This window comes from Leifsonia sp. 2MCAF36 (assembly GCF_052115525.1).
Lineage (GTDB): Bacteria > Actinomycetota > Actinomycetes > Actinomycetales > Microbacteriaceae > Leifsonia.
In genome coordinates this window covers 170,066-224,243 of the sequence record NZ_JBFRGV010000001.1, presented here as the reverse complement: position 1 = coordinate 224,243, position 54,178 = coordinate 170,066, and the positions used below count along the sequence as shown (strand labels likewise).

Below are 54,178 nucleotides of genomic sequence, written 5' to 3'. Positions count from 1 at the left end.
CCGTGCGCTGGCGCGGGCCCTTTACGTATGGGATCGGGATCTGTCGATCGCAATCCTCGCGGACATCGCGATTCTCGAAGTGGCGATGCGTAACGCGATGCACTTGGCGCTGAGTTCCGTGTGGGGTCAGACTTGGTATGAGAACCCGAAACTCGAGCTCGACGACCGCACTCTCAGGCAACTACGCACCGCGTGGGAAGACCTCCCCAACGGGGTCCGCAGGAACCGCCTCGATCCTCGGCTACCAGGGCGGCTGGTTGCCCGCTGCATGTTTGGCTTTTGGGCGAACCTGCTGGACGCCGGCGATCACTTCGGAAGCGAGCCCCGACGCTATCGGGTCGACTACGAATTCTTGTGGCGTAATTCGCTCCACCAGGCATTCAGGGGCGGTGCCGCCGTGGCGCGAGCTGAACACGCTCGGTACACGAGGCCGTGGGCCCACGAAGCTGTTCGTACAGTGAACGCCCTCCGCAATCGGGTCGCTCACCACGAGCCCCTGATCAACGGCTTTCCCCTCCCAGGACAGGGCCGGCGGCTGACTGCAAAGGAAGGGCACCAGGCCTGTCGCAAACTCGCCCAGATGATCGACCGTGACCTGGCCACCTGGCTAGACCGGTCCTCCATGGTGCCGACTCTCCTCGGTTCGCAACCGACGCCCGTCTAGATCACGTGGGCTCCAACTGCTGTCGCAAGAAGGAAAGCGCGCGCGGCAGCGTCATCCAGGCACGCCCTCCCGCCGTCTGATCACGGGTCAATCTTCGGATGTCGGCGCTCTCTTGCCGCCTCGACGGCTACAACGTCGTCGAGTTTCATCGTCTGAAAGGTCGTTGAGCGTTTCGCGGCCTGACTGCTCGAGCGGGTCCGCGATCAGGCTCAGCCAGTCGCGGTGCCATTGAACAAACTCGTACCGCTCGTCCGCGAGCTGGCGAATCTCGGCCGCGGTCTTCCAGCCACCAGGACGGTTGCCTTTCTCGGCCACCGGGTGCGGCTCGCGAGCGGATCCGCAGCAGTGCGCCGTCTTTCGAGCGAAGCTCAGTAAACACTTGCCCATGCCGAGGAGGGTCGCTTGACCAGGTGTGTTCACCAGACCGTCATCTCGCCGTCTGCCGGAGCATCTGGCACCCGTCCGGGGGTGGTGCCACACTGGCAGACGGTCGTGGGAGTGGCCCGTGACCGCCGACTCGCCGAGGAGAACGCCTGGTGTTCACATTCACGATCAAGCATGCAGCGGCCGCCGTGGGTGCGGCCGCGCTCATCGCTGCCGGGGCGGTCGCTCCAGCGGTCGCGTCCCGTCACACGGACGACGGCGGCCGGCCGCCCGCCAGCGCGACCACGACGCCGATCAAGCACGTCGTCGTCATCTTCCAGGAGAACGTGTCGTTCGATCACTACTTCGCGACCTACCCCAACGCCGCCAACCTGTCTGGGGAGACCCGCTTCACCGCGGCGGCGGACACCCCGACGATCAACGGGCTCAACGAACCGCTGCAGGCCCCCAACAACCCGAACTCTGTCCAGCCGTTCCGCCTCACCCCGAGCCAGGCGCAGACCTGCGATCAGGACCACACGTATACGGATGAGCAGAAGGCGTTCGACTCCGGCCTGATGGACAAGTTCGTCGAGACGGTGGGCCGCGGCGCCGGCACGTGCGTGGACTACGGCAAGGGCGCGGGCCTCGTCATGGGCTACTACGACGGGAACACCGTCACCGGCCTCTGGAACTACGCTCAGCACTTCGCGATGAGCGACAACTCGTACGGCACCACGTTCGGCCCCTCCACCGTCGGCGCGCTGAACCTGGCCTCCGGCCAGACCCACGGGTTCGCCACCACGTCGTCGGCGGTGACGGCGAACACCACGGTCGTGGGCGACCCGCAGCCTGCCGGCGACATCTGCGACTCGCGTGACGCCACCACGTCGACCGATGTGAAGAACAAGAACGTCGGCGACCTGCTGAACGCCAAGAACGTGAGCTGGGGATGGTTCCAGGGCGGGTTCCGCGACTGCGCCGCCACCAGCACCACGACGGTCGGCACGCCGGTCACGTCGAAGTCCTACATCCCTCACCACGAGCCGTTCCAGTACTTCGCCAGCACCGCCAACCTCCAGCACACCCCGCCGGCATCCGTCGCCGAGGTGGGTCACAACGGTCCGGCCAACCACCAGTACGACCTGACGGACTTCTGGTCCGCCGTGAATGCGAAGAGCATGCCGGCCGTCAGCTTCCTGAAGGCCCCGGCCGCGCAGGACGGCCACGCCGGCTACTCGAACCCGATCGACGAGCAGGCGTTCGTGGTCGACACGATCAACAAGCTCCAGAAGACGCAGGACTGGAAGAGCACCGCGGTGATCCTCGCCTACGACGACAGCGACGGCTGGTACGACCACCAGATGAGCCCGATCGTGAACCAGTCCGATGACCCCGGCGTCGACGCGCTGGCCGGCGGAACCAACTGCGGGACCAACCCGGCGAACATCCTCGGTGGCTACCTGGACCGTTGCGGCTACGGTCCGCGTCTGCCGCTGCTGGTCATCTCGCCGTACGCGAAGAGCAACTTCGTGGACCACACCACCACCGATCAGACCTCCATCCTTCGCTTCATCGAGGACAACTGGAGCACCGGCCGGATCGGGAACGCCTCGTTCGACCAGAAGGCCGGCACGCTGAACAACATGTTCTCGTTCTCCGGGCACGGCAACGGCCACGGCGACGATGACGGGGACCACGGCGGGCAGAACGGCTCGCGGACGCTCTTCCTCGACCCGAAGACCGGTCAGCCTGTGAGGGGCTGACCTGGCCGCCATGCAATACGGGGTAACGAGAGCTTCCCCTGACGGCGGGACCCCCATAGCCTTCGTTCCGTTGCCGCAGCCGCGGCAGCGGCAACGGAACGAGGGTCGGTGGCTGAGCATCAGAGGGAGCGCGTCGGAGCACTGGTCCTGATCGCGGGCGGCAGTGCGGTGTGCGCGTCGCTGTCGATCCTTTGTCTCACCCAGTGGTCGGCGACGTCGGTTCCGGGCGTCGCGGTGTCCGCGGTCGTGCTCCTGGCGGGGGCGGCCTACGGACTGGTCGGCTCCGCGGTCGCACTGCTGCGGCGTCCACGGGCCGCGAAGTCCGATGCCGCAGGGTCGAACGCCGACAGGGCGGCCGAGTAGCGGTCCAGCGCGATCTCGACGAGCAGGTCGTCCGGTGGCGCGTCGGGTGGGAGCAGCGGTGCGGTGACGCGCTCGGCGACCGCTCCGGTGACCCGGTCATGGAAGTAGCCGGGGGCGAGCACGTAGCTCGCGACGGCGAGGCAGTCTCCCGCCGGGAGGGCTCGTCGCGCATCCCGGACGGCCTGGTCCACCGTGGGTTCGGCGGCGCTGAGGAAGCCGACGGTGACCGCTCCGGGCCGGGTCTCGCCGAGCAGCACAGCCGCTCTCGACGCATCCTCGATCCCGGCAGGGTCGCTGGACCCGGCAGCCGCGAGCACCACCGGTTCGTCGCTGTGGTGCCCGGCCTCCGCGAGACGCTGCGCCAGGAGGTCCGTCAGGCGCGGGTCCGGGCCGAGAGGCGGCGCGATGACGACTCGATCGCCGTAGGGCACCGCCGCCTCCGGCAGGTCGTGTCCGGCGTGATAACCGCGGGAGAGCAGCAGGGGGACGATCACGATCAGGGCGTCGGCGGGAAGCTCCGCCAGGACGGTCGAGAGGCGCGGCTGCTGGACATCGACGAACGCGTGGGCCGCCGCCTCGGCGTCCACCTTCTCGTGAATCGCCGTCGCGAAACGGGCGACCGCCTCCTGGCCGCGCGGGTCGGAGGTCCCGTGCGACACCGTGAGGAGAGCGATCACGGGAGCTCGGTGGTGCATCCATGAAGACTCCCACAGCTTTCTGGATTGAGTCCAAATATGACGGGCGTCCTTCCGTCCGTCGCCGCCTTCGCCTTAGGTTCCTTACCTGATCCGCCATCGCGCGGAGGAAGGACTCTCGGTGACGATTTCGGAAAAGCACACCGCGCCGCCGGCGGCGACCCGGTCGCGTCGGCCGGACGCGCGACCGAACGGTCAGTGGGCGGTCGACGGCAAGACCCCGCTGAACGGCAACGAGGTGTGGAAGCAGGAGGACGGCGGGCTCGCCGTCCGTGAGCGCATCGAGAGCGTCTACGCCACCGGCGGGTTCGCCTCCATCGACCCGACGGACCTCCACGGACGCTTCCGCTGGTGGGGGCTCTACACCCAGCGCAAGCCGGGAATCGACGGCGGCAAGACCGCGACGCTCGAGCCGCACGAGCTCGAGGACGAGTACTTCATGCTGCGCGTCCGCATCGACGGCGGACAGCTGACCACCGCACAGCTGCGGACGATCGCGGGCATCTCGACGGAATTCGGACGCGACTCCGCGGACCTCACCGACCGGCAGAACATCCAGCTGCACTGGATCCGGGTCGAGGACGTCCCGGAGATCTGGCGCCGCCTGGAGTCCGTCGGCCTGAGCACGACGGAGGCGTGCGGCGACGTGCCGCGCGTCTTCCTCGGTTCGCCGGTCGCGGGGATCGCCGCGGACGAGCTGATCGACCCCACGCCGCTGATCGAAGAGATCGCCGACCGGTTTCTCCTCGACCCGGAGCTGGCGAACCTGCCGCGCAAGTTCAAGACCGCGATCAGCGGACACCCGAGCCAGGATGTCGTGCACGAGATCAACGACGTCTCCTTCGTCGTCGTCGATCACCCCGACCACGGCGTCGGCTTCGACCTCTGGGTCGGCGGCGGCCTCTCCACGACGCCGCGCCTCGCGGAGCGGCTGGGCGCGTTCGTCCCGGCGGAGCGCGTGCCGGAGGTCTGGCACGGCGTCGTGCAGATCTTCCGGGACTACGGTTACCGCCGCCTCCGGAACAAGGCGCGCCTGAAGTTCCTGCTGGCCGACTGGGGTGTTGAGAAGTTCCGGCAGGTGCTCGAAGACGAGTACCTGGATGCTCCGCTCGCCGACGGGCCGGCACCGGCCGCCCCGACGACAGCGGGCGACCACGTGGGCGTCCACAAACAGAAGGACGGCCGCTACTTCATCGGGGTCACGCCGTTCGTCGGCCGGGTGTCCGGCACCTCCCTCGCGCAACTCGCCGACCTGCTGGAGCGGCACGGCTCCAGCCGGCTGAGGACCACGCCGCACCAGAAGATCCTCGCCCTCGACATCCCCGAGGAGCACGTGGAGCAGGCGGTCGCCGAGCTGGAGGAGCTCGGGCTCTCCGCTCGCCCGAGCGTGTTCCGCCGCGGCACGATCGCCTGCACCGGCATCGAGTTCTGCAAGCTGGCGATCGTGGAGACGAAGGCCACCGCGACCACCGCCGTCGAGGAGCTGGAGAAGCGGCTCGAGGGCCTGGACCTGCCCACGCAGCTCAGCTTGCACGTCAACGGCTGCCCGAACTCGTGCGCGCGCATCCAGACCGCCGACATCGGGCTGAAGGGCCAGCTGCTCCCGGACGGCAACGGCGGCCAGGTGCCCGGCTTCCAGGTGCACCTCGGCGGTGGACTCGCATCCCGCGATCGCGACGAGGCCGGACTCGGCCGCACGGTCCGCGGGCTGAAGGTCACCGCCGACGGGATCGCCGACTACGTCGAGCGCATCGTGAAGCGGTTCCTCGCCGACCGCGGCGAGGCCGAGACGTTCGCAGAGTGGGCCCATCGGGCAGATGAGGAGGCGCTGCAATGACCGCGACCAACCTGGGCAGCCCTGCGGTGCGGCCGCTCGAACTCCGGCCGGTGGCCGAGCTGCGTGCCGTCGCCGAGCGCGGGGCCCGCGAGCTGGAGAACGCGACTGCACAGGAGGTCGTCGCCTGGGTCGCCGAGAATTTCCGCCTCGAGCGCACGGCCGTCGCCTGCTCGATGGCCGACGCCGTCCTCCCGCACGTCGTCGCGTCCGCACTGCCCGGCGTCGATGTGCTCTTCCTCGACACCGGCTACCACTTCGTGGAGACCTACGTGACGCGTGACGAGGTCGCCCGGGCGCTGGACGTCCGGGTGGTGGACGTGAAGCCGGAGCAGACCGTGGCGGAGCAGGACGCGGAGTTCGGCGCCGAGCTGTTCTCCCGGGACCCGAACCTGTGCTGCGCCCGCCGCAAGGTGGAGCCGCTGCGCCGGGCGTTGAGCGGTTACGAGCTGTGGTTCACCGGGATGCGCCGCGAGGAGGCGCCGACCCGCACCGCGACGCCGCTCATCAGCTGGGACGAGAAGAACGGCCTGGTCAAGGTGAACCCGCTTGCCGCGTGGACGTTCGACGAACTCCTCGACTACGCCACCGCGAACGACGTGCCCCTCAACCTGCTTCTCTCGAACGGGTACCCGTCGATCGGCTGCGAGCCCTGCACCAAGCCCGTCGCCGAAGGCGAAGACCCGCGCTCCGGCCGCTGGGCCGGCCTCGCCAAGACCGAATGCGGACTGCACCAATGACCATCAGCACAGCCATCACCCGCCTCCCGCTCGGTCACCTCGACCAGCTCGAGAGCGAAGCGATCCACATCATCCGCGAGGTGGCCGCCGAGTTCGAACGTCCCGTTCTGCTGTTCTCCGGCGGCAAGGACTCCGTGGTGGTCCTTCACCTGGCGGCGAAGGCGTTCTGGCCGGCGCGCATCCCCTTCTCGCTGCTCCACGTGGACACCGGGCACAACTTCCCGGAGGTCCTCGACTTCCGCGACCGGACCGCCGAGCGCTTCGGCATCCCCCTGGCAGTGGCCCGGGTGCAGGACTACATCGACGACGGCCGGCTGTCCGAGCGCTCCGACGGCACCCGGAACCCGCTGCAGACGGTCCCGCTGCTGGACGCGATCGAGGCCGGGCGTCACGACGCCGTCTTCGGCGGCGCGCGCCGCGACGAGGACAAGGCCCGGGCGAAGGAGCGCATCTTCTCGCTTCGGGACGGCTTCGGCCAGTGGGACCCGCGCAACCAGCGCCCTGAGCTGTGGAGCCTCTACAACGGCCGGCACACTCCGGGTCAGCACGTGCGCGTGTTCCCCATCAGCAACTGGACCGAGCTCGACATCTGGCGCTACATCGAGCGCGAAGGCATCGAGCTGCCGTCGCTCTACTACGCGCACGAGCGTGAGGTCTTCGCCCGCGACGGGATGTGGCGAGGGGTCGGCGAGGTCTCGCCGGCCGATCGCGGCGAAACGGTGGAGCGCCGGCTGGTGCGCTACCGCACCGTCGGCGACATGAGCTGCACGGGCGCGGTGGAGTCGGACGCCCGCGACGTCGCAGCAGTGGTTCGGGAGGTGGCGGCATCCACCCTCAGCGAGCGCGGCGCCACCCGGGCGGACGACCGCATCTCGGAGGCCGCGATGGAAGACCGGAAACGACAGGGATACTTCTGATGACGCTGCAACTCGACGACGACCTCCGGGCCGACAGCGCGACGGCGGTGCGCGGCACTCTGTTCCGGTTCGCGACCGCCGGCTCGGTGGACGACGGCAAATCGACGCTGGTCGGCCGGCTGCTGCACGACTCCAAGGCGATCCTCGCCGATCACCTCGCCTCGGTCGAGCGCACCTCCCGGGAGCGCGGCTTCGGCGGGGAGTCCGGCGGGCTGGACCTCGCGCTGTTCACCGACGGCCTTCGCGCCGAGCGTGAGCAGGGCATCACGATCGATGTCGCCTACCGCTACTTCGCGACCGACGCGCGGTCGTTCATCCTGGCCGACTGCCCGGGGCACGTGCAGTACACCCGCAACATGGTCACCGGAGCCACCACGGCCGACGCCGTGGTGCTGCTGGTGGATGCGCGCCACGGAGTCCTGGAGCAGACCCGCCGCCACCTCGCGGTGATCAGCCTGCTGCGCGTGCCGCACGTGATCGTGGCCATCAACAAGATCGACCTGATCGACTTCGACGCCGCGCGGGTGCAGGCCGTCAGCGACGACCTCGCCGAGGTCGCAGCCGGCCTGGGCATTCCCTTCCTCCACATCGTGCCGGTGTGCGCGGTGGACGGCGACAACGTCGCCGAGCGCTCGCCCCGGACCCCGTGGTACCGGGGGCCGGCGCTGCTCGAGCTGCTCGAATCGCTGCCGGCCGGAGACCAGCTCGAGGCGGTCACCGAAGAGCTCAGGTTGCCGGTGCAGCTCGTGCTGCGTCCGCAGGGTGCGCTCGCCGCAGGGCTCGACGTCACTGCGCTCGACCCCGCCGACTACCGGGACTACCGCTCCGCTGCCGGACGCATCGCCTCGGGCAGCATCGCCGTGGGCGACCGCGTGAGCGTCCACCCGGGCGGGGCGACATCCGTCGTGACCCGCATCGACGTGGCCGGGCGCAGCGTCGCCGCCGCACGGGCGCCGCAGTCCGCCGCAGTGAGCCTCGCGGACGACCTCGACCTGGCTCGCGGCGCTCTCATCGCGGCGGCCGGGACCCTCCCGCAGCCGCGCTCGGAGGTGACGGCCGAGGTGTTCTGGTTGGACGCCGCCCGCGGCGTACCCGGAGCGCGACTGCTCCTCAAGTGGGGGACCAGCACCGTCCAAGCGCGCCTGACCGAGATCGAGGGCCGACGCGACCTCACGACCCTCCAGATCGTTCCGGCCGACGCCCTCGAGGCGAACGACATCGGTCACGTCACCCTCCGGACGTCGGAAGACCTGCCCTTCGAGCCGTACGCCGACAACCGGCAGACCGGCGCCTTCCTGCTCATCGACCCGCAGTCCGGTGCGACCCTCGCCGCCGGAATCGTCTCCGGAAAGGACCAGCGTGCGTAACCCGCTCCGCACCCTCACCGTCCTCGTGCTCGCCGCGGCCGGCGCCGCCCTGACCGGCTGCTCGGCCCCCGCGGTGAGCGCGGAGTCCACGCCCGCCGCCGCCATCCGGGTCGGCTACTTCGACAACCTGACCCACGCGCCCGCGCTGGTCGGCATCCACGACGGCCTGCTGCAGAAAGCACTCGGGAAGACGAAACTGCAGACCACGCAGTTCAACGCCGGCCCCGCCGAGATCGAAGCGCTCAGCGCGGGGGCGATCGACGCCGCCTACATCGGCCCGAGCCCGGCCATCAACTCCTACCTGAAGAGCAAAGGGCAGTCGCTGAAGATCGTCTCGGGCGTGGCGACCGGCGGCGCAGCCCTGGTGGTCGCGGGGGACATCTCGTCTGCGGCCGAGCTCAAGGGCAAGACGATCGCGTCGCCGCAGCTCGGCAACACGCAGGATGTGGCGCTGCGGTACTGGCTGAACAAGCAGGGACTCAAGACCTCGCTGACCGGCAGCGGGGATGTCACCATCGCGCCGACCGACAACGCACAGGCGCTGACCCTGTTCCAGGCCGGGAAGATCGACGGCGCCTGGGTGCCGGAGCCCTGGGTGTCGCGGTTCGTCGTGGATGGCAAGGCGAAGGTCCTGCTCGACGAGGCGTCGCTGTGGCCGGGGGGACGGTTCCCGACCACCGTGCTCGCCGTCTCCGCCACGTTCCTCAACGCGCACCCGCAGACCGTGAAGGCGCTGGTGCAGGGCAACGCGGACGCGGTCGCCGCTCTGAAGGACCCGGCTGCCGCCGCGACCGACATCAACGCGCAGCTGAAGGCCGACACCGGCAAGCCGCTAGAGGACGCCGTGATCCAGCGCGCGCTGGACCACGTCACCTTCGACACCGACCCGGACGCCGCGGCGTTCAGCACACTGGCGAAGCACGCGAGTGCGGTCGGGATCTCGACCCCCGGTTCGCTGAAGGGCCTGTTCGACCTGACGGCGCTGAACACGGTCCGCAGTGCGGCCGGGCAGCAGCCCGCCTCGTCCGGCGGTCTGGGGTAGGCATCGTGAACGACCTGGACAGCTCGGCCGTCACCCTCACCGGGGTGAGCAAGCGCTTCGGCGCTGCCGCTCCGGTGGTGCTCGACGGCGTGGACCTGCGCATCGCCGACGGCGAGTTCCTCTGCCTGCTGGGGGCGTCGGGATGCGGCAAGTCGACCATCCTGAATCTCATCGCCGGGCTCGAGCAGCCGACGGCGGGGGAGATCGATGTGCCGAGCGGTGCGGTCGCCATGATGTTCCAGGACGCCGCGTTGCTGCCCTGGATGACCGCACGGAGGAACGTGCAGCTCGCCCTGGAGCTGGCAGGAACACCGCGGGAACAGCGGAGCGCGCGCACGAACGAACTTCTGGAGCTGGTCTCCCTCTCGCATGCCGCGGATCGGCGTCCGCACGAACTCTCCGGGGGGATGCGCCAGCGCGTCGCACTCGCCCGCGCGCTCGCCCAGGACCGGCACGTGCTGCTGATGGACGAGCCGTTCGCGGCGGTCGACGCCATCACCCGCGACCTGCTGCACGTGGAGCTGGAGCGGATCTGGCGGCAGACCGGCCGCACCATCGTCTTCGTCACCCACAACATCCGGGAAGCGCTGCGTCTCGGCGAGCGGATCGTGCTCCTGAGTTCGCGACCCGGTCGCGTCGCCGCCGAATGGGACGTTCCCGCCGAGGTGCGTTCCGGCACGGACCCCGTCGAGACCGCGCGCCTGGACGACGAGATCACCCGCCGGCTGCGAGAGGAGCTGATCCGCAATGCCGCCTGAAGCGATAGGTACTGAAACGATCGCCGCCGGAAGCGTCGCCACCGGATCCATCGCGGGCCAGCCGGTCCGCGGCGACGTCTCCCAGCTGCACGCTCTGGAGGCCGGGCTGGACTCGCTCCAGACCGCTCCCGTGACCGCGCAGCGCCGAAGCCGACGGATCGCCCGCGCCGCGCTTCCCACCACCGTGTTCGTCCTGGCGGCGCTGATCGCCTGGCAGCTGTACACGGTGATCGCCCACCCGCGTCCCGACCTCTACCCCGGGCCGGCCGACGTGCTGTCGGCGCTCGCCAGCGCCGCGGGTTCCGGCCGTCTGGCGACGGCGATCGCCACCAGCCTCGGCCGGGGCGGCGGCGGCTTCCTGCTGGCCGTGCTGATCGCCACCCCGCTCGGTCTGCTGCTCGCCGAGGTGCGCTGGCTGCGCCGCGCGGTCGGGCCGATCCTCTCCGGACTGCAGGTGCTGCCCTCGGTCGCGTGGGTGCCCGCCGCGATCCTCTGGTTCGGGCTGACGGATGCTGCCGTCTACTTCGTCGTGCTGCTCGGCGCCGTCCCGTCGATCGTGAACGGGCTGCTCTCCGGCGTCGACCAGGTCCCGCCGCAGCTGCGGCGGGTCGGTGTCGTGCTGGGCGCATCCCGCCGCCAGCTGCAGACGCGGATCCTCTTCCCGGCCGCGCTCCCGGGATACGTCGCGGGACTGCGCCAGGGCTGGGCCTTCGCCTGGCGGTCCCTGATGGCGGCCGAGATCATCGCAGGGTCGCTCGGCTTCGGACTGGGCTCGATGCTGGAGCAGAGCCGCGAGCTCGCCGACCTGCCCACCGTCCTGGCCACGATCCTGACCATCCTGGTCGTCGGCATCGTGGCCGAGCTGCTCGTCTTCGCCCCGATCGAGCGCACGCTGCTGCGCCGGCGCGGGCTGGCGGGAGCGACCCGATGAACGGCTTCGCCCCCCGCTCCGTCGCGTTGGTCGGCGGTGGCCCCGGCCACCCGGACCTGATCACCGTCCGCGGACGGCAACTGCTCCTCGCCGCCGACGTCGTCATCGTGGATCGGCTCGGCCCGCGGGCGCTCCTCGACGACCTCGCGCCCGAGGTGGAGATCATCGACGTCGGCAAGCGACCGCATCACCACCCCGTGCCGCAGTGGAGGATCAATGAGCTCCTCGTCGAGCATGCTCTCGCGGGCAAGCGCGTGGTCCGGCTCAAGGGCGGCGACCCGTTCGTCTTCGGCCGCGGAGGCGAGGAGGCCGAGTTCTGCCGCGCCGCCGGCGTGCCGGTCGAGGTCGTGCCAGGGGTCACCAGCGCCATCGCCGTCCCGTCCATCGCCGGCATCCCCGTCACCCACCGCGGCGTCGCTGCGGGGTTCACCGTGCTGTCGGCGCACACCGACATCGATCAGGTGCCCGGCGGACCGGAGCACACGGTCATCCTGCTGATGGGCGTCTCGGGGCTGGCCGCCACCGCCGCGACGCTCGCCGCCGGTCGCCGCGGCACCGACTGCCCGGTCGCGATCGTCGAAGACGGCTACGGCGACGGGCAACGCGTCACGATCGGCACGCTGGGCACGATCGCGGCGGATGCTGCCGCACGCGGGGTGCAGTCGCCCGCGGTGATCGTGGTCGGCGATGTGGTCCGGCTGGCCGACCCCGAACTCGACGTCGCTCCGCTCGCATCCCACAGCACCGCTTCCCACAGCTCCGTTCCCCACAGCACCCTGTCCAACAGAGAGGCCCCCCAATGACCCGACCGTTCCGAGTGGCCGTCGTCGGTGCCGGACCCGCCGGCATCTACGCAGGAAACATCCTCCGCACCCGCGCGCTCGACGCCGGGATCGACGTCCGGATCGACCTGTTCGAATCCCTTCCCGCCCCCTACGGGCTGATCCGCTACGGCGTGGCCCCGGACCACCCGCGCATCAAAGGGATCGTGACCTCGCTGCACGACATGCTGGCCGACGGCTCGGTCCGCCTGATCGGCAACGTCGAGGTGGGCGCCGACATCACCGTCGACGAGTTGCAGTCGCTCTACCACGCGGTCATCTTCTCCACCGGCGCCCAGCGCGACGCCGTCGTGGACCTCCCCGGGCTCAACCTCCCGGGCAGCTTCGGTGCAGCCGACTTCGTCTCCTGGTACGACGGCCACCCCGACGTGCCGCGGCAGTGGCCGCTCGACGCCGCCCAGATCGCCGTGCTCGGAAACGGCAATGTCGCACTCGATGTCGCCCGTGTGCTGGCGAAGCACCCGGCCGACCTGCTGACCACGGACATCCCGGACAACGTCTACGCCGGTCTGGCCGCGTCGCCGGTGCAGGATGTGCACGTCTTCGGGCGCCGCGGCCCTGAGGACATCAAGTTCACCCCGATCGAGCTGCGCGAACTCGGCGAGGTTCCCGGAGTGGAGATCGTCCTCTACGACGAGGACTTCGACCGGTCCGCGGAGGACGCTCCGACCGGTGAACGCCGCGCCGCCGGCAACCAGGCCAAGGTGATGGCCCGCATCCTGCAATCGTGGCGCGACCGCGCGTCCACGGGTGCGCCCCGCCGCCTGCACCTGCACTTCTGGCACAAGCCGGTCGAGCTGCTCGGCGAGGATGCTGTCGCCGGGATCCGCTTCGAGCGCACCGAGCCGGACGGCCAGGGCGGCATCCGCGGCACCGGCGAGCTCCGCGACTACGACGTTCAGGCCGTCTACCGGGCCATCGGCTATCGCGGCACCCCGGTTCGCGACGTTCCGTTCGACGAGTCGGCCGGAGTCATCCCCAACGACGGCGGTCGCGTCCTGGATGGCGGAGTGCCCGTGCCGGGCCTGTACGCGACCGGCTGGATCAAGCGCGGCCCGGTCGGCCTCATCGGTCACACCAAGGGGGACGCCGGCGAGACGATCGAGAAGTTGCTGGAGGACTACGACCTCCTCGCCGACACCCCCAGTGCCGACGATGACAGTGTTCTCGAATTCCTGGAGGGGCGCGGCGTCCGCTACACGACCTGGGAGGGGTGGCTCGCCCTCGATGCACACGAGCGCGCCCTGGGCGACAGCTTCGCCGGGGAGGTCGTCCGTGAGCGGGTCAAGGTCGTCTCCCGCGACGAGCAGGTCGCCATCTCGAACCGCGAGGTGATCGTCCGATGACCTACGTCATCGCGCTGCCCTGCGTGGACGTGAAGGACCGCGCCTGTATCGACGAGTGCCCGGTCGACTGCATCTACGAGGGCGAGCGCTCGCTCTACATCAACGTGGAGGAGTGCGTCGACTGCGGCGCGTGCGAGCCGGTCTGCCCGGTGGAGGCCATCTACTACGAAGACGATCTGCCCGAAGAGTGGATCGACTACCGGGCCGCGAACGTCGAGTTCTTCAGTGAACTCGGCAACCCCGGCGGCGCCTCCAAAGTCACGCCGCAGCCGTACGACCACCCGCTGATCGCCGCACTGCCTGTGCAGGGAGCCGCGCATGCCTGACGTCGTCGTCATCGGCGGCGGACCAGCCGGGCTGTCCGCGACCCTCAACCTGGCCCGCGCACTCGTGGATGTTGTGCTGGTCGACGCGAGCCGCCCACGCAACTCGGCGACGCTGCGCTCGCACGGCTTCCTCACCCGGGACGGCATCCGGCCCACCGAGCTCCGCGCCCACGCCAAGGAGGAGCTCGCCGTATACCAGAACGTCGCGCACCTGGAACGCCGGTCGGTCACCGCGGTGCGCCGGGGCGGCGACGGCTTCCTCGTCGACATCGGCGGCCGGACGCCGGCCGAGCACAGCACGATCTCGGCCCAGGCGGTGCTGCTGGCAACGGGCCTGACGGAGATCCTGCCGGCGCTGCCGAGCATCCGCTCGTACTACGGCATGAGCGTGTTCAGCTGCGTCGCCTGCGACGCCTGGGACCTCCGCGGCAAGGCCCTCGCGCTGATCGGCGCCACACCCGACCTCGCACGCCGGGCGGTGCACCTGGCGCGGTGGACGGACGACCTGACGGTGTTCACCAACGGGTCCGAAGCGGTCACCGCCGGTGAGGAGGGGGACCTGAGTGCCCTCGGCGTCCGGGTGGAGCGCGCGCGCATCCTCGACCTCGACGGGGAGCGCGGCGCCGTCCGCGCGGTTCAGCTGGAGGACGGCCGATCCATCCCCATCGACGGCGGCTTCGTCCGGCCGGAATGGAAACCGGCGGCGGCCTTCCTCGACGGGATCGAGCAGGCGGTGTCGGCGGACGGCTTCCTGATCGCCAGCGTCGAGGGCCGCACTTCGGTGCCCGGGCTGTACGCCGCCGGCGACATCGTCGCCCCCGGACCCCAGCAGATGATCATCGCCGCAGGCAACGGCGCGCGCTGCGCCGCCGCCATCGTCGACGACCTCCAGACCGCGACCCTCCGGAGCGCCCTCGCCACGCTGACCGAACCCGTGTGAAAGCGAAACCCACCATGCTGCGAACGATGCTCAAATCGAAGGTCCACCGGGCGACCATCACCCACGCCGACCTGCACTACGTCGGCTCGCTGACGATGGACCTGGACCTGATGGATGCCGCCGACATGCTTCCCGGTGAGCAGGTCGGGGTGCTGGATGTCACCACCGGCGCGCGCTTCGAGACCTACCTGATCGCGGGGGAGCGCGGCAGCGGTGTCATCGGCGTCAACGGCGCTGCCGCGCACCTGGTGGGCGTCGGCTACACCATCATCGTGGTGACCTACGCGCAGCTGAGCGACGAAGAAGCGCGGACCTTCACACCGCGGATCGTGCACGTCGACGCCAGGAACCGCCAGATCGCTCTCGGCGGCGATCCGGCCGAGTCGCACCATCCGGGCACGGAGTCGCCTCCTTTCGCCGTCCTCACCTCGAGCGGGTCCCAGCCGGTTCACTGAACTTGGCGCGGACGCCCTATGCGTGGGCGTTTACTCTGCTGCGGCGACCGGTGGCAGGCGCAGGAGCGCCCCGGGGACGCGACAGGTGGCGGCGGCGATCGCCATCGCTTCGTGCAGTGCCACGGATGCGGCAGCCGGCGTCTCCGGCAGGCCGTCGCGGGCGAGGGTGCTGGTGATCGAGGCCAGGGTCGCATCCCCTGCCCCCATGGTGTCGACGATGGGGCCCGGCAGGGGGTGGACGGGGCTGTGCGCGGTCTCGCCGGTGGCCAGGGAGAGCGACGCTCCGGCCGCCCCCGCCGTCGCGAGCACCGCCGAGGGGCCGAGCCCGAGGAGCCGGCGCGCGACGACCGTGAGGGATTCGCCGTACAGCAGCTGCGCATCCTCGTCACCGATCTTCACGAGGAGGCTTCGGGCGGCGAGGCTCTCGAAGCCTGCACGGAACGCGTCGAGGTCGGAGATCAGGTGGGCTCGGGGATTCGGGTCGAGAACCAGGCGCGAGCCTGGATCCTCGATCGCCTCCGAAAGCAGTCGTGCTTGGCCGACATCGTCGAACGGGAACGAGCTGACGACGACCAGCGCCGCGCCCGCGAGCGCGGACCGCTGCTGAGGATCGAACGCGATGTGCCGGGTGCGTGCGGCGTCATTGAAGACGTACCGCGGTTCGCCGTGGCGCCGATCCGAGACGGCGCGCGCCGAGACCGGCACCGCGGTGGCATGCAGGGCGACTCCGGAGGTCGTCAGGTGGGCACGGATGTCATCGCCCGCCCGATCCTCGCCGACCATGGCCGCGAGCGACGTCTCGAGGCCGAGCCGCCTGAGCCCCACCGCGACGTTCAGTCCGGCGCCACCGACATGCTCCTCGACGCCCGCCGGGGTCTGCAACTCATCGATGAGGGCGTCGCCGACGACGCACACGTACGGTTCGCTCACGGGCGGATCTCCCCGGATCCGCGCGGAACGAGCACCGTCGGCACGACGAAGGTCTGAGCCTGTGGTTCTTCGCCGTCCAGGCGCGCGAAGATCCGTTCCGCCGCGAGGTGCCCGATCCTGGCCGCGTCCTGCGCCACGACCGTGAGACCCGGCTCGAGGAGGTCTGCGAGCTCCAGATCATCGAAGCCGACGAGGGCGACGGTGTGGTGCAGACCGAGGCCACGGAGGGCGCGGTACGCGCCGATCGTGATCAGGTTCTGAGAGCTGAAGATGGCGGTCGGCGGGTTGTCGCCCTCGAAGAGCGACCGGACGGCGGCCTCCGCGTGCGCCTCGCTGGTCACGCTCTCGATCACCGTCACCTCACCCGTCGGGATGCCGGCTCGACCGAGCTCCTCCATGAAGCCGCGTTTGCGTTCCCGTGCGGTCTGGATCTGCGGACTGTCGCCGAGGAAAGCGATTCGACGGTGGCCATGGTCGATCAGGTGACGGGTGGCGTCCGCGGCGCCCTGGGCGTTGCCGGACACGACGGCATCGGCTTCCAGTCCGGTCGGCTCGCGGTCGATGAAGACCAGGGGAGTGCCGTGCTTCTGCTCCGCAAGGAGGTACGCCTGGCTGCGCTTGATCGTGGTGAGGATGAGGCCGTCGACGCGACGCTTGAGGAAGGCGTCAACGGCCCGCTCCTCCTGGTCGGGGTTGTCGTCCAGGCTGGACGCGAAGACCGCCACACCCCGGTTTGCGGCGATGTCTTCGACCGCGCGGTGGAGCGCGCCGGAGAACGGGTTGGAGACGCTTCCGACGAGAAGGCCGATGGTGGCCGTGCGGCGGTCGCTGCGGCGGAGGTTCCCGGCATGGAGGTCGGGCTGGAAGTTGAGGTCCGCCGCGGCGCGCTGCACCCGCTCGATGGTCGCGGCCGACACGTGCGGCTCTCCGTTGATCACGCGGCTCACCGTCTTGAGGCCCACCCCCGCGAGCATGGCCACGTCGCGCATAGTGGGCCGCCTGGCCGCGCCGGGAGGAGTCGGTGCCGAACTTGACAGCGATGTCACGTTTTGATCTCCAATTCAACGATTTCGCTTGACTATAGCGCTCGGGATGCTCTAAACCTAGCTATTGACACCGTTGTCACTGGACATCGGTTCCAGACACTAGAGGAGTTCAGAGTTGAATCTCACAGCACCCCGCTCCGTCGGCAAGCGCGTCCTCGCCGCCACAGCGATCGCTTCGATGGCCGCCCTCGGGCTGGCCGCGTGTTCCGGGTCCGGTTCGGGCTCCGGTTCCGACAAGGTCGGCGTCTCACTGATCGTGAAGACGACCACCAACCCCTACTTCGTCTCCATGGAGGACGCCGCCAAGGCCGACGCCGCCAAGGACGGCGTCACCCTCACGCTGGCCGCCGGCAAGCAGGACGGCGACGTCGCCTCGCAGGTGCAGGCGATCGAGGCGGCCATCGGCCGTGGTGACAAGGGCATCCTGATCACCCCCAACGGCCCTGGCGTGCAGAACGCGATCGACAAGGCGCGGAAGGCCGGCCTGTACGTCATCGCGCTCGACACCGTCCCGACCCCGCCCTCCTCGGTCGACATCACGTTCGCCACCGACAACTTCGCCGCGGGCGAGGCGATCGGCAAGTGGACCGCTGCACAGCTCAACGGCAAGACGGCCGACATCGCCATGCTCGACCTGTTCAACACACAGGTCGTCTCGGTCGACCTCAACCGCGATCAGGGCTTCCTGAAGGGCATGGGGATCAAGGTCCCCGACGCGAGCAAGAACGGCAGCGAGGCGAAGAGCGGCAGCTACACCGGCGGCGCGGGCGGTTCCTACACGATCGCCGGCCACCAGCCGACGAACGGTGACGCCGCGGACGGCCGCACGGCGATGGAGACCATCCTCGCCAAGGACCCGAACGTCAACGTCGTCTATGCGATCAACGAGCCAGCGGCCTACGGCGCCTACCAGGCGCTCCAGGCGGCCGGGAAGACCAACGGGACGATCCTGGTCGCGATCGACGGCGGCTGCACCGGTGTCAACCAGGTGAAGTCGGGCATCATCGGCGCCACCAGCCAGCAGTACCCCTCGAAGATGGCGTCGCTCGGAATGGAGGCGATCGTCAAGCTGGCCAAGACCGGCAAGAAGGCGTCGACCAGCTCCGGCCTCGACTTCTACAACACCGGATCGCAGCTGGTGACCAACACCGCCGTCTCCGGCCTGCCCAGCATCACGCCGGACGCGGCGAGCAAGATCTGCTGGGGCAAGTAGCACCCGAGCCCGGGCCGGACGGCACGCACGGCCGGCCCGGGCGACCACCCCTCGGAAGAGGATCGGACTAGCGTGGTTTCACCAGCCATCGCACCGAACAGAGAAGTTCAGGAGCAACAGATCGTGAGTCATCAAACCACGGGTAAGACCGAAGCGCAGACCACGCCGGCCGCGCAGACGAGCCCTCCGACATCGGAGCTGGACCTCGCCCAGGAGTTCCTCCACCGGACGACGCCGCTCACCCGGGTGCGGGGACTGCTTCACCGCTACCCGGCCCTGAGCCCAGCGATCGTCCTGGTGCTCTCCGTGATCGTCTTCGGCGTGATCAACCCGCGGTTCCTCAACCCGGGCAACCTCTCGCTGATCACGCAGCAGGTCGCGGTGGTCGGCACCATCGGCATCGCCCAGACGCTGATCATCCTCACCTCCGGCATCGACCTCTCCGTCGGTGCGGCGACCACCCTCGCCGGTCTCGTCATCGCGCAGACCGCGGCGAACAACCACGTGCCCTGGCCGCTGAGCCTGCTCCTCGGCCTGATCGCCGGCATCGCGACCGGATTGCTCAACGGCCTCCTGGTGACGCGTCTGAAGCTGCCGCCGTTCATCGTCACCCTCGGCACGCTGAGCATCTTCACCGCCGTCCTGCTGTTGTACTCGAACAGCGCGTCCGTGCAGGGCCAGAACCTACCCGGGATGATCACCGCCCTGGGCAACACCTTCAATGTCGGTGGCGTGCAGATCACGTACGGCGTCGTGGTGATGGTCATCCTCTACGCGATCGTCGCGACCATCCTCGGCCGGACCGCCTGGGGTCGTCACGTCTACGCGGTCGGTGACGACGCTGAGGCGGCCCGCCTCGCCGGTATCCGGGTCAACCGGGTCCTGTTGAGCGTCTACCTGGCAGCCGGTGCGATCCTCGCGGTCGGCGCCTGGGTGCTGATCGGACGCGTGGACGGCATCGGCCCGAACGACGCCGTCTCGACCAACCTCGAGTCGATCACCGCTGTGGTGATCGGCGGCACCAGCCTCTTCGGCGGACGAGGAACCGTCTGGGGCACCCTGCTCGGAGCCCTCATCGTCGGCGTCTTCGAGGAAGGCCTGGCCGTCGCCGGGCTGGACGTGCTCTACCAGGTGCTCGCAGTGGGCATCCTCGTCATCGTCGCCGTCGCGGTCGACCAGTGGATTCGGAAGGTACGAAAGTGACTATCGCAACGGACAACCCGTCCTCGGCTCCCGTGGAGACCCGCACGCCCGTGCTGCAGGCCCGTCGTCTGGTGAAGACGTTCGGACGTGTCGTCGGCCTGGACGGTGTCAGCCTCGAGCTCTACCCCGGCGAGGTGCTCGCGGTCATCGGCGACAACGGTGCAGGCAAGTCCACTCTGATCAAGTGCCTCACCGGCGCGGAGATCCCGGACGAGGGCGAGATCCTGCTCGACGGGCACCCGATTCATTTCCGCCGCCCCCAGGACGCCCGCATCGCCGGCATCGAGACCGTCTACCAGAACCTGGCGGTCTCCCCGGCGCTGGACGTCGCGTCCAACCTGTTCCTGGGTCGCGAGCTGCGACGCGCGGGCGTGCTCGGCTCCGTGTTCCGGATCATGGACACCAAGAAGATGCGCAAGCAGGCGAAGGACGAGCTCACCACTCTGGGCATCACGACGCTTCAGGATGTCAGCGTGCCGGTGGAGAACCTCTCCGGCGGCCAGCGCCAGGCGGTCGCGGTCGCCCGTGCGGCAGCATTCGGCTCCAAGGTCGTCGTGCTCGACGAGCCGACTGCGGCTCTCGGTGTGCGCGAGTCCAAGCAGGTGCTGGAGCTCGTGAAGAACCTGCGCGACCGCGGCATCCCGGTGATCCTGATCAGCCACAACATGCCGCACGTGTTCGAGGTCGCCGACCGCATCCACATCCAGCGCCTCGGCAAGCGCGCGGCCACCATCACGCCCCAGTCGCACTCGATGACGGACGCGGTGGCCATCATGACAGGAGCCAAGCTTGGCTGAGACCAAGACGCTCTACGCCGAGTTCACCGCCCGGCCCGGTCACGAGGAGGAGGTTCACCGTCTCGTGACCGGCCTGGCGGAGAAGGTCCGGCAGGAACCGGGGAACGTGGCGTTCATCGCTCACCGGCTCACGGACGACCCCGCCGCGTTCTTCGTCTACGAGGAGTACACGGACGCCGACGCCTTCGCGGCGCACATGAGTGCACAGCACGGTGTCGCCTTCAACACCGAGCTGGCCTCGCACATCGTCGAGGACGGCTCCCGGCTCACCTGGCTCGATCGGATCTGACCCGGGCTGGACGGACCGGTGGAGAGGACCTGCGGGCGGAAGGAGCGAGGCCATGCCCTTCTTCCGTCCGCGGCATTTCTTCCGCCCGAGGCCGCCACGCGTCCCGATGCGCCCCTTCGACGAGGCGCGCCTGCCGCCGACGGAGCCCATCAGCCCCGACCGCGCTCTGGAAGAGGGTCTGCTGCTGGCGGATTTCGCGGTTCGGATGACCGTCCGTAACTCCATCATCACCGACATGCTGAGCGCGACCGATGCGGCCTTCACGCCGGCCCTCTTCGTCGGGGTCGCCCGGGATGCCCTCCTGGCACTCTCCGACGAAGCTGGCGCAGCGGAAGCGCGCCTGGCCGCCGAGCATCGGTTGGCGACGGTGCTCGAGGGCGAGCCGGAGCACTCCCACGACTACCGCCCGGTCGATGCGGGCAACCTGAGCCGCAGGCAGTCGCTGGCGCACTCGACGGCCGAGGCGCTCAGGCGGCAGGCGTCCGACGAACGGTTCCTGTTGGATGTCGTCGAACGCGCCCGTGCGGAGGCCTGGGGCGAGATCTCCCGCGAGATCGAGCTCCGCATCGACCGCGCCTGGGCCGATCCCGACCCCGCCGGACGGAGCGAGCGACTCGCCGGACTCCGCGCCGAGCTCCGCAGGCTGGTCGACGGCGACGACTGAGGCCTACAGCTCAGACAGTTGTTCGTCGATCGGCACGGAACGCTCGTGCTTCACATCTCCGGTATGGGACGTGGTCACCGTCTCGATGAGCACGATCTCCACTTCCTGCTCGGCGATCGGGTTGTGCCGGACACCCCGGGGGACGACGTAGAACTGCCCCGGCCCGATCCGCACCTCGGCGTCGCCCTCGAGTTGGATGCGCAAGGTTCCGGACACGACGAGGAACAGCTCGTCCTCGTTCTCGTGGGTGTGCCAGACGAACTCGCCGAGGAGTTTCGCGACCTTCACGTACTGGTCGTTGACCCGCCCGACGACGCGAGGCGTCCAATGTTCCGTGACGCCGGCGAGCGCCGCGGCGATGTCCGTGGGAGCGATTCCTGTCATGGCTCCCAGGCTACGTCCGCGCGTAGCCCTCGAAGGGCGCGTCGACGGTGCGTGCGGTCTCGGGGCGGCTCTCCGCTTGATCGCACCCGGGTTCGGGTGCGCGCTCGCCGTCAAGTCGCGGCTCGGGCAGCACGACGAGACCGCGTGAACTCTCGGCGGACTCGGCGAGCTGTTGCAGCCACTCCCGGTTGATGGACGGCGTGCGCGACGTCGAGAAGTGGAAGCGGAGGTTGCTGGCGGGGTGCAGCCAGACGCAGTTCCGGCCACCGCCGCCGGCCTCGGTGTCCTTCCACGAGAACGCGAAGCTGTGCCCGTGGCGAAGCCGGTTGATGATGACGATGTGCAGGTGCGCGAGCGTTCGATCGTCGAACTCTGTCTCGCGACCGTCCAGGCTGAGATAGCCCATGCGAAGTCCCCTCCTCGGTATGTCCGGAAGGGGGCAAAGAATCGGTGCCAACGAGGCTTCACGTCAACCGGAGGGTTACCGCAAGCATGATCCTGTTCGCGAAGGAAAGCCAGATACACCGACACATTGCCAGTCTTCGACTTTCCTGCGGACGTCCACCTCTCCCGCTGGCTCGCTGGGATCGCGAGCGTATAGTGAGCGGTTCAAGGAACGCAGCCGGTGCGAGGGGATTTTAGATGGCCTTTCTCGCCTACGTCGACGGAATCCGCTATCCGATGTCCGATCAGGATGTGGACTCTTTCGAGCGGGCCGTTGTCGCCGCGCTCCGCTCCGGCGGCGACTTCGTGGCCGTCACGAGCATCCATCGGGGGACGGTGCGCATCCTGATCACCTCCGGTTCGACGGTGCGCATCGAAAAGCTGCCCGAAGTCGACGAGAGCGAACAGAACGGCGACGAGCGCGACGAGTTCTTCGACTTCGCGTTCTACGACTACGAGCCGTGATGCAGTGCTTCGAAAGCCGTTGCACCGTTGCGACGATTCAGTTCGCGGAGAAGGTAACTTCTTCGGTCACGCCGCCTTCATCAGCCGGCGCTCCGTAAATACGAATGTGTCGCTTGAGCGGGACGTACTCGGAGTCGCCCCGAACGGCATGATCCGTGTACTCGACAAACACTTCGAAAGTGCCGTCCAGGGAAGTTCGTTCGCGAGCCCACTCAATGACTGATAGAGCGTCAGTCGCGTCCGAGATCTCCCATTCGTCTACGAACCAAGAACGTTGAGTGGCGGCCGGTGGAGTCCATAACCGGACCCAGAAAGTCGATCTGCCGTCGACGATCTGCGGAACCTCACCGCTCGCGATAAAACTGGCCTGCATGTGGCGAGCGTATCCAGAACCGAAGTTCTTCACGAGGGTCGATGCCCCACAGATCCCCAGGTTCCGCGGGTCGGGGTCAGCCGTTCGCAGGTACGGTGGCGCCGACCTTGTAGCGGGCACCGCGGTGCGTGTCCGGGAGGCGGTCGCCTGCGCCGTGCAGCTTGTTGCGGAGCGTTCCGGGCGCGTACTCCTCCGGGTAGGCGCCGCGTTTGCGCAGCTCCGGGATGACGAACTCCACGATGTCTTCGAAGGTGCCCGGTGTGATCGCGTACGCGAGGTTGAACCCGTCGACGTCGGTCTCCTCGACCCACTCCTGCAGCCGGTCGGCGATCTCGGCGCCCGAGCCGACGATGAACGGCCCCAGGCCGCCGATCGCCCCGTTGCGTCCGATGTCGCGCACCGTCCACTGCCCGCCGTCCGCGTTCGGGAGCTGGAAGTTGGCCACCGCCGACTGAATGGCGTTGCTTTGCACGTTGCCGATGGGCTCGTCCAGGTCGTACTGCGACAGGTCCACGCCCATCCAGCCGGACATGAACACCAGCGCGCCCTCGTCGCTCGTGTACTGCAGGAAGTCCTCGAACTTCGCCTGCGCCTTCTCGCTGGTCTCGTCGGTGATGACCGTCAGCAGCGTGTAGATGCGCGCCGAGTAGCGGTCGCGGCCGGCCGCCTCGAGCGCATCCCGGAGCTTGCTGACGGTGGCCTTGAGGCCTTCCTTCGTCGATGCGGCAACGAAGATCGCCTCGGCGTTCTCGGCCGCGAACGAGATGCCGCGCTTGGAGGCGCCCGCCTGGTAGATCACGGGCGTGCGCTGCGGGCTCGGCTCGGAGAGGTGGATGCCCGGCACGGTGAAGTGCTTGCCGGTGTGGCCGATCTCGTGCACCTTCGACGGGTCCGTGAAGACGCCGCTCTCGCGGTCGCGCACGACGGCGTCGTCCTCCCAGGAGCCCTCCCACAGCTTGTAGAGCACCTCCAGGTACTCGTCGGCGTGGTCGTAGCGGTCGTCGTGCTGCAGCTGGTCATCGTGTCCCATGTTGCGCGCGGCGGAGGGCAGGTACCCGGTGACCACGTTCCAGCCGACCCGGCCGTTGGTCAGGTGGTCGAGCGTCGACATCCGGCGGGCGAACGGGTAGGGGTGCTCGTAGGCGGTGCCGGCGGTGATCCCGAAGCCGAGGTTGTCGGTGACGAGGGCCATCGCCGAGACGAGCAGGAGCGGGTCGTTCACCGGAACCTGCGCGCCGTGGCGGATCGCGGCCTCGTTGTTGCCGCCGTACACGTCGTACGTGCCGAGCACGTCCGCGATGAAGATGCCGTCGAAGGTGCCGCGCTCCAGCAGCTTGGCCAGCTCGGTCCAGTAGGTGAGGTCCTTGTAGCGCCACGACTGGTCGTCCGGGTGCCGCCACAGGCCGGACGACTGGTGGGCGACGCAGTTCATGTCGAACGCATTGAAACGGATCTGCCGGGTCATCGCACCAGGATGCGGCACGGCTACGCCGGCGCGCATCCCTACCGTCACGTTCCGTAATCGAGGGCGGTGGCGGCCCACGCTCAGGGGCGGACGTGAACTCTGCGCCCGTCGAAGCTGACGATGTCCCCCACCTGCAGCTGCCGCCCGCGTCGGCGATCGACCTCGCCGTTCACGGCCACAAGGCCGTCGAGGATGGCCTCTTTCACGTCTCCGCCGGAGTCGAGGAGCCCAGCGAACTTCAGGAACTGGCCGAGGCGGATGACCTCGCCACCGATCGGGACATCGTCGATCGGAGCCGGATTCGTCATCCCCGAATGCTAGTCCACCAGGCGCCGGCCACGGCGAGTGGCGGACCTAGCGTGCGGATGGGGCAACTGTCACGAATCGCGAAAGCCTCTTGCCTGGCTCCTCTTGGCCGAAGCCGTTCCTGTCGAACATGAATCGCGTCCCGTCAGCTGTCTGCAAGGTCACCTTCTCTCCGGAATCGAACAGTGGGCCACTGCGGGATGGTGGTCTCAACCGGTCGATGCACCGTTCGGGAAGGATTGATCCGGAGGTGTAGCTTTCTTGAACTTCGCCCACGAGAGGACCGTTCCGAACGTGCGCCACTGTACCTAGGTGAGCTGACGAGCGCGGGCGTCGAGGACCGCTCCGTAGTTGCTCTCGGCCCATGCTTTTACGGCGGCGATCGGCTCGAGCAGGGACCGGCCGAGGTCGGTGAGCTGATATTCGACCTTGGGTGGGACGACGGCGTAGACGGTGCGCTCCACGATCCCGTCGCGCTCGAGGGCGCGCAGCGACTGCGTGAGGACTTTTGGGGTCACCTCGCCGATGCGGTCTCGAAGCTCCGAGAAGCGGTGCACGCCGGAGCTCAGGGCGATGACGATCAGAATCGTCCACTTGTCGCCGAGGCGGCTCAGCACCAGCCGGGACGGGCACTCCCGATCGAACACATCGCCCTGCAGCCAGTTTCCTTTAGTTTCCACTAGGTATCTATAGCACGTTGAAGTACCCAGTATCAATTGGATACTGTCCAATGGGCGCCACTCGGGCGCCCATCGTCAGAAGGAAGACACATGAAGACAAGCGGCAACACCATCTTGATCACTGGCGGCACTTCGGGCATCGGGCTCGGCTTGGCCCGGACGTTCCACGAGCAGGGTAATCAGGTGATTGTGGCCGGCCGCCGTCAGGAGCTGCTCGACGAGGTCGCCGCCGAGCACCCTGGCATCGACACGATCGCGTTGGACATCGCGGATCCGGAGTCGATCGCTCGCGCCCGTGAGGCGGTGGCGACCCGCCATCCGCAGCTGAACGTCCTGATCAACAACGCCGGCATCCAGCTCCCGGAGAGCCTCCTGGACCCCGGCTCACTGGAGGTTGCCGAGGACACCATCGCCACCAACCTGCTCGGCACGATCCGGATGGTCTACGCGTTCCTGCCGCTGTTGGTCGACCAGAGCGACGCGGTGGTCATCAACGTCTCCTCCGCGCTGGCGTTCGTCCCGTTCCCGATCACCCCGACCTACAACGCGACCAAGGCCGCGCTGCACTCCTTCAGCGAGAGCCTGCGCGTGCAGGTCGCCGCCGCCGGCGTCCAGGTGATCGAGCTGGTGCCCCCGGGCGTACGCACGACCCTGATGGGCCAGCAGGACAGCGAGGACGCCATGCCGCTGGCGGACTTCCTCACCGAGGCCATGGACCTCCTGGCCGCCGAGCCTGACGCCAAGGAGATCGTCGTCGAGCGCGCCCGGTTCATCCGCGACGCCCAAGCCAACGGCAACTACGACGACCTCCTGGCCATGTTCAGCGGCGCCGAAGCCGGACGCTGACGCCATGGAGAAGCAGATCATCAACCCTTGGAGCTGGCAAGACCGATTCGGGTTGATCCAGGCGAACAAAGTCACGGGTGCCGAGCAGGTCCTCTACTGCTCCGGCCAAACCTCCGTCGACGAGGATGGAAATCCCATCAATGTCGGCCAAATGCAGGAACAGGCGCTACAGGCGATCGCCAACCTCGAGACCGTTCTCCGCGAGGCAGGCTTCGAGCTGGCCGACATCGTCCAAGTGACGACCTACGTCACCGACGTCGACGCGTACCTGCAAGCGGCACCCGCGGTCGGAGCGCGCCTGGGCGAAGCCGGCGTCAAGCGGGCCGCGAGCTTGATCGGCGTGGCGAGGCTCGCGCTCCCCGAGCTGCTCGTCGAGATCCACGCGACAGCAGCGAGGTGACCCACGACCGATCGAGCATCAGACCTGCAGGCCGTCACCGTGCTCGTTGAACAACGGCGCCCGGCGCGCTCACTCTCGACGCGAAGGCCAAACACCATACGGCCAGAAGCCAGCTGCCCTGGCTCCGATGCGTCAGCTGCCACCAGGGGTCGCGGTGGGAGGACCGCCTCATCCTGACCGCGGAACATGCGCACACAGCCCACCCAAAAGCCGAACACGCCAACGAGCGAGACCAGCTGAGCGATATCCGGGTCGATACTCGGCCCGGTTATCGGGTTGTCGAACACGTAGTCATAGAAGAGCCCTGGGGGCGGCGAGTTGGGCGACTTCGAACCCCATCGTCTGAGTGAAACACGATTCCCGGCTCACGACTCCCGGGTGATGGACACCGACACGAACAGCTCGGACCCTGCGGTCCCGGCGTACACCCCGCGCAGGGGCGCGACGTCGGTGTAGTCGCGGCCGTGGCCGACCCGCACATGCCGATCCCCGATGGGGATGCCGTTGGTCGGATCGTAACCATGCCAGGTTCCGCAGAACCATTCCACCCAGGCGTGCGATTCGCCCGCCACCGTCTCGCCGATCGCAGCGTCGTCCCGTGGATGCAGGTACCCGGAGACGTAGCGGGCCGGCAGCCCGGCCGACCGCAACGCACCGACCGCCACGTGCGCGATGTCCTGACACACGCCCTTGCGCGATCCCCACGCGTCGGCGGCCGTCGAGCTCACGCCCGTCACTCCGCTCACATACTCCATCGCATCGCCGACCTCTTCGCAGATGCGCAAGCCCGTCGCGCACGGGTCGTCGCCGGCCGTTTCCCTGGCAGCCGCGGCGAGCTCCACCACGGATGGCGGTGGTGCTGTCAGCGGGGTCTGCCACAGCTGCTGCATGTGCTCGCCCGAGCGCTGCACGACCGCTTCCAGCTCCGCGCGGTCCAATCCGCTGTCGGGATGCGGCTCCTCCCGCACCTCCACAAGGCTGCTCGCCGTTATCGTCAATTCTTTGTGGGGTGCGAGCACGTCGAACGCGAGAACGCGGGTGCCCCAGTAGTCCGTGTACTGGTGATGGGAGGACACCGGCTGCACGTCGAGGTTCGCATGGAGCACCAGTTGCCGGACGCCCGACACCGGGAGCATTCTCGCTTCGTTGTGGGACGCGGTGACTTCGCCGCCGTAGCGGAAGCCGGTTGCATGGACGATCCTCAACCGTTTCATCGTGCGTCTCCCATCCAGCTGGGTGCCACGTTCTCGGGGAAGTACCGGCGGCGGATGGCCTCGGTGGCCGCGCTCGTCGCTTCCTGGATCGACGACATGTGCGCTGGGAGGTCGTCGAGAACCTCGGCGACGGGGCGGAACTCCAGCTCGCTCTGGATCTGCCCAAGCAGCCGGAGCGCACGGTCGGAGACACCCGCCCGCTCCAGCCGCGGTTCGAGGTCGCGGAGACTCTCGGCAGCCCGGGTGACCGAGAAGAGGATCGACCGCGGGAACAGACGGTCGTGCAGTACGAACTCCGCCGCATTCCGCGCCGAAGGAACCCCGCGGTAGGTGCGGAGGTAGGCCTCGTACGCACCGCAGGAGCGCAGGATGGTCGTCCAGCTGGGCCCACTCGCCTCGGTGAGAGATCGAGTCGCCAGCAGCCGCGCGGTCATGTCCGCGCGTTCCAGGCTGCGACCCAGGGTGAAGAAGTGCCACGCGTCGTCACGGCTCGCACCGGAATCCATGATGCCGACGGCAAGTGCGGTGCGATCGCGCACCCAGTTGAAGAACTCGTGTACCTTGTCGCTGGTCACCTTGCGCGGCATCCTCGCCGCGGTGGTGTTGAGGCACTCCCACATCTCGGTGGAGACGATCTCCCGAGCCCGGCGCGCGTTCTCGCGGGCAGCGCTGAGCGAGTAGACGATCGAGGCAGGCGCCGTGCGGTCGACCGCGAGGATGCGCAGCACGTCCTCACGTGCGAGCACCCCGTCCGGGGCGTCACTGCCCATGACTCCGAGCAGGGACCGGCAGGCGGTGTCCTCGTCGATCCACGGATCCTCGAGCAGTAGTTGCAGGTGCACGTCGAGGATGCGTGCGGTGCCGTCGCTGCGCTCGATGTACCGGCCGATCCAGAACAGGCTTGACGCGATTCGGCTCAGCATGGCCCCTCCTCCTCGCCCGTCGGCGAGGTCGGCGGGCTCGACTGTTGTTGTTGTTGCTGTTGCTGCTGGTCACTGCGCGGTGCATCCTGCTCCGAATGGTCCGGCGCGTGCTGGGTGCCGTAGGAGGCCAGCGACGTCGCCGCCTGGTCGGCCACGAGACCCGACACCCCGCGGGATTCGGCATCCGGATCGTGCGGCGAGCCGGTCATCCCCACCACCCAGGTGTCTTTGGAACCGCCGCCCTGGCTGCTGTTGACCACGAGACGGCCCTCCCCGAGCGCCACCCTGGTGAGGCCGCCGGGGAGGACCCACACGTCCCGGCCGTCGTTGACGGCGAACGGACGCAGGTCGACGTGGCGTGGGCGCATGCCCTCCTCCACCAGGGTCGGGATGGTCGACAACTGCACGACGGGTTGCGCGATCCAGCCGCGCGGATCGTCGACCAGCCGGGCGCGCAACTCCGCGAGCTCGCTCTTCGACGCATCCGGTCCGATCACGAGCCCTTTGCCGCCGGAACCGTCGACCGGTTTGATGACGAGCTCGTCGAGCCGGTCGAGCACCTCCTCGAGCGCCTCAGGCTCCTCCAGCCGCCAGGTGTCCACGTTGGGCAGCAACGGCTCCTCCGCCAGGTAATAGCGGATGAGGTCGGGAAGGTAGGTGTACACGAGCTTGTCGTCCGCAACGCCGTTGCCGATGGCGTTCGCGATCGTCACGTTGCCGAGACGCGCGGCCAGCATCAGCCCAGGGGTCCCGAGCACGGAGTCGACCCGGAACTGGAGTGGATCGATGAACTCATCGTCGATGCGGCGATAGATCACGTCGACGCGCTGTGGGCCGGAGGTCGTGCGCATCCACACCTTGCCGCCCGAGCAGAACAGGTCGCGCCCCTCCACGAGCTCGACGCCCATCAGCCGGGCCAACAGCGTGTGCTCGAAATAGGCCGAGTTGTAGACACCTGGGGTCAGCACCACCACGTTCGGCGACTCCATGCCGCCGGGCGCGCTCGCCTTCAACGCTTGCAGCAGCCGGTACGGGTAGTCGCCGACCGGGCGGACGCGCATGGAGGTGAAGAGCTCGGGCAGGGTCTGCGCCATCACCCGGCGGTTCGAGATCACGTAGCTCACGCCGCTCGGAACGCGGACGTTGTCTTCGAGCACGCGCCACTGTCCGCGTTCATCCCGGATCAAATCGATGCCCGACACCTGGATGCGCACTCCGTTGGCGCTCTCGATGCCCGCTGCCGCTCGATGGAAGTGTGCCGACGACGTGATCAGGCCGGCCGGTATGACGCCGTCGCGCACCGCATTCTGCGGACCGTAGACGTCGCTCAGAAAGGCCTCGAGCGCCAGGACCCGCTGCTTGATACCCGCCTCGACGCGCCGCCACTCCTCCTGCTCGATGACCCGGGGCACGACGTCCAGCGGAAACGGCCGCTCCTCGCCGGCGAAGTCGAACGTGACCCCTTGCGCCAGGTAGGAGCTGGCCAACGCGTCCGTTCGGCCCCTCAGGTCCTCCTGCGTCAGTGCGGCGAGTGCGGCGAACAGTTCGCGGTACGGCGCTCGGGTGTGCTCGGCCGATACAGCCTTCGTGTGCCCCGAGAACATCTCGTCCCAGGCCTGCCCGCGCCCACGGCGCCGCTTGCCTGCCAGCACCCGGTACCCGCCGAACAGATCACCCATTCGCTGACAGTACCCAGCCCGGATTTCGACCGCGTTTCCGTCCGGTAACCGGCAATATGGGCGCATTGGTGCGAGAGCATGAGTCATGACCTACTCGCCGGTGACGAACGACGATGTGGATGAATTGCGCGCCTTTCTGAGCCAAGCCGACCTGACCATTGCCGGGCTCGAGTCGCCTGCCGTCCGAGTCTGGGTGGATCGCGGACCTGACGGCAGCATCATCGGCAGCACCGGTTTCGAGCTCAGCGCCGACGGCGCGAACGCCTTGATTCGAAGCGTCGCGGTCACCAGCACACGGAGGACCGCCGGGGAGGGCACTGACCTCGCGAGGTTCGCGCTTGAGGAAGCAGCTCGATCGGGCGCGACGCGAGCATGGCTGTTCTCGCGTCGATCGGGCCCGTTCTGGCAGAAGCTCGGATTCTCACTGGCCGACCGCGACGCGCTCGCGGCCGTGCTCCCGGATACGCAACAGGTGCGCCTCTTCACGGAAACGGGCCAGCTCGAACGGGAAGTCGCCTGGGCGCGCGACCTCGACGACATCGCGGGGCGTTCCGTGCGGGTCGGACAGTCCGGCCCTGCGGAGATGACATGTCGTTAGGGTGATGACCCATGGACGTGCTTATTCTCGCTTCGATCGTTGTGGTCGTGCTGGCCGGGATCAGCACTTTGGCCTACCTCCGCAGGATCGCGTCGGCAACGGAGTCCGCCTCCGTCGGACATTCGGCCACCGACGGGTAGGCTGCCGCCCGCCTCCGTCGGAGGTTCGGCCATGTTCGCGTCAGGATCTCCGACCTACCGCGGCCCGTCGGAGATTCCGGCACCCATCTCCGACGATAGCCGCTCGATCTCCGACCGAGGCAACTGTCGGCGGCCCACGAGGGGGTAGGCTGCCGCCCGCCTCGGTCGGAGGTTCGGCCACGTGTGCGTCCGAACCTCCGACCTACCTCGGCCCGTCGGAGATTCCGACCCCCATCTCCGCCAACAGCCGCGCCGGATCTCGGTCCGTGGCGACGCTCGGCGGCCTACGAACGCGCAGGCTGTTAGCCCTCGATGATCTGGTCCTCTGAATGTGCGCCGTAGTACTCCGACTGCTGCCGCATGAGATCCCTCATCGGCACGTCCGGTCCGGCCCCGTAGACGGTTCCCCTGAAGTCGAGCTCCCGCTGAATCGCCCAGATCTCCTCATGACGTTCCGGCGAGAGGATCGAGGCAGGGTCACCGACCGCAACCCATCCGATCGGAACGACGGCACCCGCCTCCACCACCGTGTTGACCTGGACGACGCCATTGATGCGGACCTCGGCTCCCTGGCCGACGCGGCTACCGGGAAAGAGAGAAGCGCCGGTTGCGATGAACGCTTCGTCACCCACAGCGCTCCCGTTGACGTGGGCGTGGGGGCCGATCATGACGGCAGCGCCGATGTGGGCAGGGTGTCCGGATCGTCCCCGGATCAGTGCGTGCTCCATAACGATGGTGTTCTCGCCGATGGTGACTTCGCCATCCTCGGCAGTGATCACCGCCCCGTGCAGGATCCGGCATCCCGGCGCGATCCGAACGTTCCCCACGATGACGGCGGACGGCGCCACGTAGGCAGTCGCGTCGATCGACGGCTCTTCATTGCGGTGTCTCATGAGCATCAGGTCGCTCCAATCATCGGTCTCACCATAGTGACGACGTGGATTCGACGGGTCTTTCGGGAGCAGCGCGTCCGGCGTAGCGTTTCCGCATGCCACACGCGATGGAGGGCAAGCATTCTCAGCTTGCCGGTGATCTCCGGTCGAGGGTGGAGAATACCGGCACCCTCGATCCGAAGCTCCGCCTCGCCATCCTGGCCCGAGCCTCCGGCGGCCCGGCATTGGCCGTACCGTATGACGCGCTCGCCGAGCAGATCGCTGACCAATCGTTCCGTGTCACGAACGCACAGGTTCAGGCGGTGCTGCTGGAGACGGGCTCCGAAAAGGACGCGTTCGAAGTCGTCCTCACCGTAGCCGTCGCTGCGGGCCTGCGGCGTTGGGAGGCCGCCCAGAAGGCGATCGAAGAAGCCGATCATGCGGCTACCTGAAGTGGAGCGGGGCGACACCCTCCGTCACAGGATGCTGATTGCCACGATCTCGCGCCTGTCAGGGATGCGGTTGCCGGATGCAGCGCGGGTGGCGTTCTACCGACAGGACTTCGCGGGCCCCACCATCGGAGCGTGGACCCAGCGGGCGATGCGGGGACCCAGCACTTGGTCGGTGTCCGAGCGCGAACTCATGGCGGCCATGGTCGCAACATGGAACATGTGCCCGTTCTGCGTCGGTGCCCACAGCGCCGTGGCGATCCGCGGCATGCCGAAGGCGGTCGTCGACGATGCGCTCGCGGACTTCCGCGCGGCTCCGATTTCGGACAAGCTCAAAGCCGCGTTGGCCTTCATCGAGAAGCTCACAATGGCGCCGGAAGAGCTGACCGCAGTGCGGCAAAGACACTCCTTCGGCGCGGCTACGGCTGACAAACTGCGGGAGCAGAATGACCGCGCATCACAGAGCAGGGAGAACGATGACCGCCGTAGGTGTACTCGCACATTTCGAGGTCAGGCCGAATACCGATCATCTCTCGACTGGCGGTCCGGTCTCGTCCGCCCGCAACGCTGACCTCTTCGCCGAGCCCCCACAATTTCAGAGGATCGCCATCCTTCAGGCCCGGCTCGGAAGCTAGCGGGACTCGGTCATGCCGCGCAACCGGTCCGTTCCGTCATCGTCAGTCACGCCGGTCCTTACGTATCCGAACGTTGGGGACGCGGTGGCGTGGCTGACGCGCGTCTTCGGCTTCGTTGAGCATGTCCGGATCGGGGACCATCGGGCGCAACTTGGATTCGGTGACGGAGCCCTGATCGTTGCGGATGCTTCGCAAGGACGCCGGTCGCCCGACGTTGACACCGCAGCCACTCACTCGGTGATGGTCCGCGTGGACGATGTCGACGCCCACTACCGGAACGCGCTGGCGGCCGGGGCGAGGATACTGAGCGAACCCGCGACCCATTCCTATGGCGAGCGGCAGTACGCCGCCGCCGACTTGGCCGGCCACCGCTGGATGTTCACCCAGTCCATCGCTGACGTGGCGCCGGAGGAGTGGGGCGGGTCGACCGTCGACCCCTGGTAGCGAGACCGGCATCGCCGGCATCTCGGCGAACGGTGTGCGGGAAAGGAGCTGACCCGATGCGGGGAGCAGTGCGGCACGTGGAGTGGACCGGGGACGAGGACGCCGAGCGGCTGGAGACGGCCGTCGTGACGTTCGGCGTCGATCGTCTCGATGTTCTCGGCACATCGCGGACGACCGACTACGTTGCCAGCTGGGTGCTGGTGACAGGACCCGACTGGGTCACCCGCAGGCTGGCGGTGTCCGTCTCAGGGCGCACCTTCACGCGCACGCTGGAGTTGAGCAGGGACGGGCAGGGGCGATGGGACAGCTCGAGCTCCGCCCAGGGAGAGGCCGAATACCACGGGGAGCCGATGCCGCGCCCCGGCCTTTCCGACGTCCATGCGGTCGACGGTGCGCTCGACTGCGATCTTGCACTCTCTCCTGTCACGAACACGATGCCGATCCGTCGTCTCGGCGCTCTGGACGGTCTCGAGGAGACCGAGCTCACTATGGCGTGGGTGGCTCTCCCGTCGCTCACCGTCACGGCGAGCCGGCAGGCGTACAGCGCTGCTGCCGGCTTCGATCCGTCGTCCGGCTGGGGAGTGGTGCGCTACCGCAGCCTGGACAGCGAGTTCATGGCAGACCTGACCGTGGATGAGGACGGCCTCGTCGTCGACTACCCCGGGATCGCGCGGCGTATCCGCACCGCGTGAACCCAGCGGACCGGCTGCGGCAAGCCAGGCGGCATGCGACGCACACGCTGCGGGTTTTCAGGGGTTTTGGTTGGTCAGCGTTGGCTGACGTGGTCGGTGGGTGCGGCGGGCACGTTGTCGGTTCAGCTTGCGGGCGAGGACCATGGCGATGACCAGGTTCGGTATGCCGGAGGTCCAGGGAAGGAAGGGGTAGAGGGTTTCGAACGTGCCGGTTGCCAGGAGGACGGCATTCTCGGCTCTGAGAACGACTGCGACGAAGGTGAGGCTGAAGTTGGCGATGATCCAGAATCGGTGGGCGGCGATGTCGTGTTTGACGGCGATCGCCCGAACCGCAAGTGCAAGGGTCACCAGCCAGGCGACGCCGAGGAGGAAGAATCCGCTTGTGACGATGATCTGGCCACCCGTGATCGTCCCGGGGTAGGCGTGGAAGGACATGAAAATGGCTCCGGTCGCGGCGACGGAAACCGCGACAGCGTAGATCTTCCCGATCGTGCGGTGCCGTCTTCCCGGGGTTCGCCTCAGCGCGACGATCAGGTTGATCGGGCCCAGGACCAGGGCGACAGCACCGGCGCCGATGTGGATCAGGAGGGGCACCTGATACGTCGCGTATGTTTGCGCCTGCTGGGAGAAGTAGTAGTGGCCCACGATCGGGACCAGCGGCATCACCACCAGGTACAGCGCCGCCATCAGAACCGCGACGACGAAGCTTGGAACCACGACCAGCCCGTAGACCGCGCGGTATCGAGAGGTTGAGGATGCCATGTCGCCTCCTTCGCTTGAAGCGCGAGTGCCAGGTCTCTACGCCTCTAATGCTACACCGTGTAGCGATTGTGGCGGCAAAATAGGGACGGGTAACGACCGGTGGAAGTACTGTGGCGGCATGGCAGACAACGTGATGATTCGTCCTGGGGGTCGAGCGGCTCGCATCGCCGAAGCCGTATATCAGGCGACTCTTGCTGAGTTAGCGGCCGGACCTTACGCGGCAGTCACCATCGACTCCATCGCTTCGCGTGCGGGGGTTGCGCGATCCACTTTGTACCGACGGTGGTCGACGAAGGAGCGGCTCGTGCTTGATGCCGTGGTCGCCGTCGGCGGCGAGTTGGTTGCCATGCCGGACCCGTCGTCGTCGTTCGAATCGGCTCTGATGCACGTCGCGACCACGATCAGTACCACCATCACCACCAATCCAGGATCCTCGATCCTGCGCGCGTACATCGCGGGTGAATTCGATGCGGACGAATTGCAGGTTGCCTTCCGCCGCTGGCGGGAGCAACGTCTCACGGCTGTCCAAACGGCCGTGGAATACGCGATCGTTCGAGGCGAGCTGAGCGAAGACACTGACGCGGCCCGCCTGCATCTTCAGCTCCTCGCCCCGATCTACTACACCGCTCTGGTCGAGCGGCGGCCGATGACACGGGAAGCCATCCGGGAGCATGTGGAGCTGACGGCCAGAGCGGCACGCTCCGGATACTTCTCCAAAGACATGCCCTTGGCGGCTATTCCAGATGATCGAGGTAACGGAGGATGATGCCTTCTCGGAGAGCCCAGGGGCACACCTCGAGCTCGCCCACCGCGAAGGCGCGCATCGCCTCGCGAAGGACCACGCTGCCGGCGACGATCTGGAAGGTGCGGTCCGCGGTGATCCCTGGGAGCGCCACGCGTGCGTCCGCTGGGATGCGAGCCAGTCGCGGCACCCAGTCGGTGAGCCCGGCTTGAGTCAGAGTCACGCGTTCAGCGCCGCCGGGCCGGGATGTGGTCGAGCCGGCTAGACGTGCCAACGAGCGGATCGTCTTCGAGGTGCCGATCACATGGTCGTCGCCGGAAAGCTCGAACTGCTGCACTGCTTCGTGCAGCGTGGCTCGTGCATGGTTGCGGAGCGCGTCCAGCTGCTGCTCCGAAGGCGGGTCGTCGTGCAGGAAATTGATCGTGCTCCGTCCTGCACCGAGAGGGACGGAGACGGCGACGTCGGGGTACTCGTCGACGCCTGCGGCGATCTCGAGCGAGCCGCCGCCGATGTCGAGGAGGAGGATTCGCCCGGATGACCATCCGAGCCACCGGCGCACAGCGAGGAAGGTCAGACGGGCCTCATCGCCGCCCGAGAGCACTTGCAAATCGACCCCGGTCCGAGCCCGAATGCTTTCGAGGAGTTCCGGGCCATTGGTCGCCTCGCGAATGGCGGACGTCGCAAAAGGAAGAAGCTCGTCGATGTTCTCCTCATCAGCAACACGCATCGCCGCTGTGATGGCGTCCAGGATGACAGCGCAGCCCTCGTCGCTGACAGCCCCAGCCGGCGTGATGTACCGCATGACGCGGAGGACCGACTTATGTGTAGCTGCTGGTATCGGTCGGGCACCTGGGTGAGCATCGACAACGAGCAGGTGAATGGTGTTGGAACCGACGTCCAATACTCCTAGGCGCACGGTCCGACACTAGCGTGGCGTGATTCACCGTGAGCTACCGGGGCGACCGAGCGAAACGCGCCGTCGCGGAGTTGGGCGGATCACCTTCTCTGCCGTCACGCGTCCTACCGGTAGGCCTCAGCGAGACGTGTCGTGCACGCGATGAATTCGACGGTCTGTTCGAAAGCGTGAGGGTCGGCCGGTTGTGAGACATTGATCTCGGTGTCCTGCCGCTCGCGCCAGCACAAGTCGATGAGCCCATGCCACCGAGCATCCAGGTGCTGTTTGGCCCACGCAACGCCTTGGCGTTTGGATGTGATCCTGCCTTCGTGAAGGTCCTCCGCGAGGAGTCCATCCTGTCCTCTTGTGTCACCACACTGGCGCATTTTTCGTCAGGAGCCGGACCGGATGCCGGCGAACAGCAGGTCCAGCATCCTGCCCGCCTGCCCGGGTTGGAGTGAGTTCGCGGCGAGGAAGATGCCGACAAGGCTGGCGGCGATATCGTCGGCTCGCACGTCGTTGCGGAGGGTGCCCGCCCGTGCGCCCGCGTCGAGGAAGCGCTGCAAAGTCTCCGTGATGAGGGCGCGGGTGTCGGATGGGTCGATCACACCTGCCTTCGATAGCGCGCGCAACGACTCGGCCATGCCGCGTTTGCGACCCACGAAGTCGGCGTAGTCGTCCATCCAGAGTCGAAGAGCCGTGGCCGGTTCGTGGGTGCCGAGCATTTCCGTGGCGCGGGCCACGACCAGCGCGAGCCCGTCGCGGTGAACGACCTCGACCAGGGACTCGCGTGTTGGGAAGTGTCGGTAGAGGGTGCCGATCCCGACGCCGGCGTCGCGGGCGATCGCCTCGAGGCTGACCTGCTCGGCTCCGGAGGAGAACGCGGCACGTGCGGCCTCGAGGATCCGCTCGCGATTGCGTTGGGCGTCCGCGCGGACGCGTGGCGCGATTGGGGCCGGGGCACCGGCGAGTGTCGGGTCGACGGTGGGATGCTCGGCAACCATAAGCGGAGGCACCTCCGTTAATGCTATCGTTCGGATTGCGGAGGAGCCTCCGTTACGTCTCAGTATGTCAGAGGAGCCCCGCACATGTCAGACACCACCACTCTCCGGCCCGGCGGCGAAGCCCACTTGGCCGGGCGTCCGATCGCACGAATCGGGTACGGAACTATGCAGTTGGGCGAGCTTCCGGTGCACGCTGGCGTGGCTCCGGACGCGGCGGTCGCGCTTCTGCGTCAGGCCGTCGAACTCGGCGTCAACCACTTCGATACGGCACAGTTCTACGGCGCAGGATTCGCCAACGAGATGCTGCGCAGAGCGCTCGCACCTTTCGGCGACGACATCGTGGTCGTGAGCAAAGTGGGAGCGAAGACCGGCCCCGAGGGCACTCCGTTGGTGTCTGCACAGAAGCCGCACGAGCTGCGCGAAGAGGTCGAGGCCAACCTCGCCGGCCTCGGCGTGGATCGGCTGGGAGCAGTGAACCTACGGCGCACCGGCAGCGGAGTCGGACTCGAGGCGATTGGCGACCAAGTGGTCGATCTTGACGATCAGCTCGCCGAAATGATCGCCCTGCGCGACGAGGGCAAGATCGGCGGCATCGGCCTGAGCACCGTGACTCTCGAGCAGCTGCAACAGGCGCTGCCTGCGGGCATCGTCACCGTGCAGAACTCGTACAGCTTGCTGGCTCGCTCCGACGAACCGCTGCTCGAACTCGCTGAGCGCGAAGGCATCACGTGGGCGCCATATTTCCCGCTCGGCTCGGCCTTCCCCGGATTTCCCAAAGTCACCCAAGCACCCGAGGTTCTCGATGCCGCGAGGGCCCTCGGCGCCACGCCGGCCCAGATCGGGCTCGCCTGGCTGCTGCAGCACTCGCCACAGATGCTCCTCATCCCAGGGACCGGCAGCCTCACCCACCTCAGAGAGAACGTCGACACCGGCCGCGTCACGCTGGACGCAGAAACCGTCGCAACACTGGACTCCCTCGCTGGGGACTGACCCTGACCGTGCCGCAATGGGCGTTGCCGGCGTCAGTTCTTCGTCAGGTCCTCGGCAAGCATGACGAGGATACCGCTGGGGCCCCTCAGGTACGTGAGTTTGTAGAGATCCCGGTATGTCGCAACGCCGCGAAGCGGATAGCAGTCGTGTCGCGCGGCTATCTCCAGCGCCGCGTCGATGTCGTCAACCGAGAATGCGACGCGGTGCATGCCGATCTCATTCGGGAGGGTGGGCTCCGTCTCGATCGCGTCGGGATGGAGGTACTCGAAGAGCTCCAGTTGACCGTGACCGTCCGGCGTTCTGAGCACAGCGATCTTGGCGTGGTTCCCGTCCAGGCCGACGGCGGTGTCGGCCCACTCGCCGCTGATCGTGTCGCGGCCGACGAGTTCGAGGCCCAGGTCGGTGAAGAAAGAGATCGTCGCTTCGATGTCGCGGACCGCGATCCCCACGTTCTCCAATGTGATTGCCATGGTGCGCATGCTACCGAGAGGCGCCACTCTCGTGACCCCGGTCGCGTCTGATGGAACCGTGTGCGGCCACTCCTCTAAGAGCCGATGTCGTCGAACTCACGCCGCAGATACTTCGGAGCCTGTACACGCCATGCCTCCGTCACGAGTTCGTCAAGATGGTCTTCGTCGATGCTTGCCATGCGGAACGCGACCTTCGGCTCACCCCAGGGCGTCGTGGTGCGCAAGAACACGGTGGGCGCCATTTCGACGAGGGCGAGCGCGTCCAGGCGGTCGGCGACTTTCACCCCGACGACGAGTTCGGCGGCGACTATCTCGCGCATGTCAGCGGGGATGCTGGGCCACGGATGGCACTCCCACGCATACAGCTTGCCGCGAACGAACCACGCAGCGCCGCCCGTCGTCGCGCGCTCCTCACTGCCGGGCAGCCGGACAGCGGTCCGGCGAAGGTCGTCGAGAGTCGCCACGGTGCGACCCTATTCCGGACCACCGACCTCGGATGAATGGTGTCGAGATCGTCGGCAGCTGCATCCACCGACCTAACCCTGAGGCGTCGGCATGCACTCGTAGACGTCAACGCTCCAGCCGTCGGCGGTGGGGAAGGCGTGGTAGTCAAATGCCCACGGCGGATTGAGCGAGATTATTTCAAAGCCGTGGTTGCGGGCTTGCTGCTCATACATGAACTTCTGGTTGCCGCACCCCGGCTCGTACGGAATCCCCGCCGGTGTTACGCCACCGTACGGGAGAAGGACCTGGGGTGTGTGAGTTACAAGGTCGAAGTTAGGTGATGGAAGCGGAGTAAGGGTGCCGCCGCTGCCCCCGCTCGACGAACCAGGCGAGTTTCTGGGTGGAGCCGGATTCGTAGGCGCCGTTTTCCCGGCGCTTCCTCCTGCCTGTGCTTCCGCGACCGCCTGTGCCGCTGCTTCCGCAGCCGCCTTCGCGGCGGCCGCGTCTACGGCTGCCTGCGAGTCGTGAACGGCCTGCGCCTTCCCGAGGAAGTCGAGAAGCGACGCGACGAGTGGTTTGTGCGCAGCGCCGGCGGCCGTCGCAGCGGTGGCGGATGCAGTGAGTGCGTCCTTCGATGCCTGGTCCGCCCGCGGGTAGGCGGCCAGAACAGCGGCGAGCGACGCACTCACGCCGGGCACGGCGGGTGTGTCGTCCGCCTGCGCCATGCCAGAGGTGATTGCATCCAGGCGGGCAGAAGCGAGGTCGCGTGCCACGGACAGTTCGTCGACAGCTCGGCGGGTGGTCGCGAGCCAGCCGCGTTCGTCCGCCGCCTGACGGGTCAGGGTTGCCGCCGCCGACTGCAGTTCGGCGGTCGATGAATTGCGGGTCCCCGTCGCCTCCCTCGGGGTGGCCTGCTCACCGGCCGGGAGAGCAAGAGCGCCCGAGAGTCGATCCGAGGATGCCGTCACAAGCCCGAGTTGGCTGGATGTCAGGTAGTCGTGCGCCGCCGATGTCAACTGCTGAAGCTGCCCGGCGAGAGCGGAGACGTCGGCTCTCGTCTTGCCGAAGTCCGTCCGAGCGGCGGTCAGCTGAGCTGAGACCGACGCGAGGCTCCGGCGGGCCTGCTGATACTCGGAATCGGCCTTCGAGTGGTCGGCGACGGCAATGGCGGCAGGCACGCCAGCGGATGCGATCATCACCAGAAGCGCGAAGGAGCCGACCAGCCAGGGATGCTGCCGCAAAGCAGTGTGGACTACCGCAGGCAGACGGGTGGCAGTCACACGCCTCCCTTCACAGACCGGTCAGCCTGACAGTGACAGCGATGGGGGACGGATCACAACACCCCCATCTGGGGGTAACGACGACTACTCATCCGGCCCAGGAATCACCGGTACGGGCCGGACATCACGGTATGGGGGTCGTGCGGCAGCGTCCGCTTACCGATTCGCTGCGTGATGAACAGGGCGGCTCGATCCACGGCTTCATCGGCTTCGTCGATCACGCCGACGAAGGCCGGGAAGACGTGCGGTACGTCGGCGACGATGTCGAGGATCACATCGACGTCCGCTGCCCGCGCGCGCTCGGCCAGGCGAACGGAGTCGTCGAGCAGGAGTTCGTTGGTGCCCACCTGGAGCAGGATCGGGGGGAATCCCGACAGGTCGGCGAGGACGGCAGGCGCGAGGAGCGGCTGGGCCGGGTCTTGGCCGTCGAGGTAGAGGTCTCCGGTGCGCCGCATGCCTTCCCCCGTGAAGAGCGGGTCGATGCCCTCCTTCACGGTCATCGATTCACCGGACCGGGTGTGGTCGAGACCGGGCGAGAAGGCGAGGATCCCGGCCGGCATCGGCAGCCCCGCGTTGCGTGCGGCGAGCGTCGTCGTGACGGCGAGCCCACCCCCGGCCGAGTCTCCGGCCAAGACGATCGACTGCGGGTCGACGCCCTCGTCGAGAAGGTCGCGGTACGCAGCGAGGCAATCCTCGATGGCTGCAGGGAACGGGTGCTCGGGAGCCAGTCGATAGTCGATCGACACTGCCCGTACGCGTGTTCGCTCAACGAGGTGACCTGTCAGCGCCATCGCCGTCTCGGGAGATCCGAGAGAGAACGAGCCGCCGTGGAAGTACAGGATCGTACCCGGATGTGTCCCACCGACCGGATCGACCTGCACCGCCGGGCGACCGCCAACATCCACCCGGGTGCGGGTGATGCCAGACGGGACCGGGAACGCGCTCATGAAATGCGCGAACCCCTCTCGCAGCTGCTCAACGGGCACCGGGCCGCTCGCCTGCGGTGCTGACCGGAGGCGAGCGTCGAGCGCGCGTCGTTGTTCCCTGCTCATCGGTTCTCCCTCGTCGGCCCATGAAATGCATGCCCGGGCATGTAGTTGTAGACTACATGCCGTGGCAACCAAATCGACAAGTGATGCGCTCGGCGCCTTCTTCGACGATCTCGTGCGTTCTGAGACGCGTCTCTACAACGCGCTGGGCGACCGCTTGAGCCGCGACCACGGACTCGCTACCTCCCAATTCGAGTTCCTGCGCTACTTCCGGGACCATCCGGGGTCGCGTGTGGCTGATGTCGCGTCCAACTTCGCCGCCGGCCTTGGCGCCATCAGCAAAGGTGTCGACCGTCTCGAAGCGCGTGGCCTGGTCGTTCGGCACCCGAATCCCGCAGACGGACGCTCTTCGCTCGTCAGCCTCACCAACGCTGGCGGCGATGTTCTCGCCGATGCTGAGACCACCTTCCAGGAGCGGTTGTCCGATCTCGTGTCCTCAACGCTCAGGCCCGACCAAGTTGCCACCGTCGGAGCAGCGCTTGCGACTCTGCGCGCGGCGCTGGAGCGCGACCGGATCGGACTGCCCGTCGGGTAACAGAACCGAAACGGTACCCAGTTGCCCGGCGGCAGCGTCGTCCCGGATGCGGATCCGGGGCGTACACGCGAAGGAATGGCCGGGCAGACGGCCCAGGTGCAAATACTCCCGAGTCACACCCATGCGGTGCGTTCACCGGTTGAGATCGCCGCCGTTTGCAAGCGGTGCTTACCCGCAGGCCCGCTTTCCGGTGGATCGCAGCGGATCGCCTGGTTGACATCGCTAGATGGCGCCGCAACGCCCGTAAGCGGATCCTTCATCCCCCCATGATTGCACCGCTATCCGCCCGGTAATGGATCCATTAGCGTGCACGGCGATCGATCCCTCGCGCAGGCTAGTGAATCGAACGTCACCTGCCACTTGGCTGCAACGGCTCCTTTCGAGGCAGCACGCGGCGATGACTGATTCGCCAGCCCTCGGACGTCCGAATGAGCTGGTCGTGGTAAACCATCGAACCGGATCGGCCGTCAGCAGCGACCCCGAGGCCTTTGCTGATTGCGCTGGCGCTGTCACCAGCGATACTTCGGACGACGACATTGGTGACGTGGTGCGCCAGCGGATTGCGCGAGCCGAGCGATCGGCCTGCGTCGGCGATCGCGGCGATCCCGCGTAGTTCGCCGCCCCCGAGCGCGGACACGTCGTAAACAACATCCACAGTGAACACTTCTCTGAAACGATCGAACTCTCCTTCGTCGACAAGGTGTCCGTGTAGGTTGAGCACTTCGTGGATCAGTAGCCGATCGTCAGTCACGGGCCGATCCTTCCACGGAAGCGCCTCCGCGCGCAGCAGGATCGGTCACCGGGAAGGTGTCCGCACACGACCGGTGAAAGGGCACCGCGCGAATCGTCCGCGGCTACTCGCCGAGAAGGTTGGGCTGGTCGAGGATCCACCGCCAAGTACCGTCCGGCTGCCGGTGAGCTACTTCTGCTGTAGCGCCGCCCGGAAACCTCGTCGAAGTGAGCGCCCAGTCTCCGTTGCGCAACGCCGGTCGCTGCGGTGCTGCCGTGAATGTGGGTCGATCGGCGAGAAGTCGCGTGTAGAACTCGTGAATTTCGGCCTTCCCAATTGCTGTTGTACCGTCCGGGAGTGCCAGCACGGCGTCTTCCTCATAGAGGTCGGTGAGCGCGTCGACATCGCCGGCGTTCGCTTGCTCGATAAACAGTCGGCCGAGGTCTTCAGGCTGCGCTGGACGCTTCATCCCCTCCATGATTGCACCGCCATCCACGCCGTGATGGATCGGCTAGCGAGACGGCTCGCATGCCATGGCTCCACGATGAGAAGGGTCGCCTCCAGCATTGGAGGCGACCCTCTTACCTATCGGCTGTCACTCCTGTCAGAGAGCGCCGAGCAGGTTGTTCAGAAGGTTCGTCAGTCCCTGAAGGCCGGTGCCGTTGTCGAGCAGGCGGGCGACGTTGCAGAGCAGATTGCCCAGAAGGTTGCCACTGCCCGGCTGGGCGGTGATGTTCAGGTTGACCTGGTTCAGGTCGACGATGAGACCCAGCACGTCAAGATGCAGCGGCCCGAGCGTGAGGCTAAGGATGTTGCATGCGGCGGGGTTCGCCGCACTTGTCACGACGCTGCTGGTGGCGACGTTCGTCAGCTGGGTGACGGTCCCCGTTGCCGAGGTCAGCGTGCCGTTGAAGACACCCTGGGCCACGAGCTGGCCGCCCTGGTTCACGAACTTCGTGAGGTTGAACGTACCCGCCAGCGTGCTGCCGTCGGGCAGTACCTGATTGATGTTGACGGGCGCTGCGGTCGCGCGCTGTGCGGCCTGCGAGACTGCCGCTGGCGCTGCTGCGGGGGTGGAGGCTTGTGCGGCCCCGACTCCGGCAACGGCGAATGCACCTGAGAGCACTGCGGTCAGAGCGATGGATGCGATCTTCCTTCTCATGATTCCTCTTTCTCTCATTGTGGCTTCCGGCTTGCGAAGGCGCCTGAACATCCCCCTTGACGAGCTTCTGCGATTTCCCCAGACGGGGGCCACGAGGGGACACGGTACGCGTGTGGGCATGCGATGGAAGAGTGCGGAGAAATCTCCCAGCCGACGAGTCGTGGAGACGGCCGGCAGTACCGTTGACCCAGAGATGCTGGCGGCGAGGCGCTGGCGCCTCGCAAGGGACATGTGCTGGCGCTTTGCTAGAGAGGTTCGATGGCCAACAAGGGCAACAGCACCGCATTCGTCGGACTCGTCATCTCCTGTTTAGGCTTCGTGATTCGTCCTCGCCATCGTGGCACTGAAACTTCCCGTCCCATGGATATGGCTGCCGGTTGTCCTTGAGGTCGCCGGTGAACGGGCCTTAAGCGGCACGGCTCCGATGCGGTCCCTCTGCCACTCGGAGAGCGCAAGCGGCGTTCGCATCAGGGTTGGGGCCGCTCCGCTACTCCGAGCGCCGCCAGGTCGCGGGCGAACGCGGCCGCATCCACCGGTTCGAAGAACAGGGCGTCCGCCTCCTCTACGTCGGCAGTGGCCCGGCGGGCGGCCGCCGCTCCTGCCGCCGTCGGGCGCAGCACGCGAGCGCGTCGGTCGGTGGGATGCGGCAGCCGTTCGACCAGGCCGTCGCGTTCCAGCGTGCGCAGCACCTGCGAGGTCATCATCGGGTCGGTCGCCGCGAAGCCGGCCAGGTCGACCTGCGTGACCAGCCGCTCGGGTTCGCGGTCTCGCAACCAGGTAAGCGAGGCGAGCAGCACGTACTGGACGTGCGTCAGTCCGTGGGGCGCCAGCGCCGCCCGCATGGCGGCCTGCCAACGGTTCGTCACCCGCCAGAGCAGCAGCCCGGGGCTCTGCGCGGCCACCGGGAAACGGCTGCCGAGGCCGTCTTCAGGCACCTGCGGCCGCCTGGCGCGCCTCGGCGGCGGCGAGTAGTTCGGCCATCGCGACCGGGAAGTCGCCGGCGATCTGCGGGCCGAGTTCCGGGCCGACCGCCGCGGCATCCTTCCCGTCGATCTCCAGCGTGTGCGTCACGTCGGTTCCCCCGTCCGCACGCGCAGCCAGCGTGTGCCGGAAGGTGAGGGCCAGCTCGCCGAACACCGTGCGGTCGGCGTAGACGCGCTCCGGGTCGAGCTCCACGATCTCCGATGTCATTGCATCCTGCCCCTGTGGTGTGACGGTGACGGTCGTGCCGACCGCGAAGGGTCCGTGCAGCTCGAACCGGTCGCTCGCCGGTCCGAGGGGGATGCCGCTGTGCAGGTCGCGCAGTGCCGACCAGACGGCCGAGGCGGGCGCGGTGGTGCGTGCGCTGAATTCTGTGGTCCACATCATGATCTCCTATCGTGAGAAGTACTAAGCGCGCTTAGTTTATAACGACGCCGAGCGAACCGTCAATGCCTGCAGTGGATGCGATACCTCTGCCAGGCGGAATGTGATCCCTCACAAAATGCGAATCGTTCTGGGCCACAACCCGCATATCCACCGAATTTCCGGGAGTAACGCCGGGGTGCGTTACCTAATCGTTACCGAGCAAGTGTTGCTGTTGGACGCAATGTGAAGGCTAACATTACGACCAGCTTGCACAGCCATCGGCCTGCAGGCACACAGTGGCCGGCGACGTCCGGTACCCGAACGAGGAGGTTTGGTATGAAAAAACTTATGGGCGCCATTGCGGCCATCGGACTGATGGCCGTCGCACTTACGGGCTGCTCGGCAGGCGCAGCGGGCGGAGGCGGTGGCCACAAGGTCATCACCGTCGGCTTCGCGCAGACCGGGTCGGAGAGTGGCTGGCGAGCGGCCAACACCCAGTCCATGAAAGAGGCGTTCTCGTCGAAGAACGGCTTCAAGCTGATCTTCAACGCGGCTGACAACAAGCCCGAGAACCAGATCGCCGCCGTGCACAGCTTCATCAACCAGGGCGTGGACGCGATCGTGATCGCCGCCGTCGTCACGACCGGCTGGGACGACGTCCTCAAGGAGGCGAAGGACGCCAAGATCCCGGTGATCCTCGAAGACCGCACGATCGACGCCGACCCGAGCCTCTACGCCAGCTGGATCGGCGACGACTTCAAGAAGGAGGGCGAGACGGCCGGCGGCTGGGCGGCCAGCACACTCGGAACCACCGCGACCAACATGGTCGTGCTGGAAGGAACCACCGGTTCCGCTCCCGCGATCGACCGGGCCAAGGGCTTCTCGTCGAGCATCGCCGGAACCTCGATCACGACGCTCGATTCGCAGACGGGCAACTTCACCCGCGCCGACGGCAAGACCGTCATGGAGGGCTTCCTGCAGAAGTACGGCAACAAGATCAACCTGCTGTTCGCCCAGAACGACGACATGGGTCTCGGTGCCCTCGACGCCATCAAGGCCGCCGGTCTGACGCCCGGTAAGGACATCAAGATCGTCAGCATCGATGGGACGAAGGACGGGCTCACCGCTCTGTCGGACGGCCAGTTCAACTACGTCGTGGAGTGCAACCCTCTGCTCGGCGACCAGGTCGCGTCCGTGGTGAAGGATGTCATCGCCGGCAAGAAGGTCGACAAGGCCTACACCGCGAAGGACCTCGCGTTCGACCAGGCGGCGGCCAAGGAAGCGCTGCCCACCCGCAAGTACTGATCAGAACCACACGGAGGCCACGGGGCGCGCGCAGGCACGCCCCGTGGCCATCCCATCGAGGAAAGCAGGGTTCACGACGTGACCGACAATGTTGTCGAGATGCGGGACATCTCCATCTCGTTCCCGGGGGTGAAAGCGCTCGACCAGGTCGACTTCACCCTTCGCCCGGGTGAGATCCACTCACTGCTCGGCGAGAACGGGGCGGGCAAGTCCACGCTCATCAAGGCGCTGACCGGCGTATACCCGATCGACAGCGGTCGGATCGCGGTGGCCGGCGAGTCGCGGACCTTCGCCGGCACCGCCGACGCGCAGGACGCCGGCATCGCCACCGTCTACCAAGAGGTGAACCTCTGCACCAACCTCTCGGTCGGTGAGAACGTCATGCTCGGCAACGAGAAGCGCGGACCCTTCGGAGTGGATTGGCGGACCACTCACCAAGAGGCGTCCCGGTTCCTCGGCGAACTCGGCCTCGACATCGACCCGCGGTCGCCGCTGTCGTCGCACTCCCTCGCCGTGCAGCAACTGGTCGCCATCAGCAGGGCCGTGGTGGTGGACTGCAAGGTCCTGGTGCTCGACGAACCGACGTCGAGCCTCGACCGGTTCGAAGTGGAACAGCTCTTCACCGTGATGCGTGCACTGCGCGACCGCGGCGTCGCCATCCTCTTCGTCTCCCACTTCCTCGACCAGATCTACGAGATCTCCGACCGTCTCACGGTCCTGCGCAACGGGCGCCTCATCGGCGAACACGCCATCGAGGAGATCAGCCGCACGGAGCTCATCGCGGCCATGCTCGGCCGGGAACTCGCCGAATTCGAGTCCATCGGCCGTTCGGCCGACCGCCAGGTCGATCGCGCGGGTGCGCCGGTGCTGAGCGCAGCGCTCGTGGGCCGCAAGGGCTCCGTCGAGCCGTTCGACCTCGAGGTCTACGACGGTGAGGTGGTCGGCATCGCCGGTCTGCTCGGCTCCGGGCGTACGGAGTTGGCCCGGCTCATCTACGGGGCCGACCGGGCCGACCAGGGGCGCGTCTCGGTCAGAGGTTCCACGGCGCGGCTGACCAGTCCCCGCCATGCCGTCGAGCAGCGCATCGCCTTCTCGTCCGAGGATCGCCGCGAAGAGGGCATCATCGCCGATCTGACGGTGGCCGAGAACCTCGTGCTGGGCGTGCAGGCGAAGCGCGGCTGGCTCCGCCGGGTCACCAAGGCAGAACAGGCCCGGATCGTCGGACAGTACATGGAGTCCCTCGGGATCCGGCCGGCCAATCCCAACGCGCTGATCCGCAACCTCTCCGGCGGCAACCAGCAGAAAGTCCTTCTTGCCCGATGGCTCGCCACAGACCCGCAACTGCTCATCCTCGACGAGCCGACCCGCGGCATCGACATCGGGGCGAAGGCGGAGATCCAGCGGCTGATCGTCGAACTCGCTGCCGGCGGACTCGCACTCATCTTCATCTCATCCGAACTGGATGAAGTGGTGCGACTCTCGCAGCGGGTGGTAGTCATGAGGGATCGCCGCAAGATCGCCGAACTCGACAATGAACGTCACGTCGATGTCGATGACATCGTCGCACTGATCGCCAAGGAGGGCGCAGCATGAGCACGATCTTCAGGCACCGGCTGGTGTGGCCGATCGGTGCGCTTCTGGCGCTCATCATCCTGAACACCATCTCGCGGCCCAGCTTCCTCAGCATCACCGTCAAAGACGGCGAGCTGTACGGGTCGCTCATCGACATCCTGCGCAACAGTGCGCCGCTGATGCTGATCGCCCTCGGGATGACGCTGGTCATCGCTACCCGGGGGATCGACCTGTCGGTCGGGGCCCAGATGGCGATCTCCGGTGCCGTGGCGCTGACGATCATCTCCGGGTCCGGCTCGCCGGGCAGCCTGGGGACGGTGAGCACGGCCATCCTCACCGCCGTCGTGATCAGCCTGCTGTTCGGGCTCTGGAACGGCTTCCTGGTGGCGGTGCTCGGCATCCAACCGATCATCGCGACACTGGTGCTGATGCTGGCCGGGCGCGGGATCGCCCTGCTGATCACGGGTGGCTTCATCACCACGATCACCAGCGCACCGTACGCGTACATCTCTCAGGGGTACGTCTTCGGGCTGCCCTTCGCTTTCATCGTCTCGATCGGCGCGATCATCGTCATCAGCCTGCTCGTGCGCCGGACCGCGCTGGGGGTGCTGACCGAGTCGGTCGGCATCAACCCCTCGGCCAGCCGGCTCGCCGGGGTTCGCTCGCGCGGCATCGTATGGAGTCTCTACGGCCTGAGCGGTCTGCTGGCCGGGATCGCGGGCATCCTCTACAGCTCCAACATCATGGCAGCGGACGCCAACAACGCCGGCCTGAATATCGAGCTCGACGCCATCCTCGCGGTGGTGCTCGGCGGCACGTCGCTGGCGGGCGGCAAGTTCACGCTCGCGGGCACCGTGATCGGCGTCTTCATCCTGCAGACCCTGACCTCGACCATCACCTTCCTCGGCGTTCCGCCGGCGGTGACACCGGTCTTCAAGGCGGCCGTCGTGATCATCGTGTGCCTGTCGCAGTCGCGACGGGTACGCGGATGGCTCGGGCGACTCCGACCACCGCAGCCGCGCATCGCAGCGCGCACGGCCGAAACCGAAAGGAGCGCGGCATGAGCGCGACCCCGATCCTGGAACCGACGCGGACCGTCCGGGTCGCGCCCACCTGGCGGCATCGGCTGAGGAACAAGGCGTCGTGGGCGCCGGTCCTCGCCGCGGTGACCATCCTCATCCTGATGCTCGCCGCCGGCCAGGCGTATTTCGGAGTGTTCGTCACCCCGCGCATCCTGTCGTCGCTGTTCGTCGACAACGCCTACCTGATCGTGCTCGCGGCCGGCATGACCTTCGTGATCCTGAGCGGCGGGATCGACCTCTCGGTCGGTGCGGTGATGGCGTTCACCGGCATCCTGGGCGCCAAGCTGCTAGCCGCGGGCATCCCGACACCCCTGGTGATCCCGCTGATGATCGTCGCCGGAGCGCTGTTCGGCCTGACCATCGGTGTGATGGTGCACTACTTCGACGTGCAGCCGTTCATCGCGTCGCTCGCCGCGATGTTCCTGGCGCGGGGTCTGTGCTTCGTGGTCAGTCTCGAGGCGATCCAGGTCAAAGAGCCCGCGGTGCTGTGGCTGCAGTCCACCAAGCTGGGCTCGGGAGGCTGGTACATCACGCCGACGGTGATCATCGCCCTGCTCGTCGTGGCGGTGGCCATCTGGGTGCTCGGGTACACGCGCTTCGGGCGCACCGTCTACGCCGTCGGCGGCAACCAGCAGTCCGCACTGCTGATGGGCCTCCCGGTGGCCCGCACCCGCGTGCTCGTCTACGTGATCAGCGGAACCTGCGCAGGCATCGCCGGCCTGCTGTTCACCTCCTACACCGCCGCGGGCTACAGCCTGAACGGCATCGGCACCGAGCTCGACACCATCGCCGCCGTCGTCATCGGAGGCACCCTGCTGACGGGCGGCAGCGGCTACGTGATCGGGTCGCTGGTCGGTGTGCTCGTCTACGGCGTCATCAAGGTGTCCATCACCTTCCTCGGCGCCGACGCGTCCTGGACCCGGATCACCATCGGCATCCTGCTGCTGGCGTTCGTGGTGGTGCAGCGGCTAATCGTCGCCCGAACCAGCAGGAAGTGAGCGCAGCAGGAAGTGCGTAGCGGCCGATAGTAGTGTGGACTCCGTCACCCAGGGCGGACAAGGAGCGCGAGGCGACGATGCATGTCGACCCTGTCGTCGAGGTCAGCGGCGCGTCCGTGCGGTATGCGGGAGACGCGGCGCTCTCCAACGTCGACTTCCGGATGTTTCCTGGTGAGGTCCACTCGCTCATGGGCGAGAACGGGGCCGGAAAGTCGACCCTGATCCGCGCGATCACCGGTGTCATCCCGCTCGACTCCGGCACTGTGCGGCTGGACGGTGTGGTCCGCACCTTCTCGAACCCCCGCCAGGCCCAGAAGGCGGGCATCCGCACGGTCTACCAGGAGGTGGACCTCCTGACGAACCTGACGGTCGCGGAGAACATCATGCTCGGTCGCGAGCCGCGCCGCCGGGGCGGGATCGACTGGGCCAGGATGCGGTCCGACGCGCAGCGCGCGCTCGGCAGCCTCGGCCTGGACATCGACCCGGCCAGCCCGCTCGGCTCGTACTCGCTGGCGGTGCAGCAGCTGGTCGCTATCGCCCGCGCGGTCTCCGCCGACCTCAAGGTGCTGGTGCTCGACGAGCCGACGTCGAGCCTCGACCAGGACGAGGTGACGGAGCTCTTCCGGGTCATCCGGGAGCTGCGGTCGCGCGGCGTCGCCATCCTCTTCGTCACGCACTTCCTCGAACAGGTCTATGAGATCTGCGACCGGGTCACGGTTCTCCGCAACGGCGAGCTCGTCGGGGAGTATTTGACGACCGAGCTGCTGCGGATCGATCTGGTGCACAAGATGCTCGGCAAGGAGGGAGCGGAGCTGGAGAGCGTCGACACCCGGCCCGACACCCAGCCCAGCGTTGCGGGCTCCACTCCGGTTCTGTCGGCGACCGGGATCGAACGGCGCGGGATGCTGAAACCCGCGGACGTCGACCTGTATGAAGGGGAAGTGGTCGGACTTGCGGGGCTGCTCGGCTCGGGGCGGACGGAACTCGCGCGGCTCCTGGCCGGGATCGACGGGGTCGAAGCCGGATCGATCATCGTCGGGGGAGCGCCCCGGCGGATGACCGGCCCGAGGGACGGCCTACGCGCCGGGATCGCCTACTCCTCGGAGAACCGGAAGTTGGAGGGCATCATCGGGGAGCTGACCGTCCGGGAGAACATCACGCTGGCACTGCAGGCCGAGAAGGGGTGGCTGCGCCGCATCCCGCGCGCACGCCAGGACGAACTGACGGCGAGCTGGATCGAAGCCCTCGACATCCGCCCCGCCGACCCGGAACGGCCGGCCGGTGCGCTTTCCGGCGGCAACCAGCAGAAGGTGATGCTCGCCCGGCTGCTCGCCCTGTCGCCGCGGATCCTGGCGCTCGACGAGCCGACCCGCGGCATCGACGTGGGTGCGAAAGTCGAGATCCAGCGGCTCGTCAGCGAGCTGGCCGAGTCCGGCATGACCATCCTTTTCATCTCGGCGGAGCTCGAGGAGGTTCTGCGCGTGGGCGACCGCATCGTCGTCCTCCGGGACCGCGAGGTCATCGCCACTCTGGACGCGGACGACGTGAGTTTCGAGTCCCTCCTGGCGCTGGTCGCCAGCGCCGAACCGGACGAGCCGGAGACGACCGAGCCGGAGACGACCGAGCGGACCGAGAAGTGAGCGCGGAGGACCGACCGGCGAAGGTGGCGAACATCTTCGATGTCGCGCGCCTGGCGAGTGTCTCGCACCAGACGGTCTCGCGAGTTCTCAACGACGTGCCCGGTGTGCGGCCCGCAACCCGTCAGCGCGTCGAACAGGCGATCAAGCAACTCCGCTACACCCCGTCTCCGGCCGCGCGGGCGCTGGTCACCCGGCGTACCCGCATGATCGGCCTGATCACCCCGGGAAGCGCCGACTTCGGCCCGTCGTCCATCGCCATCCACTTCAGCGAGGCAGCGCGGGAGGCGCGCTACAGCGTGATCGGTGTCGCATCGGTGTCCGCGGACGTCGGCTCGATCCGCGGCGTCGTCGAGTCTCTGCTGCGGGAGCGGGTCGAGGCGGTCGTGCTGATCGCGGACGATGTCGCCCAGTTGGATGTCGTCCGCACCCTCGAAGCGGGCGTCCCGATCATCGCGGTCGCAGCGGGCCAGCACCGTGGCCCGCTCACCGTGTCGATCGATCAGTACCGCGGTGCGCGCGAGGCGGTCCGTCACCTCGTGGCACTGGGTCACCGCAGCATCGCCCATCTGGCCGGCCCCGAGGTCTCTCCCGACGCCATCGAGCGTGTGCGCGGATGGCGCGACGAACTCGCCGAGGCACGACTGGTGGCGACCGAACTGAGCCACGGCGACTGGTCGGCCGAGAGCGGCTACCGGTTCGGGATGCAGCTGGCCGCCGACTCCACCACCGCGGTGTTCGTCGCGAACGACCAGATGGCGATCGGCCTCATGGCGGCGTTGCGCGGCCGAGGCCTCCGCATCCCCGAAGACATCAGCGTCGTCGGCTTCGACGACGTGCCGGAGGCGGCCTACTTCGTGCCGCCCCTGACAACGGTCCGCCAGGACTTCGGGTCGCTCGGCGCGCTCACCATGCAGCAGGTCCTCATCGCGCTGGAGGAGCCGGAGACGGGTGCCGAGTCCATCCCGATCCCCACCCGCCTGGTGCTGCGCGAATCGACCGCGCCTCCCAGGCCATAGGAACCGCTGCACGAGCAACGGAACTTCTGCCGTGTACAGCTTCTCGTGTGCAGCGGGGAATCGGGCGGTCCAGCTGCGCGAGGCAGCGCTGTCGAGCGATCGGCCACCCCTCGGGGGCCGCACGCACCCGATCGGCCGGACCGCCCTTCTTCTGCCCAGACTCTAGCCGCGAAGCGGCCTCCAATTGCGGCTTGCGCACGTTTGCCCTAACGAGCTTTCGTACGTTGGTAGGGGGTTTTTGCGCATTAACAGGTAGGTGGGCGATCGCCAACAGGGTACGTCGGGCGACCTTCGGGCCCGCACGTACCGCCTCACCTGGAAGTTGCCCAGTGCGGCCGTGGGCGCCGCAAGCCGTGCTCGCGTCCTCGCCACGCCATCAACCGCCCCTAAGCCCCCACTCAGGAGCGCGACCTGTCGTCGACAACAGCGAGCAACATCCCCGGCCGATCTCCACCTCGTGCTCATGGAAGGGGGTTGAAAGCCAATTTCGTCTTGATGAGGTCCACTTGGTCGGCAGCTTCTATGCTTCCTCGTATATCGAGCGATGTGCTCACGCTGACCGTTGGCGCGTGCAGGCGCGTCTCGATTTGATCGCTGCCTTGTAGCGAGTCGATCGCGATTCCGCCGGTACTGGCCGAGGTGCCGGTCGCCAAGA

The 54,178-nt window shown here is 67.6% G+C and carries 64 protein-coding genes and 1 pseudogene (2 of these 65 cut by a window edge); 37 read left to right on the top strand and 28 right to left on the bottom strand.

Annotation, left to right across the window (positions count from 1 at the left end):
• Window positions 1-664, top strand: partial view of a hypothetical protein gene (locus AB4079_RS01090; protein WP_441785427.1) — the 3' portion only. The gene continues 158 nt to the left of window position 1, outside the view; 664 of the gene's 822 nt are visible here — the last part of the coding sequence; its start codon lies off the left edge, out of view; it ends in the stop codon at window positions 662-664.
• 87 nt (window positions 665-751) lie between these two features.
• On the opposite strand, the gene AB4079_RS01085 is transcribed toward AB4079_RS01090, so the two are convergent.
• The gene (locus AB4079_RS01085) at window positions 752-1,084 is read right to left on the bottom strand and encodes a hypothetical protein (RefSeq protein WP_441785426.1); all 333 of its coding nucleotides are present in this window, start codon (window positions 1,082-1,084) and stop codon (window positions 752-754) included.
• Between the two features lie 116 nt (window positions 1,085-1,200).
• On the opposite strand from AB4079_RS01085, the gene AB4079_RS01080 reads away from it, so the two are divergent.
• Window positions 1,201-2,793 (top strand): phospholipase C, encoded by a 1,593-nt coding sequence (locus tag AB4079_RS01080; protein WP_441785425.1) that lies wholly within the window; start codon window positions 1,201-1,203, stop codon window positions 2,791-2,793.
• A gap of 266 nt (window positions 2,794-3,059) precedes the next feature.
• Here the strand turns inward: AB4079_RS01080 and AB4079_RS01075 are convergent, their stop codons facing one another.
• On the bottom strand, window positions 3,060-3,851 hold the full coding sequence (locus AB4079_RS01075) for a sirohydrochlorin chelatase (protein WP_441785424.1): 792 nt from the start codon (window positions 3,849-3,851) through the stop codon (window positions 3,060-3,062).
• Between the two features lie 127 nt (window positions 3,852-3,978).
• Here AB4079_RS01075 and AB4079_RS01070 point away from each other — a divergent pair, with 127 nt between their 5' ends.
• The 12 genes and pseudogenes from AB4079_RS01070 (at window position 3,979) to panD (ending at window position 15,349) form a co-directional block, all read left to right on the top strand.
• Window positions 3,979-5,688 (top strand): nitrite/sulfite reductase, encoded by a 1,710-nt coding sequence (locus tag AB4079_RS01070; RefSeq protein ID WP_441785896.1) that lies wholly within the window; start codon window positions 3,979-3,981, stop codon window positions 5,686-5,688.
• The gene (locus AB4079_RS01065) at window positions 5,685-6,425 is read left to right on the top strand and encodes a phosphoadenylyl-sulfate reductase (protein WP_441785423.1); all 741 of its coding nucleotides are present in this window, start codon (window positions 5,685-5,687) and stop codon (window positions 6,423-6,425) included. Before AB4079_RS01070 ends, AB4079_RS01065 begins: the two co-directional genes overlap by 4 nt.
• On the top strand, window positions 6,422-7,342 hold the full coding sequence (gene cysD / locus AB4079_RS01060; protein WP_441785422.1) for a sulfate adenylyltransferase subunit CysD: 921 nt from the start codon (window positions 6,422-6,424) through the stop codon (window positions 7,340-7,342). Before AB4079_RS01065 ends, cysD begins: the two co-directional genes overlap by 4 nt.
• Entirely contained in the window at window positions 7,342-8,709 is a 1,368-nt protein-coding gene (locus tag AB4079_RS01055; protein ID WP_441785421.1) for a sulfate adenylyltransferase subunit 1, read from the top strand. Before cysD ends, AB4079_RS01055 begins: the two co-directional genes overlap by 1 nt.
• Window positions 8,702-9,751, top strand: coding sequence for an ABC transporter substrate-binding protein (locus tag AB4079_RS01050; protein ID WP_441785420.1), 1,050 nt, complete (start codon window positions 8,702-8,704; stop codon window positions 9,749-9,751). The genes AB4079_RS01055 and AB4079_RS01050 overlap by 8 nt, the downstream gene beginning before the upstream one ends.
• A gap of 5 nt (window positions 9,752-9,756) precedes the next feature.
• Complete coding sequence (locus AB4079_RS01045) at window positions 9,757-10,509, top strand: ABC transporter ATP-binding protein (protein WP_441785419.1); 753 nt, start codon at window positions 9,757-9,759, stop codon at window positions 10,507-10,509.
• Window positions 10,499-11,440, top strand: a complete 942-nt coding sequence (locus tag AB4079_RS01040; protein ID WP_441785418.1) for an ABC transporter permease — start codon at window positions 10,499-10,501, stop codon at window positions 11,438-11,440. Before AB4079_RS01045 ends, AB4079_RS01040 begins: the two co-directional genes overlap by 11 nt.
• A gap of 11 nt (window positions 11,441-11,451) precedes the next feature.
• Window positions 11,452-12,243 (top strand): annotated as a pseudogene (gene cobA / locus AB4079_RS01035) (uroporphyrinogen-III C-methyltransferase); the annotation flags it as partial.
• Window positions 12,240-13,628 (top strand): FAD-dependent oxidoreductase, encoded by a 1,389-nt coding sequence (locus tag AB4079_RS01030; RefSeq protein WP_441785417.1) that lies wholly within the window; start codon window positions 12,240-12,242, stop codon window positions 13,626-13,628. The pseudogene cobA and the gene AB4079_RS01030, both read left to right, overlap by 4 nt.
• Window positions 13,625-13,954, top strand: a complete 330-nt coding sequence (gene fdxA, locus AB4079_RS01025; protein ID WP_441785416.1) for a ferredoxin — start codon at window positions 13,625-13,627, stop codon at window positions 13,952-13,954. The genes AB4079_RS01030 and fdxA overlap by 4 nt, the downstream gene beginning before the upstream one ends.
• Window positions 13,947-14,894, top strand: a complete 948-nt coding sequence (locus AB4079_RS01020; RefSeq protein ID WP_441785415.1) for an NAD(P)/FAD-dependent oxidoreductase — start codon at window positions 13,947-13,949, stop codon at window positions 14,892-14,894. Before fdxA ends, AB4079_RS01020 begins: the two co-directional genes overlap by 8 nt.
• Window positions 14,895-14,908: 14 nt before the next feature.
• Window positions 14,909-15,349, top strand: coding sequence for an aspartate 1-decarboxylase (gene panD, locus AB4079_RS01015; protein ID WP_441785895.1), 441 nt, complete (start codon window positions 14,909-14,911; stop codon window positions 15,347-15,349).
• A gap of 30 nt (window positions 15,350-15,379) precedes the next feature.
• On the opposite strand, the gene AB4079_RS01010 is transcribed toward panD, so the two are convergent.
• Window positions 15,380-16,279 (bottom strand): PfkB family carbohydrate kinase, encoded by a 900-nt coding sequence (locus AB4079_RS01010; protein ID WP_441785414.1) that lies wholly within the window; start codon window positions 16,277-16,279, stop codon window positions 15,380-15,382.
• Window positions 16,276-17,268 carry a LacI family DNA-binding transcriptional regulator gene (locus AB4079_RS01005; protein WP_441785413.1) on the bottom strand — a complete coding sequence of 331 codons (993 nt, stop codon included), beginning with the start codon at window positions 17,266-17,268 and terminating at the stop codon, window positions 16,276-16,278. Before AB4079_RS01005 ends, AB4079_RS01010 begins: the two co-directional genes overlap by 4 nt.
• 172 nt (window positions 17,269-17,440) lie before the next feature.
• Here AB4079_RS01005 and AB4079_RS01000 point away from each other — a divergent pair, with 172 nt between their 5' ends.
• From AB4079_RS01000 to AB4079_RS00980, 5 genes are all read left to right on the top strand, one after another.
• A complete protein-coding gene (locus AB4079_RS01000) occupies window positions 17,441-18,538 on the top strand; it encodes a substrate-binding domain-containing protein (RefSeq protein WP_441785412.1) in 1,098 nt (365 codons plus the stop codon).
• 123 nt (window positions 18,539-18,661) lie between these two features.
• Window positions 18,662-19,741: an ABC transporter permease gene (locus AB4079_RS00995; RefSeq protein WP_441785411.1), complete on the top strand. Its 1,080-nt coding sequence runs from the start codon at window positions 18,662-18,664 to the stop codon at window positions 19,739-19,741.
• A gap of 2 nt (window positions 19,742-19,743) precedes the next feature.
• Window positions 19,744-20,538 carry an ATP-binding cassette domain-containing protein gene (locus tag AB4079_RS00990; protein ID WP_441785894.1) on the top strand — a complete coding sequence of 265 codons (795 nt, stop codon included), beginning with the start codon at window positions 19,744-19,746 and terminating at the stop codon, window positions 20,536-20,538.
• On the top strand, window positions 20,531-20,827 hold the full coding sequence (locus tag AB4079_RS00985) for a putative quinol monooxygenase (protein ID WP_441785410.1): 297 nt from the start codon (window positions 20,531-20,533) through the stop codon (window positions 20,825-20,827). The genes AB4079_RS00990 and AB4079_RS00985 overlap by 8 nt, the downstream gene beginning before the upstream one ends.
• A gap of 52 nt (window positions 20,828-20,879) precedes the next feature.
• The gene (locus AB4079_RS00980; RefSeq protein WP_441785409.1) at window positions 20,880-21,491 is read left to right on the top strand and encodes a hypothetical protein; all 612 of its coding nucleotides are present in this window, start codon (window positions 20,880-20,882) and stop codon (window positions 21,489-21,491) included.
• A gap of 3 nt (window positions 21,492-21,494) precedes the next feature.
• Here the strand turns inward: AB4079_RS00980 and AB4079_RS00975 are convergent, their stop codons facing one another.
• Both AB4079_RS00975 and AB4079_RS00970 read right to left on the bottom strand, forming a co-directional pair.
• A complete protein-coding gene (locus tag AB4079_RS00975) occupies window positions 21,495-21,875 on the bottom strand; it encodes a cupin domain-containing protein (RefSeq protein WP_441785408.1) in 381 nt (126 codons plus the stop codon).
• 10 nt (window positions 21,876-21,885) lie between these two features.
• Window positions 21,886-22,281 (bottom strand): DUF7882 family protein, encoded by a 396-nt coding sequence (locus AB4079_RS00970; protein WP_441785407.1) that lies wholly within the window; start codon window positions 22,279-22,281, stop codon window positions 21,886-21,888.
• 236 nt (window positions 22,282-22,517) lie between these two features.
• Between AB4079_RS00970 and AB4079_RS00965 the strand changes: the two genes are divergently transcribed.
• Complete coding sequence (locus AB4079_RS00965; RefSeq protein ID WP_441785406.1) at window positions 22,518-22,784, top strand: hypothetical protein; 267 nt, start codon at window positions 22,518-22,520, stop codon at window positions 22,782-22,784.
• Between the two features lie 37 nt (window positions 22,785-22,821).
• Here the strand turns inward: AB4079_RS00965 and AB4079_RS00960 are convergent, their stop codons facing one another.
• The 4 genes from AB4079_RS00960 to AB4079_RS00945 form a co-directional block, all read right to left on the bottom strand.
• Window positions 22,822-23,157, bottom strand: a complete 336-nt coding sequence (locus AB4079_RS00960) for a hypothetical protein (protein ID WP_441785405.1) — start codon at window positions 23,155-23,157, stop codon at window positions 22,822-22,824.
• A gap of 76 nt (window positions 23,158-23,233) precedes the next feature.
• The gene (locus AB4079_RS00955; RefSeq protein WP_441785404.1) at window positions 23,234-24,622 is read right to left on the bottom strand and encodes an LLM class flavin-dependent oxidoreductase; all 1,389 of its coding nucleotides are present in this window, start codon (window positions 24,620-24,622) and stop codon (window positions 23,234-23,236) included.
• 80 nt (window positions 24,623-24,702) lie between these two features.
• Entirely contained in the window at window positions 24,703-24,930 is a 228-nt protein-coding gene (locus AB4079_RS00950; RefSeq protein ID WP_441785403.1) for an RNA-binding S4 domain-containing protein, read from the bottom strand.
• 306 nt (window positions 24,931-25,236) lie between these two features.
• Window positions 25,237-25,608 (bottom strand): winged helix-turn-helix transcriptional regulator, encoded by a 372-nt coding sequence (locus tag AB4079_RS00945; protein ID WP_441785402.1) that lies wholly within the window; start codon window positions 25,606-25,608, stop codon window positions 25,237-25,239.
• A gap of 90 nt (window positions 25,609-25,698) precedes the next feature.
• On the opposite strand from AB4079_RS00945, the gene AB4079_RS00940 reads away from it, so the two are divergent.
• Together AB4079_RS00940 and AB4079_RS00935 are read left to right on the top strand one after the other, a co-directional pair.
• Window positions 25,699-26,454 (top strand): SDR family oxidoreductase, encoded by a 756-nt coding sequence (locus AB4079_RS00940; protein WP_441785401.1) that lies wholly within the window; start codon window positions 25,699-25,701, stop codon window positions 26,452-26,454.
• Window positions 26,455-26,458: 4 nt separating this feature from the next.
• Entirely contained in the window at window positions 26,459-26,854 is a 396-nt protein-coding gene (locus AB4079_RS00935; RefSeq protein WP_441785400.1) for a RidA family protein, read from the top strand.
• A gap of 365 nt (window positions 26,855-27,219) precedes the next feature.
• Here AB4079_RS00935 and AB4079_RS00930 read toward each other — a convergent pair whose 3' ends face one another.
• From AB4079_RS00930 to AB4079_RS00920, 3 genes are read right to left on the bottom strand one after another with little or no spacing between them, the layout of a single operon-like run.
• The gene (locus AB4079_RS00930) at window positions 27,220-28,068 is read right to left on the bottom strand and encodes a transglutaminase family protein (protein ID WP_441785399.1); all 849 of its coding nucleotides are present in this window, start codon (window positions 28,066-28,068) and stop codon (window positions 27,220-27,222) included.
• Window positions 28,065-28,991 carry an alpha-E domain-containing protein gene (locus AB4079_RS00925; protein WP_441785398.1) on the bottom strand — a complete coding sequence of 309 codons (927 nt, stop codon included), beginning with the start codon at window positions 28,989-28,991 and terminating at the stop codon, window positions 28,065-28,067. Before AB4079_RS00925 ends, AB4079_RS00930 begins: the two co-directional genes overlap by 4 nt.
• Entirely contained in the window at window positions 28,985-30,670 is a 1,686-nt protein-coding gene (locus AB4079_RS00920) for a circularly permuted type 2 ATP-grasp protein (RefSeq protein WP_441785397.1), read from the bottom strand. The genes AB4079_RS00925 and AB4079_RS00920 overlap by 7 nt, the downstream gene beginning before the upstream one ends.
• An 85-nt stretch (window positions 30,671-30,755) precedes the next feature.
• On the opposite strand from AB4079_RS00920, the gene AB4079_RS00915 reads away from it, so the two are divergent.
• A complete protein-coding gene (locus tag AB4079_RS00915; protein WP_441785396.1) occupies window positions 30,756-31,268 on the top strand; it encodes a GNAT family N-acetyltransferase in 513 nt (170 codons plus the stop codon).
• Between the two features lie 11 nt (window positions 31,269-31,279).
• The gene (locus AB4079_RS00910; RefSeq protein ID WP_441785395.1) at window positions 31,280-31,408 is read left to right on the top strand and encodes a hypothetical protein; all 129 of its coding nucleotides are present in this window, start codon (window positions 31,280-31,282) and stop codon (window positions 31,406-31,408) included.
• 302 nt (window positions 31,409-31,710) lie between these two features.
• Here AB4079_RS00910 and AB4079_RS00905 read toward each other — a convergent pair whose 3' ends face one another.
• The gene (locus AB4079_RS00905; RefSeq protein WP_441785394.1) at window positions 31,711-32,307 is read right to left on the bottom strand and encodes a gamma carbonic anhydrase family protein; all 597 of its coding nucleotides are present in this window, start codon (window positions 32,305-32,307) and stop codon (window positions 31,711-31,713) included.
• Between the two features lie 89 nt (window positions 32,308-32,396).
• Here AB4079_RS00905 and AB4079_RS00900 point away from each other — a divergent pair, with 89 nt between their 5' ends.
• From AB4079_RS00900 to AB4079_RS00885, 4 genes are all read left to right on the top strand, one after another.
• Complete coding sequence (locus tag AB4079_RS00900) at window positions 32,397-32,732, top strand: hypothetical protein (protein ID WP_441785393.1); 336 nt, start codon at window positions 32,397-32,399, stop codon at window positions 32,730-32,732.
• Between the two features lie 31 nt (window positions 32,733-32,763).
• Window positions 32,764-33,300, top strand: a complete 537-nt coding sequence (locus tag AB4079_RS00895; protein WP_441785392.1) for a carboxymuconolactone decarboxylase family protein — start codon at window positions 32,764-32,766, stop codon at window positions 33,298-33,300.
• Between the two features lie 76 nt (window positions 33,301-33,376).
• Window positions 33,377-33,808: a VOC family protein gene (locus tag AB4079_RS00890; RefSeq protein ID WP_441785391.1), complete on the top strand. Its 432-nt coding sequence runs from the start codon at window positions 33,377-33,379 to the stop codon at window positions 33,806-33,808.
• Window positions 33,809-33,864: 56 nt separating this feature from the next.
• The gene (locus AB4079_RS00885; RefSeq protein WP_441785390.1) at window positions 33,865-34,500 is read left to right on the top strand and encodes a putative glycolipid-binding domain-containing protein; all 636 of its coding nucleotides are present in this window, start codon (window positions 33,865-33,867) and stop codon (window positions 34,498-34,500) included.
• 57 nt (window positions 34,501-34,557) lie between these two features.
• Here the strand turns inward: AB4079_RS00885 and AB4079_RS00880 are convergent, their stop codons facing one another.
• The gene (locus AB4079_RS00880; RefSeq protein ID WP_441785389.1) at window positions 34,558-35,262 is read right to left on the bottom strand and encodes a DUF2306 domain-containing protein; all 705 of its coding nucleotides are present in this window, start codon (window positions 35,260-35,262) and stop codon (window positions 34,558-34,560) included.
• A gap of 118 nt (window positions 35,263-35,380) precedes the next feature.
• Between AB4079_RS00880 and AB4079_RS00875 the strand changes: the two genes are divergently transcribed.
• Window positions 35,381-36,028 carry a TetR/AcrR family transcriptional regulator gene (locus AB4079_RS00875; RefSeq protein WP_441785388.1) on the top strand — a complete coding sequence of 216 codons (648 nt, stop codon included), beginning with the start codon at window positions 35,381-35,383 and terminating at the stop codon, window positions 36,026-36,028.
• On the opposite strand, the gene AB4079_RS00870 is transcribed toward AB4079_RS00875, so the two are convergent.
• The 3 genes from AB4079_RS00870 to AB4079_RS00860 form a co-directional block, all read right to left on the bottom strand.
• Window positions 35,997-36,806 carry a Ppx/GppA phosphatase family protein gene (locus AB4079_RS00870; protein WP_441785387.1) on the bottom strand — a complete coding sequence of 270 codons (810 nt, stop codon included), beginning with the start codon at window positions 36,804-36,806 and terminating at the stop codon, window positions 35,997-35,999. The two genes, AB4079_RS00875 and AB4079_RS00870, sit on opposite strands and share 32 nt — an antisense overlap.
• Before the next feature lie 218 nt (window positions 36,807-37,024).
• The gene (locus AB4079_RS00865; protein WP_441785386.1) at window positions 37,025-37,285 is read right to left on the bottom strand and encodes an aminoglycoside adenylyltransferase domain-containing protein; all 261 of its coding nucleotides are present in this window, start codon (window positions 37,283-37,285) and stop codon (window positions 37,025-37,027) included.
• A 6-nt stretch (window positions 37,286-37,291) separates the two neighbouring features.
• A complete protein-coding gene (locus AB4079_RS00860) occupies window positions 37,292-37,915 on the bottom strand; it encodes a TetR/AcrR family transcriptional regulator (RefSeq protein ID WP_441785385.1) in 624 nt (207 codons plus the stop codon).
• Between the two features lie 72 nt (window positions 37,916-37,987).
• Here AB4079_RS00860 and AB4079_RS00855 point away from each other — a divergent pair, with 72 nt between their 5' ends.
• A complete protein-coding gene (locus AB4079_RS00855) occupies window positions 37,988-38,893 on the top strand; it encodes an aldo/keto reductase (protein ID WP_441785384.1) in 906 nt (301 codons plus the stop codon).
• Between the two features lie 32 nt (window positions 38,894-38,925).
• On the opposite strand, the gene AB4079_RS00850 is transcribed toward AB4079_RS00855, so the two are convergent.
• The 4 genes from AB4079_RS00850 to AB4079_RS00835 form a co-directional block, all read right to left on the bottom strand.
• The gene (locus AB4079_RS00850) at window positions 38,926-39,363 is read right to left on the bottom strand and encodes a VOC family protein (protein ID WP_441785383.1); all 438 of its coding nucleotides are present in this window, start codon (window positions 39,361-39,363) and stop codon (window positions 38,926-38,928) included.
• A gap of 74 nt (window positions 39,364-39,437) precedes the next feature.
• Window positions 39,438-39,827, bottom strand: a complete 390-nt coding sequence (locus AB4079_RS00845; protein WP_441785382.1) for an MmcQ/YjbR family DNA-binding protein — start codon at window positions 39,825-39,827, stop codon at window positions 39,438-39,440.
• A gap of 72 nt (window positions 39,828-39,899) precedes the next feature.
• Window positions 39,900-41,087 (bottom strand): hypothetical protein, encoded by a 1,188-nt coding sequence (locus AB4079_RS00840; protein ID WP_441785381.1) that lies wholly within the window; start codon window positions 41,085-41,087, stop codon window positions 39,900-39,902.
• 104 nt (window positions 41,088-41,191) lie between these two features.
• Complete coding sequence (locus AB4079_RS00835; RefSeq protein WP_441785380.1) at window positions 41,192-42,139, bottom strand: alpha/beta hydrolase; 948 nt, start codon at window positions 42,137-42,139, stop codon at window positions 41,192-41,194.
• 61 nt (window positions 42,140-42,200) lie between these two features.
• On the opposite strand from AB4079_RS00835, the gene AB4079_RS00830 reads away from it, so the two are divergent.
• On the top strand, window positions 42,201-42,671 hold the full coding sequence (locus AB4079_RS00830) for a MarR family winged helix-turn-helix transcriptional regulator (RefSeq protein WP_441785379.1): 471 nt from the start codon (window positions 42,201-42,203) through the stop codon (window positions 42,669-42,671).
• Window positions 42,672-43,020: 349 nt separating this feature from the next.
• Here AB4079_RS00830 and AB4079_RS00825 read toward each other — a convergent pair whose 3' ends face one another.
• From AB4079_RS00825 to AB4079_RS00805, 5 genes are all read right to left on the bottom strand, one after another.
• On the bottom strand, window positions 43,021-43,422 hold the full coding sequence (locus AB4079_RS00825) for a nuclear transport factor 2 family protein (protein WP_441785378.1): 402 nt from the start codon (window positions 43,420-43,422) through the stop codon (window positions 43,021-43,023).
• A 103-nt stretch (window positions 43,423-43,525) separates the two neighbouring features.
• On the bottom strand, window positions 43,526-43,870 hold the full coding sequence (locus AB4079_RS00820; RefSeq protein ID WP_441785377.1) for a YybH family protein: 345 nt from the start codon (window positions 43,868-43,870) through the stop codon (window positions 43,526-43,528).
• A 135-nt stretch (window positions 43,871-44,005) separates the two neighbouring features.
• Complete coding sequence (locus AB4079_RS00815; RefSeq protein ID WP_441785376.1) at window positions 44,006-44,563, bottom strand: ABC transporter substrate-binding protein; 558 nt, start codon at window positions 44,561-44,563, stop codon at window positions 44,006-44,008.
• 467 nt (window positions 44,564-45,030) lie between these two features.
• Entirely contained in the window at window positions 45,031-45,498 is a 468-nt protein-coding gene (locus tag AB4079_RS00810) for a MarR family winged helix-turn-helix transcriptional regulator (RefSeq protein ID WP_441785375.1), read from the bottom strand.
• Window positions 45,491-45,928 carry an SRPBCC family protein gene (locus tag AB4079_RS00805; RefSeq protein ID WP_441785374.1) on the bottom strand — a complete coding sequence of 146 codons (438 nt, stop codon included), beginning with the start codon at window positions 45,926-45,928 and terminating at the stop codon, window positions 45,491-45,493. The genes AB4079_RS00810 and AB4079_RS00805 overlap by 8 nt, the downstream gene beginning before the upstream one ends.
• Before the next feature lie 318 nt (window positions 45,929-46,246).
• Here AB4079_RS00805 and AB4079_RS00800 point away from each other — a divergent pair, with 318 nt between their 5' ends.
• The 6 genes from AB4079_RS00800 to AB4079_RS00775 all read left to right on the top strand — a co-directional run bounded on the left by AB4079_RS00800 (window position 46,247) and on the right by AB4079_RS00775 (window position 53,523).
• Entirely contained in the window at window positions 46,247-47,215 is a 969-nt protein-coding gene (locus AB4079_RS00800; protein WP_441785373.1) for an ABC transporter substrate-binding protein, read from the top strand.
• A gap of 99 nt (window positions 47,216-47,314) precedes the next feature.
• Window positions 47,315-48,808 carry a sugar ABC transporter ATP-binding protein gene (locus tag AB4079_RS00795; RefSeq protein WP_441785893.1) on the top strand — a complete coding sequence of 498 codons (1,494 nt, stop codon included), beginning with the start codon at window positions 47,315-47,317 and terminating at the stop codon, window positions 48,806-48,808.
• Complete coding sequence (locus AB4079_RS00790; RefSeq protein ID WP_441785372.1) at window positions 48,805-49,851, top strand: ABC transporter permease; 1,047 nt, start codon at window positions 48,805-48,807, stop codon at window positions 49,849-49,851. Before AB4079_RS00795 ends, AB4079_RS00790 begins: the two co-directional genes overlap by 4 nt.
• Window positions 49,848-50,867, top strand: a complete 1,020-nt coding sequence (locus AB4079_RS00785; protein WP_441785371.1) for an ABC transporter permease subunit — start codon at window positions 49,848-49,850, stop codon at window positions 50,865-50,867. Before AB4079_RS00790 ends, AB4079_RS00785 begins: the two co-directional genes overlap by 4 nt.
• A gap of 77 nt (window positions 50,868-50,944) precedes the next feature.
• On the top strand, window positions 50,945-52,507 hold the full coding sequence (locus tag AB4079_RS00780; protein ID WP_441785370.1) for a sugar ABC transporter ATP-binding protein: 1,563 nt from the start codon (window positions 50,945-50,947) through the stop codon (window positions 52,505-52,507).
• Window positions 52,504-53,523 carry a LacI family DNA-binding transcriptional regulator gene (locus AB4079_RS00775; protein WP_441785369.1) on the top strand — a complete coding sequence of 340 codons (1,020 nt, stop codon included), beginning with the start codon at window positions 52,504-52,506 and terminating at the stop codon, window positions 53,521-53,523. The genes AB4079_RS00780 and AB4079_RS00775 overlap by 4 nt, the downstream gene beginning before the upstream one ends.
• A 461-nt stretch (window positions 53,524-53,984) precedes the next feature.
• Here the strand turns inward: AB4079_RS00775 and AB4079_RS00770 are convergent, their stop codons facing one another.
• Window positions 53,985-54,178: the 3' portion of a cutinase family protein gene (locus AB4079_RS00770; protein ID WP_441785368.1), read on the bottom strand. Its footprint extends 2,773 nt past the window's final position; the window shows 194 of its 2,967 coding nt (coding positions 2,774-2,967); its start codon lies beyond the right edge, outside the window; its stop codon occupies window positions 53,985-53,987.

Bases quoted from the DNA above. Each gene is read 5' to 3' on its own strand.
- AB4079_RS01065 (WP_441785423.1), top strand. From the start codon at position 5,685: ATGACCGCGACCAACCTGGGCAGCCCTGCGGTGCGGCCGCTCGAACTC.
- AB4079_RS00780 (WP_441785370.1), top strand. From the start codon at position 50,945: ATGCATGTCGACCCTGTCGTCGAGGTCAGCGGCGCGTCCGTGCGGTAT.
- AB4079_RS00895 (WP_441785392.1), top strand. From the start codon at position 32,764: ATGCTGATTGCCACGATCTCGCGCCTGTCAGGGATGCGGTTGCCGGAT.
- cysD (WP_441785422.1), top strand. From the start codon at position 6,422: ATGACCATCAGCACAGCCATCACCCGCCTCCCGCTCGGTCACCTCGAC.
- AB4079_RS00975 (WP_441785408.1), bottom strand. From the start codon at position 21,875: ATGACAGGAATCGCTCCCACGGACATCGCCGCGGCGCTCGCCGGCGTC.
- AB4079_RS00940 (WP_441785401.1), top strand. From the start codon at position 25,699: ATGAAGACAAGCGGCAACACCATCTTGATCACTGGCGGCACTTCGGGC.
- AB4079_RS00820 (WP_441785377.1), bottom strand. From the start codon at position 43,870: ATGAAGCGTCCAGCGCAGCCTGAAGACCTCGGCCGACTGTTTATCGAG.
- AB4079_RS00790 (WP_441785372.1), top strand. From the start codon at position 48,805: ATGAGCACGATCTTCAGGCACCGGCTGGTGTGGCCGATCGGTGCGCTT.
- AB4079_RS00890 (WP_441785391.1), top strand. From the start codon at position 33,377: ATGCCGCGCAACCGGTCCGTTCCGTCATCGTCAGTCACGCCGGTCCTT.
- AB4079_RS00930 (WP_441785399.1), bottom strand. From the start codon at position 28,068: ATGAAACGGTTGAGGATCGTCCATGCAACCGGCTTCCGCTACGGCGGC.
- AB4079_RS00910 (WP_441785395.1), top strand. From the start codon at position 31,280: ATGGACGTGCTTATTCTCGCTTCGATCGTTGTGGTCGTGCTGGCCGGG.
- AB4079_RS00905 (WP_441785394.1), bottom strand. From the start codon at position 32,307: ATGCTCATGAGACACCGCAATGAAGAGCCGTCGATCGACGCGACTGCC.
- AB4079_RS00885 (WP_441785390.1), top strand. From the start codon at position 33,865: ATGCGGGGAGCAGTGCGGCACGTGGAGTGGACCGGGGACGAGGACGCC.
- AB4079_RS00965 (WP_441785406.1), top strand. From the start codon at position 22,518: ATGGCCTTTCTCGCCTACGTCGACGGAATCCGCTATCCGATGTCCGAT.
- AB4079_RS00880 (WP_441785389.1), bottom strand. From the start codon at position 35,262: ATGGCATCCTCAACCTCTCGATACCGCGCGGTCTACGGGCTGGTCGTG.
- AB4079_RS00915 (WP_441785396.1), top strand. From the start codon at position 30,756: ATGACCTACTCGCCGGTGACGAACGACGATGTGGATGAATTGCGCGCC.
- AB4079_RS00925 (WP_441785398.1), bottom strand. From the start codon at position 28,991: ATGCTGAGCCGAATCGCGTCAAGCCTGTTCTGGATCGGCCGGTACATC.
- AB4079_RS00950 (WP_441785403.1), bottom strand. From the start codon at position 24,930: ATGACGAATCCGGCTCCGATCGACGATGTCCCGATCGGTGGCGAGGTC.
- AB4079_RS00935 (WP_441785400.1), top strand. From the start codon at position 26,459: ATGGAGAAGCAGATCATCAACCCTTGGAGCTGGCAAGACCGATTCGGG.
- AB4079_RS00850 (WP_441785383.1), bottom strand. From the start codon at position 39,363: ATGGCAATCACATTGGAGAACGTGGGGATCGCGGTCCGCGACATCGAA.
- AB4079_RS01030 (WP_441785417.1), top strand. From the start codon at position 12,240: ATGACCCGACCGTTCCGAGTGGCCGTCGTCGGTGCCGGACCCGCCGGC.
- AB4079_RS00875 (WP_441785388.1), top strand. From the start codon at position 35,381: ATGGCAGACAACGTGATGATTCGTCCTGGGGGTCGAGCGGCTCGCATC.
- AB4079_RS00970 (WP_441785407.1), bottom strand. From the start codon at position 22,281: ATGGGCTATCTCAGCCTGGACGGTCGCGAGACAGAGTTCGACGATCGA.
- AB4079_RS00855 (WP_441785384.1), top strand. From the start codon at position 37,988: ATGTCAGACACCACCACTCTCCGGCCCGGCGGCGAAGCCCACTTGGCC.
- AB4079_RS01055 (WP_441785421.1), top strand. From the start codon at position 7,342: ATGACGCTGCAACTCGACGACGACCTCCGGGCCGACAGCGCGACGGCG.
- AB4079_RS00795 (WP_441785893.1), top strand. From the start codon at position 47,315: ATGCGGGACATCTCCATCTCGTTCCCGGGGGTGAAAGCGCTCGACCAG.
- fdxA (WP_441785416.1), top strand. From the start codon at position 13,625: ATGACCTACGTCATCGCGCTGCCCTGCGTGGACGTGAAGGACCGCGCC.
- AB4079_RS00785 (WP_441785371.1), top strand. From the start codon at position 49,848: ATGAGCGCGACCCCGATCCTGGAACCGACGCGGACCGTCCGGGTCGCG.
- AB4079_RS00955 (WP_441785404.1), bottom strand. From the start codon at position 24,622: ATGACCCGGCAGATCCGTTTCAATGCGTTCGACATGAACTGCGTCGCC.
- AB4079_RS00815 (WP_441785376.1), bottom strand. From the start codon at position 44,563: ATGAGAAGGAAGATCGCATCCATCGCTCTGACCGCAGTGCTCTCAGGT.
- AB4079_RS00835 (WP_441785380.1), bottom strand. From the start codon at position 42,139: ATGAGCAGGGAACAACGACGCGCGCTCGACGCTCGCCTCCGGTCAGCA.
- AB4079_RS00805 (WP_441785374.1), bottom strand. From the start codon at position 45,928: ATGTGGACCACAGAATTCAGCGCACGCACCACCGCGCCCGCCTCGGCC.
- AB4079_RS00980 (WP_441785409.1), top strand. From the start codon at position 20,880: ATGCCCTTCTTCCGTCCGCGGCATTTCTTCCGCCCGAGGCCGCCACGC.
- AB4079_RS01075 (WP_441785424.1), bottom strand. From the start codon at position 3,851: ATGCACCACCGAGCTCCCGTGATCGCTCTCCTCACGGTGTCGCACGGG.
- AB4079_RS01005 (WP_441785413.1), bottom strand. From the start codon at position 17,268: ATGCGCGACGTGGCCATGCTCGCGGGGGTGGGCCTCAAGACGGTGAGC.
- AB4079_RS01040 (WP_441785418.1), top strand. From the start codon at position 10,499: ATGCCGCCTGAAGCGATAGGTACTGAAACGATCGCCGCCGGAAGCGTC.
- AB4079_RS00900 (WP_441785393.1), top strand. From the start codon at position 32,397: ATGCCACACGCGATGGAGGGCAAGCATTCTCAGCTTGCCGGTGATCTC.
- AB4079_RS00960 (WP_441785405.1), bottom strand. From the start codon at position 23,157: ATGCAGGCCAGTTTTATCGCGAGCGGTGAGGTTCCGCAGATCGTCGAC.
- AB4079_RS00800 (WP_441785373.1), top strand. From the start codon at position 46,247: ATGAAAAAACTTATGGGCGCCATTGCGGCCATCGGACTGATGGCCGTC.
- AB4079_RS00865 (WP_441785386.1), bottom strand. From the start codon at position 37,285: ATGCGCCAGTGTGGTGACACAAGAGGACAGGATGGACTCCTCGCGGAG.
- AB4079_RS00870 (WP_441785387.1), bottom strand. From the start codon at position 36,806: ATGCGGTACATCACGCCGGCTGGGGCTGTCAGCGACGAGGGCTGCGCT.
- AB4079_RS01020 (WP_441785415.1), top strand. From the start codon at position 13,947: ATGCCTGACGTCGTCGTCATCGGCGGCGGACCAGCCGGGCTGTCCGCG.
- panD (WP_441785895.1), top strand. From the start codon at position 14,909: ATGCTGCGAACGATGCTCAAATCGAAGGTCCACCGGGCGACCATCACC.
- AB4079_RS00920 (WP_441785397.1), bottom strand. From the start codon at position 30,670: ATGGGTGATCTGTTCGGCGGGTACCGGGTGCTGGCAGGCAAGCGGCGC.